Source organism: Amycolatopsis rifamycinica (assembly GCF_000695625.1).
In the GTDB taxonomy this organism is placed as follows: domain Bacteria; phylum Actinomycetota; class Actinomycetes; order Mycobacteriales; family Pseudonocardiaceae; genus Amycolatopsis; species Amycolatopsis rifamycinica.
In genome coordinates this window covers 1-55,597 of sequence record NZ_JMQI01000068.1, presented here as the reverse complement: position 1 = coordinate 55,597, position 55,597 = coordinate 1, and the positions used below count along the sequence as shown (strand labels likewise).

The 55,597-nt window shown below is 71.0% G+C and carries 57 protein-coding genes and 2 tRNA genes (1 of these 59 cut by a window edge); 35 read left to right on the top strand and 24 right to left on the bottom strand.

Annotation, left to right across the window (positions count from 1 at the left end):
- On the top strand, positions 1-202 hold the end of the coding sequence (locus DV20_RS33010; RefSeq protein ID WP_043787037.1) for a VOC family protein. It extends 377 nt beyond the left edge of the window; the window shows 202 of its 579 coding nt (coding positions 378-579); its start codon lies off the left edge, out of view; the stop codon is at positions 200-202.
- Positions 203-207: 5 nt separating this feature from the next.
- Here DV20_RS33010 and DV20_RS33005 read toward each other — a convergent pair whose 3' ends face one another.
- Entirely contained in the window at positions 208-1,365 is a 1,158-nt protein-coding gene (locus DV20_RS33005) for an oxygenase MpaB family protein (RefSeq protein WP_043787036.1), read from the bottom strand.
- Between the two features lie 425 nt (positions 1,366-1,790).
- Here DV20_RS33005 and DV20_RS33000 point away from each other — a divergent pair, with 425 nt between their 5' ends.
- From DV20_RS33000 to DV20_RS32985, 4 genes are all read left to right on the top strand, one after another.
- A complete protein-coding gene (locus DV20_RS33000) occupies positions 1,791-1,958 on the top strand; it encodes a DLW-39 family protein (protein WP_003100602.1) in 168 nt (55 codons plus the stop codon).
- A 31-nt stretch (positions 1,959-1,989) separates the two neighbouring features.
- Positions 1,990-2,062: transfer RNA gene (locus tag DV20_RS32995), tRNA-Ala, on the top strand.
- 71 nt (positions 2,063-2,133) lie between these two features.
- Positions 2,134-3,069, top strand: a complete 936-nt coding sequence (locus DV20_RS32990) for a daunorubicin resistance protein DrrA family ABC transporter ATP-binding protein (RefSeq protein WP_043787035.1) — start codon at positions 2,134-2,136, stop codon at positions 3,067-3,069.
- Positions 3,066-3,809: an ABC transporter permease gene (locus DV20_RS32985; protein WP_043787034.1), complete on the top strand. Its 744-nt coding sequence runs from the start codon at positions 3,066-3,068 to the stop codon at positions 3,807-3,809. The genes DV20_RS32990 and DV20_RS32985 overlap by 4 nt, the downstream gene beginning before the upstream one ends.
- Here the strand turns inward: DV20_RS32985 and DV20_RS32980 are convergent.
- Complete coding sequence (locus tag DV20_RS32980) at positions 3,793-6,906, bottom strand: BTAD domain-containing putative transcriptional regulator (protein WP_043787033.1); 3,114 nt, start codon at positions 6,904-6,906, stop codon at positions 3,793-3,795. The two genes, DV20_RS32985 and DV20_RS32980, sit on opposite strands and share 17 nt — an antisense overlap.
- Before the next feature lie 99 nt (positions 6,907-7,005).
- Here DV20_RS32980 and DV20_RS32975 point away from each other — a divergent pair, with 99 nt between their 5' ends.
- Positions 7,006-8,226 (top strand): cytochrome P450, encoded by a 1,221-nt coding sequence (locus tag DV20_RS32975; protein WP_043787032.1) that lies wholly within the window; start codon positions 7,006-7,008, stop codon positions 8,224-8,226.
- On the opposite strand, the gene DV20_RS32970 is transcribed toward DV20_RS32975, so the two are convergent.
- From DV20_RS32970 to DV20_RS32960, 3 genes are read right to left on the bottom strand one after another with little or no spacing between them, the layout of a single operon-like run.
- On the bottom strand, positions 8,204-9,601 hold the full coding sequence (locus DV20_RS32970) for an alpha/beta fold hydrolase (protein ID WP_043787030.1): 1,398 nt from the start codon (positions 9,599-9,601) through the stop codon (positions 8,204-8,206). The two genes, DV20_RS32975 and DV20_RS32970, sit on opposite strands and share 23 nt — an antisense overlap.
- A gap of 55 nt (positions 9,602-9,656) precedes the next feature.
- Positions 9,657-10,295: a pyridoxine/pyridoxamine 5'-phosphate oxidase gene (locus DV20_RS32965; protein WP_043787028.1), complete on the bottom strand. Its 639-nt coding sequence runs from the start codon at positions 10,293-10,295 to the stop codon at positions 9,657-9,659.
- A gap of 1 nt (position 10,296) precedes the next feature.
- Positions 10,297-10,956 (bottom strand): hypothetical protein, encoded by a 660-nt coding sequence (locus tag DV20_RS32960; RefSeq protein WP_043787027.1) that lies wholly within the window; start codon positions 10,954-10,956, stop codon positions 10,297-10,299.
- 82 nt (positions 10,957-11,038) lie between these two features.
- On the opposite strand from DV20_RS32960, the gene DV20_RS32955 reads away from it, so the two are divergent.
- Positions 11,039-11,572: a DUF2020 domain-containing protein gene (locus tag DV20_RS32955; protein WP_200876550.1), complete on the top strand. Its 534-nt coding sequence runs from the start codon at positions 11,039-11,041 to the stop codon at positions 11,570-11,572.
- Positions 11,573-11,718: 146 nt separating this feature from the next.
- Positions 11,719-12,171, top strand: a complete 453-nt coding sequence (locus tag DV20_RS32950) for a DUF6918 family protein (RefSeq protein ID WP_043787025.1) — start codon at positions 11,719-11,721, stop codon at positions 12,169-12,171.
- 68 nt (positions 12,172-12,239) lie between these two features.
- Here the strand turns inward: DV20_RS32950 and DV20_RS32945 are convergent, their stop codons facing one another.
- On the bottom strand, positions 12,240-12,776 hold the full coding sequence (locus DV20_RS32945) for a hypothetical protein (protein WP_043787024.1): 537 nt from the start codon (positions 12,774-12,776) through the stop codon (positions 12,240-12,242).
- Between the two features lie 89 nt (positions 12,777-12,865).
- On the opposite strand from DV20_RS32945, the gene DV20_RS32940 reads away from it, so the two are divergent.
- Complete coding sequence (locus DV20_RS32940) at positions 12,866-13,384, top strand: peptidylprolyl isomerase (protein ID WP_051736233.1); 519 nt, start codon at positions 12,866-12,868, stop codon at positions 13,382-13,384.
- A 38-nt stretch (positions 13,385-13,422) separates the two neighbouring features.
- Complete coding sequence (locus tag DV20_RS32935; RefSeq protein ID WP_200876549.1) at positions 13,423-14,388, top strand: rhomboid family intramembrane serine protease; 966 nt, start codon at positions 13,423-13,425, stop codon at positions 14,386-14,388.
- Here DV20_RS32935 and DV20_RS32930 read toward each other — a convergent pair.
- Together DV20_RS32930 and crgA are read right to left on the bottom strand one after the other, a co-directional pair.
- Positions 14,385-14,798, bottom strand: coding sequence for a PH domain-containing protein (locus DV20_RS32930; RefSeq protein ID WP_043787022.1), 414 nt, complete (start codon positions 14,796-14,798; stop codon positions 14,385-14,387). The genes DV20_RS32935 and DV20_RS32930 overlap by 4 nt on opposite strands.
- A 70-nt stretch (positions 14,799-14,868) precedes the next feature.
- Positions 14,869-15,135: a cell division protein CrgA gene (gene crgA, locus DV20_RS32925; RefSeq protein ID WP_043787021.1), complete on the bottom strand. Its 267-nt coding sequence runs from the start codon at positions 15,133-15,135 to the stop codon at positions 14,869-14,871.
- 243 nt (positions 15,136-15,378) lie between these two features.
- On the opposite strand from crgA, the gene DV20_RS32920 reads away from it, so the two are divergent.
- Genes DV20_RS32920 through DV20_RS32905 form a run of 4 tightly spaced genes read left to right on the top strand, consistent with a single transcriptional unit; the run spans position 15,379 to position 18,102 of the window.
- Positions 15,379-16,413 carry a class E sortase gene (locus DV20_RS32920; RefSeq protein ID WP_043787020.1) on the top strand — a complete coding sequence of 345 codons (1,035 nt, stop codon included), beginning with the start codon at positions 15,379-15,381 and terminating at the stop codon, positions 16,411-16,413.
- Positions 16,413-16,568 carry a hypothetical protein gene (locus DV20_RS32915; RefSeq protein ID WP_043787019.1) on the top strand — a complete coding sequence of 52 codons (156 nt, stop codon included), beginning with the start codon at positions 16,413-16,415 and terminating at the stop codon, positions 16,566-16,568. The genes DV20_RS32920 and DV20_RS32915 overlap by 1 nt, the downstream gene beginning before the upstream one ends.
- A 53-nt stretch (positions 16,569-16,621) precedes the next feature.
- Positions 16,622-17,116, top strand: a complete 495-nt coding sequence (locus tag DV20_RS32910) for a protein-tyrosine phosphatase family protein (protein ID WP_043787018.1) — start codon at positions 16,622-16,624, stop codon at positions 17,114-17,116.
- Positions 17,113-18,102 carry an LLM class flavin-dependent oxidoreductase gene (locus DV20_RS32905; protein ID WP_043787016.1) on the top strand — a complete coding sequence of 330 codons (990 nt, stop codon included), beginning with the start codon at positions 17,113-17,115 and terminating at the stop codon, positions 18,100-18,102. The genes DV20_RS32910 and DV20_RS32905 overlap by 4 nt, the downstream gene beginning before the upstream one ends.
- On the opposite strand, the gene DV20_RS32900 is transcribed toward DV20_RS32905, so the two are convergent.
- From DV20_RS32900 to DV20_RS32890, 3 genes are all read right to left on the bottom strand, one after another.
- A complete protein-coding gene (locus DV20_RS32900) occupies positions 18,071-18,463 on the bottom strand; it encodes an SCO5389 family protein (protein ID WP_043787014.1) in 393 nt (130 codons plus the stop codon). The genes DV20_RS32905 and DV20_RS32900 overlap by 32 nt on opposite strands.
- A gap of 96 nt (positions 18,464-18,559) precedes the next feature.
- Entirely contained in the window at positions 18,560-19,294 is a 735-nt protein-coding gene (locus DV20_RS32895) for an ABC transporter permease (protein WP_043787013.1), read from the bottom strand.
- Entirely contained in the window at positions 19,291-20,004 is a 714-nt protein-coding gene (locus DV20_RS32890) for an ABC transporter ATP-binding protein (RefSeq protein WP_043787011.1), read from the bottom strand. The genes DV20_RS32895 and DV20_RS32890 overlap by 4 nt, the downstream gene beginning before the upstream one ends.
- Before the next feature lie 169 nt (positions 20,005-20,173).
- Between DV20_RS32890 and DV20_RS32885 the strand changes: the two genes are divergently transcribed.
- Both DV20_RS32885 and DV20_RS32880 read left to right on the top strand, forming a co-directional pair.
- Entirely contained in the window at positions 20,174-21,994 is a 1,821-nt protein-coding gene (locus DV20_RS32885; RefSeq protein WP_043787010.1) for a sensor histidine kinase, read from the top strand.
- Entirely contained in the window at positions 21,934-22,590 is a 657-nt protein-coding gene (locus DV20_RS32880; protein ID WP_043787009.1) for a response regulator, read from the top strand. The genes DV20_RS32885 and DV20_RS32880 overlap by 61 nt, the downstream gene beginning before the upstream one ends.
- Before the next feature lie 51 nt (positions 22,591-22,641).
- Here the strand turns inward: DV20_RS32880 and DV20_RS32875 are convergent, their stop codons facing one another.
- Positions 22,642-23,961, bottom strand: a complete 1,320-nt coding sequence (locus DV20_RS32875) for an FAD-dependent oxidoreductase (RefSeq protein WP_043787249.1) — start codon at positions 23,959-23,961, stop codon at positions 22,642-22,644.
- 112 nt (positions 23,962-24,073) lie between these two features.
- On the opposite strand from DV20_RS32875, the gene DV20_RS32870 reads away from it, so the two are divergent.
- The 4 genes from DV20_RS32870 (at position 24,074) to DV20_RS32855 (ending at position 26,553) form a co-directional block, all read left to right on the top strand.
- Positions 24,074-24,718, top strand: coding sequence for an aminodeoxychorismate/anthranilate synthase component II (locus DV20_RS32870; protein WP_043787008.1), 645 nt, complete (start codon positions 24,074-24,076; stop codon positions 24,716-24,718).
- Complete coding sequence (locus DV20_RS32865) at positions 24,715-25,506, top strand: ABC transporter ATP-binding protein (RefSeq protein ID WP_043787007.1); 792 nt, start codon at positions 24,715-24,717, stop codon at positions 25,504-25,506. Before DV20_RS32870 ends, DV20_RS32865 begins: the two co-directional genes overlap by 4 nt.
- The gene (locus DV20_RS32860; RefSeq protein ID WP_043787006.1) at positions 25,494-26,135 is read left to right on the top strand and encodes a hypothetical protein; all 642 of its coding nucleotides are present in this window, start codon (positions 25,494-25,496) and stop codon (positions 26,133-26,135) included. The genes DV20_RS32865 and DV20_RS32860 overlap by 13 nt, the downstream gene beginning before the upstream one ends.
- A gap of 100 nt (positions 26,136-26,235) precedes the next feature.
- Positions 26,236-26,553, top strand: a complete 318-nt coding sequence (locus tag DV20_RS32855) for an effector-associated constant component EACC1 (RefSeq protein ID WP_043787005.1) — start codon at positions 26,236-26,238, stop codon at positions 26,551-26,553.
- 52 nt (positions 26,554-26,605) lie between these two features.
- On the opposite strand, the gene pknB is transcribed toward DV20_RS32855, so the two are convergent.
- The 7 genes from pknB to DV20_RS32820 form a co-directional block, all read right to left on the bottom strand.
- A complete protein-coding gene (gene pknB, locus DV20_RS32850) occupies positions 26,606-28,591 on the bottom strand; it encodes a Stk1 family PASTA domain-containing Ser/Thr kinase (protein ID WP_043787004.1) in 1,986 nt (661 codons plus the stop codon).
- On the bottom strand, positions 28,588-29,934 hold the full coding sequence (locus DV20_RS32845) for a serine/threonine-protein kinase (RefSeq protein ID WP_043787003.1): 1,347 nt from the start codon (positions 29,932-29,934) through the stop codon (positions 28,588-28,590). Before DV20_RS32845 ends, pknB begins: the two co-directional genes overlap by 4 nt.
- Before the next feature lie 3 nt (positions 29,935-29,937).
- A complete protein-coding gene (locus tag DV20_RS32840; protein ID WP_043787001.1) occupies positions 29,938-31,407 on the bottom strand; it encodes a peptidoglycan D,D-transpeptidase FtsI family protein in 1,470 nt (489 codons plus the stop codon).
- Positions 31,404-32,888 carry an FtsW/RodA/SpoVE family cell cycle protein gene (locus tag DV20_RS32835; protein ID WP_043786999.1) on the bottom strand — a complete coding sequence of 495 codons (1,485 nt, stop codon included), beginning with the start codon at positions 32,886-32,888 and terminating at the stop codon, positions 31,404-31,406. Before DV20_RS32835 ends, DV20_RS32840 begins: the two co-directional genes overlap by 4 nt.
- Complete coding sequence (locus DV20_RS32830) at positions 32,888-34,285, bottom strand: PP2C family protein-serine/threonine phosphatase (protein ID WP_043786997.1); 1,398 nt, start codon at positions 34,283-34,285, stop codon at positions 32,888-32,890. Before DV20_RS32830 ends, DV20_RS32835 begins: the two co-directional genes overlap by 1 nt.
- Entirely contained in the window at positions 34,282-34,743 is a 462-nt protein-coding gene (locus tag DV20_RS32825) for an FHA domain-containing protein FhaB/FipA (protein WP_003079002.1), read from the bottom strand. The genes DV20_RS32830 and DV20_RS32825 overlap by 4 nt, the downstream gene beginning before the upstream one ends.
- Before the next feature lie 100 nt (positions 34,744-34,843).
- Positions 34,844-36,079 carry a DUF3662 and FHA domain-containing protein gene (locus DV20_RS32820; protein WP_043786995.1) on the bottom strand — a complete coding sequence of 412 codons (1,236 nt, stop codon included), beginning with the start codon at positions 36,077-36,079 and terminating at the stop codon, positions 34,844-34,846.
- Positions 36,080-36,209: 130 nt separating this feature from the next.
- Here DV20_RS32820 and DV20_RS32815 point away from each other — a divergent pair.
- A tRNA-Leu gene (locus DV20_RS32815) sits at positions 36,210-36,292 on the top strand.
- A 196-nt stretch (positions 36,293-36,488) separates the two neighbouring features.
- Here DV20_RS32815 and DV20_RS32810 read toward each other — a convergent pair.
- The 3 genes from DV20_RS32810 to DV20_RS32800 all read right to left on the bottom strand — a co-directional run bounded on the left by DV20_RS32810 (position 36,489) and on the right by DV20_RS32800 (position 38,617).
- Positions 36,489-37,220: a S1 family peptidase gene (locus DV20_RS32810; protein ID WP_043786994.1), complete on the bottom strand. Its 732-nt coding sequence runs from the start codon at positions 37,218-37,220 to the stop codon at positions 36,489-36,491.
- A gap of 115 nt (positions 37,221-37,335) precedes the next feature.
- Positions 37,336-38,088, bottom strand: coding sequence for a S1 family peptidase (locus DV20_RS32805; protein ID WP_043786993.1), 753 nt, complete (start codon positions 38,086-38,088; stop codon positions 37,336-37,338).
- Positions 38,089-38,242: 154 nt separating this feature from the next.
- The gene (locus DV20_RS32800) at positions 38,243-38,617 is read right to left on the bottom strand and encodes an FKBP-type peptidyl-prolyl cis-trans isomerase (RefSeq protein WP_043786992.1); all 375 of its coding nucleotides are present in this window, start codon (positions 38,615-38,617) and stop codon (positions 38,243-38,245) included.
- Between the two features lie 141 nt (positions 38,618-38,758).
- On the opposite strand from DV20_RS32800, the gene DV20_RS32795 reads away from it, so the two are divergent.
- The 6 genes from DV20_RS32795 (at position 38,759) to DV20_RS32770 (ending at position 45,973) form a co-directional block, all read left to right on the top strand.
- Positions 38,759-41,977: a penicillin acylase family protein gene (locus DV20_RS32795; protein ID WP_200876548.1), complete on the top strand. Its 3,219-nt coding sequence runs from the start codon at positions 38,759-38,761 to the stop codon at positions 41,975-41,977.
- A 62-nt stretch (positions 41,978-42,039) separates the two neighbouring features.
- Positions 42,040-43,080 carry a trans-sulfuration enzyme family protein gene (locus DV20_RS32790; protein WP_043786990.1) on the top strand — a complete coding sequence of 347 codons (1,041 nt, stop codon included), beginning with the start codon at positions 42,040-42,042 and terminating at the stop codon, positions 43,078-43,080.
- A 60-nt stretch (positions 43,081-43,140) separates the two neighbouring features.
- Positions 43,141-43,905, top strand: a complete 765-nt coding sequence (locus DV20_RS32785) for a hypothetical protein (protein WP_235191046.1) — start codon at positions 43,141-43,143, stop codon at positions 43,903-43,905.
- A complete protein-coding gene (locus DV20_RS32780; protein ID WP_043786989.1) occupies positions 43,902-44,489 on the top strand; it encodes a class F sortase in 588 nt (195 codons plus the stop codon). The genes DV20_RS32785 and DV20_RS32780 overlap by 4 nt, the downstream gene beginning before the upstream one ends.
- Before the next feature lie 205 nt (positions 44,490-44,694).
- The gene (locus tag DV20_RS32775; RefSeq protein ID WP_063607839.1) at positions 44,695-45,366 is read left to right on the top strand and encodes a hypothetical protein; all 672 of its coding nucleotides are present in this window, start codon (positions 44,695-44,697) and stop codon (positions 45,364-45,366) included.
- A 4-nt stretch (positions 45,367-45,370) separates the two neighbouring features.
- On the top strand, positions 45,371-45,973 hold the full coding sequence (locus DV20_RS32770; RefSeq protein ID WP_043786988.1) for a class F sortase: 603 nt from the start codon (positions 45,371-45,373) through the stop codon (positions 45,971-45,973).
- Here DV20_RS32770 and DV20_RS32765 read toward each other — a convergent pair.
- Positions 45,959-46,999: a patatin-like phospholipase family protein gene (locus DV20_RS32765; RefSeq protein WP_043786987.1), complete on the bottom strand. Its 1,041-nt coding sequence runs from the start codon at positions 46,997-46,999 to the stop codon at positions 45,959-45,961. The two genes, DV20_RS32770 and DV20_RS32765, sit on opposite strands and share 15 nt — an antisense overlap.
- 10 nt (positions 47,000-47,009) lie before the next feature.
- Positions 47,010-47,756 carry a FadR/GntR family transcriptional regulator gene (locus tag DV20_RS32760; protein ID WP_043786986.1) on the bottom strand — a complete coding sequence of 249 codons (747 nt, stop codon included), beginning with the start codon at positions 47,754-47,756 and terminating at the stop codon, positions 47,010-47,012.
- Positions 47,757-47,822: 66 nt separating this feature from the next.
- On the opposite strand from DV20_RS32760, the gene DV20_RS32755 reads away from it, so the two are divergent.
- The 8 genes from DV20_RS32755 to DV20_RS32720 all read left to right on the top strand — a co-directional run.
- Positions 47,823-49,313: an ABC transporter substrate-binding protein gene (locus tag DV20_RS32755; protein WP_200876547.1), complete on the top strand. Its 1,491-nt coding sequence runs from the start codon at positions 47,823-47,825 to the stop codon at positions 49,311-49,313.
- Positions 49,310-50,254, top strand: coding sequence for an ABC transporter permease (locus DV20_RS32750; protein ID WP_043786984.1), 945 nt, complete (start codon positions 49,310-49,312; stop codon positions 50,252-50,254). The genes DV20_RS32755 and DV20_RS32750 overlap by 4 nt, the downstream gene beginning before the upstream one ends.
- Positions 50,254-51,060: an ABC transporter permease gene (locus tag DV20_RS32745; protein WP_043786983.1), complete on the top strand. Its 807-nt coding sequence runs from the start codon at positions 50,254-50,256 to the stop codon at positions 51,058-51,060. Before DV20_RS32750 ends, DV20_RS32745 begins: the two co-directional genes overlap by 1 nt.
- Positions 51,057-51,788 carry an ABC transporter ATP-binding protein gene (locus tag DV20_RS32740; protein ID WP_043786982.1) on the top strand — a complete coding sequence of 244 codons (732 nt, stop codon included), beginning with the start codon at positions 51,057-51,059 and terminating at the stop codon, positions 51,786-51,788. Before DV20_RS32745 ends, DV20_RS32740 begins: the two co-directional genes overlap by 4 nt.
- Entirely contained in the window at positions 51,785-52,558 is a 774-nt protein-coding gene (locus DV20_RS32735; protein WP_043786981.1) for an ABC transporter ATP-binding protein, read from the top strand. The genes DV20_RS32740 and DV20_RS32735 overlap by 4 nt, the downstream gene beginning before the upstream one ends.
- Positions 52,551-53,963 carry an aldehyde dehydrogenase family protein gene (locus DV20_RS32730; protein ID WP_043786980.1) on the top strand — a complete coding sequence of 471 codons (1,413 nt, stop codon included), beginning with the start codon at positions 52,551-52,553 and terminating at the stop codon, positions 53,961-53,963. Before DV20_RS32735 ends, DV20_RS32730 begins: the two co-directional genes overlap by 8 nt.
- Positions 53,960-54,715, top strand: a complete 756-nt coding sequence (locus tag DV20_RS32725) for an SDR family NAD(P)-dependent oxidoreductase (RefSeq protein ID WP_043786979.1) — start codon at positions 53,960-53,962, stop codon at positions 54,713-54,715. Before DV20_RS32730 ends, DV20_RS32725 begins: the two co-directional genes overlap by 4 nt.
- Positions 54,716-54,724: 9 nt before the next feature.
- A partial coding sequence (locus DV20_RS32720) for an amidase (RefSeq protein ID WP_043786978.1) occupies positions 54,725-55,597 on the top strand: 873 nt, incomplete at its 3' end.

Sequence of the window (55,597 nt, the reverse complement as noted above, 5' to 3'; positions counted from 1 at the left end):
GGCCGCCGAGGAAGCCGAGGCGCGGACCAAGCTCGCCAAAGCCATGGCGAACGCCGCGAGGCAGGCGGATGCGCGCGGTGATGAACGCCAAGGCCTGAAGATCCTGGAAGGCGCGTTGAAGCGGGCGACCGGCGATGAACCGGAATTTCGGGCGGCGCAGGAGTACCGCGACGAGCTCATCGAACGGGTCAACGGGTTGTGAGCCTCTCAACGGCCGCGGTTCGGTGGGGCCACCGGGCAGACGCCGGCGGCGAGCCATTTCTCCCGCAGGTCCGAGGGGATGGTCAGCGCCGTCGGCTGGCCGTTCGTCAGGGTTCGGACGCTTCCGCTCAGCAGGAGGCTGCCCGCCTTGTCGAGGACCGCCGTGGCCAGGCGGCTTCGGTCCTCCGATCGCTCCAGCAGCCGCATCGCGCGGGCGCCGGCGTCCACCGCGCGGCTCCAGCCCCGGGAACGGGGCACCTCCAGCCAGTCGGCGACCTGGGGGGTCACCACCTGGCGGACCATCGCGGCGACCACGCCGTCGAACGCCTTGCCCGGCACCAGGTTCTCGTACAGGCGCAGCAGATTGCGGGTCAGTTCGATCCCCTCCGCCGACGGGCCGTAACTCGCCTCGACGAGACGTGCGTTCAGCGCTTGGGCCTCGTCGAGAGTCTCCGGCATGGCGTCGGCGGGGATGCCGAGCAGGGCACCCGTCACTCGCCACACGTAGTAGTAATCCTCGGCTTCGCGGTCGGTCACCGCGACGCCGATGCGGCGCATCCCGTCGATCACCTGGACGGAGAAGATGAGCAACGCGCCCAGCATGTCCTGCTGGCACAGCGGCACGCCGTCCGCCGCCACATCCCATTCGCCCGAGTGGGTGATGAAGTAGCGCACGGCCGCGTGGATCAGCCGGGTCTTCTGGATCGTGGGCACGAAACTGCCGCCGGAGCCGAACGGGTTGCTGCCCATGAGGTGCAGCACGAACTGCGCGGTTTCCGACAGACGGCGATGGGGCTGGTTCAGCCGGTGGGTGAGCGAAAGCACGCGAGAGGGACGTGGCTGGGCGTAGCAGTTGACCATCGCGCCGAACGACAGCACCGAAGCGACGTGCACGCCGTCGTCCACGAAGAACTCGTACGCGGCGGCGACGCGGTTCAGGTCCGTCCACGCCGGTGGGGCGTCCGTGGCCACGAGGTAGCGGCGTACCGGCTCGGGCAGGTCTTCGGGAATGGGCTGGTCGTTGTCCCGGAACCGGGCCAGCACCTCGTTCACCGCCCGGGTCGTTCCGCTGGACACGAGGTCGGCGATCACGGCGTCGGCGAGCGGGTCACCCTGGTACTTCAGCGCTTCGAGCGCGGACTGGGTCTTCTGCGTTTCTGGCACGCGCTCAGCCTCAGCCGGATCGCGAACCCGCGATAGCGCTGTTCGAGTCCGGTCGCGACTCCACCGGATGATCTTTCGGTCGCACTACGTGATAGCCGGGGCCGTAACCAGGTCAGCCCTGCCGGGAAGAGAAGTCCGGCAGGGCTGAGCGGGTACGGTCGGCGCGCCGCACGGTCGCCTCTCGGCGAGTGGCGCATCGCGGCTCCAGCCTGACGGAACTCCGCGAAGGCGATGAGGTGAGGCCCGGGGGACACGGTGGGCACACCGACCACTGGTTACAACAGGACGGCTCAGGCCGGTATTTCCCCGGGCGTGTGACGTGCGTTACCAGTGGTTCCACGTGGAACCACGAGTGCCCGACACCTGCCCGGCGCCGGTGCAGTAACATCACGGGGTAAGGGAAGCAAGCTGAGAAGGGGGCTTCGGTGAAGAAGCTGCTGGCACTCGCCGTCATCGCGGGCGGCGTCCTGTTCGTCGTCAAGCGCAACAAGGCGGCCAAGGCCGAAGCCGACCTCTGGCGTGAGGCGACCGCGCCGGTGCCCTCCACCAACGGCACCACTCCGGCCAAGCCGGCCGGCGCTTCCCACAACTGATCTCCGCGCGGGCGGTGCGCCGCCCGCGTCCGGGGCTGTAGCTCAATTGGTAGAGCACCGCCTTTGCAAGGCGGGGGTCAGGGGTTCGATTCCCCTCAGCTCCACAATCACCTGATCCACGCCGGGTCAGGGGCGTGTCAGGTCGGTGTCAGGCCGGACCTCGACAGTCGTTCCCATGACCGACCTGGCGATCACGGCCTCCGGACTGCGGAAGGCCTACCAAGACAAAACCGTCCTCGACGGCGTGGACCTCGAAGTCCCCGCCGGAACGATCTTCTCGCTGCTCGGCCCGAACGGTGCCGGCAAGACCACCGCCGTCAACGTGCTCACCACGCTGACCAAGGCCGACGCCGGCACGATCCGCGTCGCCGGGCACGACGTCGTCGGCGAAGCCAAGGCTGTGCGGGCCGCGATCGGGGTCACCGGGCAGTTCGCCGCCGTCGACGAACTGCTCACCGGGCAGGAAAACCTGCAGCTGATGGTCGATCTGACCCGCGGTGGCGCCAGCAAGAAGACCGTGGCCGAGCTGCTGGAGCGCTTCGAGCTCACCGAGGCGGCGCGGAAACCCGCGTCGACCTACTCCGGGGGCATGCGGCGGAAACTCGACCTCGCCATGACGCTCGTCGGGCGGCCGCGGATCATCTTCCTCGACGAACCGACGACCGGCCTCGATCCGCGGAGCCGGCGGACCATGTGGTCGATCATCCGGGACCTCGTCGCCGATGGCGTCACCATCTTCCTCACCACCCAGTACCTCGAGGAAGCCGATCAGCTCGCCGACCGCATCGCCGTGCTCGACCAGGGCCGGCTGGTCGCCCAGGGCACCTCCGACGAACTGAAGCGCCGGATTCCCGGCACCCACGTCCGGCTGCGGTTCACCACCGCGGCGGAACTCGACGCCGCCGCGCGCGTTCTCGGCGACGGCACCCGGGACGACGACGCCCTGGCCCTGCGCGTGCCCAGTGACGGTGGCACGAAATCGCTGCGGTCCCTTTTGGACAGACTCGACGAATACGCGCTCAGCGCCGAAGAACTGTCCGTCCACACCCCCGATCTCGACGACGTCTTCCTCGCCCTGACGGGCCGCGCCACGGAGGTTCCCGCCCGATGAACTCGCACTCGATCGTCATGCTGCGCCGCAACTTCAAGCACATCGCCCGGAACCCGATGTCGGTGTTCAACGCGATCCTGATGCCGGTCGTCATCATGCTGATGTTCGTCTACATGTTCGGCGACGCGTTCAACGTCGGCGTGGACTACGTCGACTACGCCACGCCCGGGCTGATGCTGCTGGCCGTCTGCTACGGGCTCGGAGGCGTCGCGATCGCCGTGAACTCCGACATGACGAAGGGCATCATCAACCGCTTCAAGGTCATGGACGTCTCGCGCGGCGCGGTGCTGACCGGGCACGTCGTCGCCAGCGTGCTGACCAACCTGGTCGCCATCGCGGCTCTCCTCGGCGTGGCCTTCCTGCTCGGCTTCCGCCCGGCCGCGGGCTTCCTCGACTGGCTCGGCGCGCTCGGGGTCGTCGTGCTGCTCGGGTTCGCCACCGGCTGGCTCACGATCGCGCTGGGCCTGGCGGCGAAATCGCCGGAAACGGCGGGGCTCGCTTCGGTGCCGCTGGTCATGCTCCCGTTCTTCAGCAGCGCGATCGTGCCCGCCGACAAGATGGGCCCCGGCCTCAAGCAGTTCGCCGAGTACCAGCCGTTCACGCCGATCATCGAGACGCTGCGCGGGCTGCTCAACGGGATGCCGGCCACCGGCACCCTGCTCGCCGCGCTCGGCTGGTGCGCCGGGATCGCCGTCGTCGGCTACCTGTGGGCGTCGTCCACCTTCAAGAAGCGAGCGTGACCGCGGCCAGCTCCGGCCAGCTCGCCTCCGCGCCCTGCCGCGTCGCCTCGGTGAACCCCTCGTCACCGAGGCGACGTCGTGCGGTCTCCTCGATCCGGGCCACGTCCGGGTGCGACCGGTCCGCCAGGCCCCGGGCCGCCGCGCTCGCCGCGAGCAACCGCGCGGCCTGCTCGTCCTGCCCGGCGCGCAGCGCCAGGTCGGCCAGACCGATGAGGACCTGCGCGATCGTCAGCGGGTGACCCGACTCGGTCGCCGCTTCGAACGCCGCCGCGCGGTGCTCCCGCGCTTCGCCGAGGTCCTCGGCGAGGTAGCCGAGCAGGTCACGGGCCACGGCCCGGACGTTCGCGTGCCGGGCGTCGTCGCCCATCGTCTTCATCGCGATGTCGAGCTGGCGGCGCGCCTCGGCGCCGTCGCCGCTCCAGCGCGCGAGTTCCGCCTTGGCCAGCGCCAGCTCGGCCAGTGCGTTCGGCCAGGCCACGCGCTCCGCGGCCCGCTGCGCCCCGGCCAGCGCGGCCGCGCTCGCCTTCTCGTCGCCCAGCAGCCAGTACAGCTGGGCTTGCCGCGACCGCATCCGCGCGACGTCCTCGATGGCGCCGACCTCGGTCACCACCTCGACGGCCTGCTCGTAGTACTCGCACGCTTCGGCGAACTCGCCGCGCACGGCGATGCGGTCGGCCAGCTCGGTCAGGGCGAACGACGTCCCCCACCGCTCGCCGAGCGCGCGGAACTCGGCGACCGCCGTCTCGATCAGGACGTCTGCGGCCTGGTCGCCGTGGCCGAACTGGATGCGCATCTTGCCCAGCTGCAACCGGGCCACCGCGCGCACCCACGGGTCTTCGTCGGCGAGCAGCGGTTCGAACGCCGACAGCGCCGCCTCCGGTCCGTGCAACAGGCGTTCCAGCGGACCGGCGAACCGCAACGCCAGCCGCGGGGCTTCGACCCGCAGGCTGATCTCGTACGCCCGGCGGATCCACTCCTCCGCCCGGTATTCGTCGCTCTGCTGGCCGGACGCCACGAACTGGACGACGAAGGTGCAGACCACGCCGCGGATTTCGTCCGGCACCTCGCCGGGCAGCGCGGTGGCCGCCATGATCAGCTCGTTGCCCTCGGCCCGGTGGCCGGCGAGCCACCAGTACCAGCCGGCGGTCGCCGCGAGCCGCATCGCCTCGGCCGCTTCGCCCGCCGCGAGGGCGCCGCGCATCGCCGCGGTGAGGTTGTCGTGCTCCGCTTCCAGCTTGGCGAGCCACTCCAGCTGCTCGGCGCGGCGCAGGTGCGGCTCCGCGGTCTCGGCGAGTTCGGTGAAGTACGCGAGGTGCGCGCGCCGGGTGACGTCCGTCTCGCCCGCCTCCGCGAGGCGTTGCCCGGCGTACTCCTTGATCGTGCCGAGCATGCGGTAGCGCGGTGCCTCGTCGCCGACGATGACCACCAGGGATTTCTCGGTCAACGAGGTCAGCAGGTCGAGCACCTCGGCCGAGTCGTCGCCGCAGACCCGCTCGGCCGCTTCCAGACTCGCCCCACCGGCGAACACCGAAAGCCGGCGCAGCACGACGCGCTCGGCGTCGGAGAGCAGCTCCCAGCTCCAGTCGATGACCGCGCGCAGCGTCCGGTGCCGCGGGAGCGCGGTCCGGCTGCCGCCGGTCAGCAGGCGGAACCGGTCGTCGAGCCGGTGCGCGAGCTGGTCGAGCGACATCGTGCGCAGGCGCGCCGCGGCGAGCTCGATGGCCAGCGGCATCCCGTCCAGCGCGCGGCAGACGCGGGCCAGGGTGCGGGCGTCCGCCGGGAGGTCCTTGCGCACCGCGCCGGCCCGGTCCCGCAGCAGCCGGACGGCCGGCGCCGCCTCGATTTCCGCGGGGTCGGCGTCCTCCGCGGGCAGGACCAGGGGCGCGACCTGCCACAGCGCCTCGCCGGTGATGCCGAGCGGTTCCCGGCTCGTCGCGAGGATCCGCAGCCGGCGGCACTCCCCGAGCACCCGGTGCGCGAAGGCCGCGGCGGACTCGATGACGTGCTCGCAGTTGTCCAGCACCAGCAGCATCGACCGCTCGCGGAGAGCGGCGATGACCCGCTCGGTCGGCTCGGCGTCCGGTGCCTCGCCGACGAGGGAATCCCGCAGCTTGAGCGCTCCGAGCGTCGCCTGGGCGACGTCGTCGCCCGCGCCGATGCCCGCCAGCTCGACCAGCCACGCGCCGTCCGGCAGGTCGCCGAGCAGCGTGCGCGCGGTTTCCGTGGCCTGCCTGGTCTTCCCCGAGCCGCCCGGCCCGATCAGGGTGGTCAGCCGGTGTCCGGCGATGAGCTCGCGGACCGCGGCCACGTCGGTGTCCTTGCCGACGAAGCTGGTCAGCTCGGCCCGCAGGTTGGTCTTCGGGCTCTCCTCCCGCCGCCCGAGTTCGCCGCGCAGCAGCGCGACGTGCACTTCGGACAGCTCCGGTGACGGGTCGACGCCGAGGGAGTCGGCCAGGGTTTCCCGCGTGCGCTCGTACACGAGCAGCGCTTCGGTGTCGCGGCCGGTCGCGACGAGCGCGCGCATCAACGCGGCGACGAGCCGCTCCCGCATCGGGTGCGCGGCGACCAGGTCGGTCAGCTCGGTGACCACCTCGGCGCCGTGGCCGAGCCGGACCTCCGCGTCGAACCGGTCCTCCAGGGCGGCCAGGCGCAGGCCTTCGAGCCGGGTGACCGCGGCTTCGAACGCCGCGCTTTCCGGCAGCTCGACGTCCTGCATGGCCGAACCTCGCCAGAGCGCGAGGGCCTCGCGCAGCCGCCGCGGGTCGTCTTCCTTGCGGGCCTGGCCGACAAGACGCTCGAACCGCACGGCGTCGACGTCGTCGGGCGCCACGACCAGCCGGTAGCCGGTCGGCCGTCCGTCGACCGACCCCTCGGGCAGCGCCTTCCGCAGCCGGGAAACGAGGCGTTGCAGGGCGTTCGGCGCCTCGGCGGGCGGGTTCTCGCCCCAGATCCAGTCGACGAGCGTCCCCTTCGGGACCACCTGTCCCGGCTCGAGCGCGAGGGCGACCAGCAGCCCGCGCAGACGGGCGCCCGGCACATCGGCGAGCGCGCCGTCGTCCGCGCGCACTTCGAAGGGCCCCAGGATCCCGATCTGCACCCGGCCGATCTTGCCACGGGCGGTGGTGTCCGAGGCGTGTCAGGCCCGTGTCAGCCCGCTCGGCGATCGTCGTCGGCACACCCCACGAAAGGAAAGCCGATGAGCCAGACCGCCGACGTCCCGCACGGACTCCCCATGGACCGCGACGCGGGCCCCTTCGACCCGCCGAGCGCGCTCACCCGGCTGCGCGACGCCCGCCCGGTCAGCCCGCTGGTGTTCCCCGACGGGCACGAAGGCTGGCTCGTCACCGGCTACGAAGAGGTCCGGCAGATGATGGCCGACACGCGGTTCAGCTCCCGCCTGGACCTCGACGTCATCCACGTGCCGTACGAGACCGGCATGCCGGCCGCGACCGAGCCGTCCCCGCAGCTCCCGGGCATGTTCATCGCGATGGACCCGCCGGACCACAGCCGGCTGCGCCGCAAGCTCACCGGCGCGTTCACCGTCAAGCGGATGAAGCAGCTGGAGGAGCACATCGCCGCCATCGTCGAGCGGCAGCTGGACCACCTGGCGACGCTGGCCCCGCCGGTCGACCTGGTCAAGGAGTTCGCGCTCCCGGTGCCGTCGCTGGTGATCTGCGAACTGCTCGGCGTGCCCTACGCGGACCGGAACACCTTCCAGGCCGACTCGGCGCAGTTCATGGTCCGCGAGCAGACGCTCGAGGAGAAGATGGGCGCGTACCTCGCGCTGAACACCTACCTGTCCGAACTGGTCACGACCAAGCGGGCCGAGCCCGGCGAGGACATCCTGTCCGACCTGGCCCGCCACGACGACCTGACCATCGAAGAGCTGACCGGCGCGGCGTTCCTGCTGCTCCTCGCGGGCCACGAGACGACGGCCAACATGCTGTCCCTGGGCACGTTCGCGCTCCTGGAGCACCCCGAGCAGCGCGCCGAACTGAGCGCCGACGCGCAACTGCTGCCCGGCGCCGTGGAGGAACTGCTGCGCTACCTGTCCGTGGCCGACATCTTCTTCCGCTACGCCACGGAGGACCTCGAACTCGGCGGCGAGACGATCACCAAGGGCTCGACGGTCGTGGTCTCGCTGCTGGCCGCCAACCACGACCCGCGGCGCTTCGAGAACCCGGACACGCTGGACATCCGCCGCAACGCCCGTGGCCTCCTGTCCTTCGGGCACGGCGTCCACCAGTGCCTGGGCCAGCAGCTGGCCCGCATCGAGATGCGCGCCGGGTTCGAAGGCCTGCTGCGCCGCTTCCCGACCCTGGCGCTGGCGGTGCCGGCCGAAGAGGTGAAGCTGCGCACGGACATGAACATCTACGGCGTGCACGAGCTGCCGGTCACGTGGACCGCAGGAAGCTGAGCACCGCGTCCCGCCCCGCGTGGCCGCGCTCGCGGTTCTGGATCGAGTGCGACTCGCCCGGCACGACCACCAGCTGCCCGCGTGGGGCCTGGGCCGCTTCCTCGCGCGCCCACTCCAGCGGCGTCGACAGGTCCCGGTCGCCGTTGAGCAGCAGGACCGGGACGTCCGGCAACCGCGAAGACGGGTTCGACCCCGGGCGCTCGGCCGGCCACGGCAGGCAGGTCTGGATGAATCCCTGCTGCGTGGCCACCCCGGACGTGTACGGCCAGGTCGCCGACGGCGGAAGCGTGTGGGAGGTCAGGGACAGCAGGGGACGGCGAAGCGCGAGCGGGGTCGCGGCGGAACCCCACGGGAACCGCCCGTCCGCGCACAGCGTCGCCGCGTGGAGGCCGGCGCTGAACGCCGCCGGGTCGTCGCCGCCGGACCGGTACGCCTCCAGCAGCCCGTCGAGGCGGGCCGGGGCGCCGCCGCGGGCTTCGTGCAGGGCGCCGATGATGTCGCCCGCCGCCGGGTTGCGGTAGGTCGGATCGGCGAACTCGTACGAGACGATCGTGTCGAAGATCCGCACCCCGTCCGCCGTGCCGCGGTGGCGGACCACCCAGGCCAGGTCCTCGGCCGGGTCGAAGCCGCAGGCCGGGGCCACCGCGCACGCCTCGCGTAGCACGCGCGCCTCCGCCGTCAGGCCCGTCAGGTAGAGCGAGGCCGACGCCGTTGTGTGGTGGGGCAGCACCGAATCGAGGATGACCTTGCTGACGTGGTCCGGGTGCGCGATCGCGTACCGGGCCGCCGTGAACGAGCCGTACGAGACGCCGTCGACGACCAGCTTCGGCACGTCCAGCGCCTGCCGGAGCTGGTCGAAGTCCGCCACGCTCTGGTCGGTCGAATACAGCGGTGCCGTGTCGCCGAGGAGGCGGGCGCACTCCCGCACCGCGCCGGCCGACGGGGTGGCGATGTCCGAACTGCCCGTCTCGGCCTGCAGCCCGGGGCACCGCAACGCCCCCGACGGCCCGGTGCCGCGCTGGTCCAGCATGACGATCCGGTAGTCCTTGGCGACTTCCGGCAGCCGCTGGGTGGCGATCCGCGTGATGGTGCCGACGCCGCCCTGTCCGGGGCCGCCGGTCAGGAACAGCAGCACGCCCTTGGGCGCCGTCACGTTGTCCGCGGTCGCCACGGGCAGCCCGAGGGTGCCCGGCACGCGGCCGGTGTGGTCGAGCGGCACGGTCAGGGTCGAGCACGTGAAGCCCGGCTGGCCCGGGCACGGGTGCGGGTCCGTCAGCTCCGGTCGTTCCCCAGGACGCGCGTCGGCGGCGGCCACACCCCCGAGTGCGGCGGTCAGCGCCAGGACCAGCCCGGCGGTCAGCATCTTCGAGCGCATGCGGGCATCATGCGCACACCGGCGCGGAACCCGCATACCCCCGAAAGGGCGGCCGTCAGGGCCAGAGGCGTTCGCGAACCCAGCCGCCGCCGGACTTCCGGTACCGCAGCCGCACGTGCCGCCGGTCGTGGCTGGCCTGCCAGAACTCGACCTCGTCCGGGTCGACGAGGTACCGCGTCCAGGTTTCCGGAGCCACGTCCGGGTTCTCCTCGACCCAGCGCCGCGCCTGGGCGGCCGCCGCGTCGAGATCCGCCGGGTCGTGCAGGACCTGCGACTGGTGCCCGACGAACGCCTCGACGCGGGACGCCGGCGGCCGGGCCAGGAAGTCCGCCGCGGACACCTCGGGTGCGGCGGGGGAGACCGGGCCGCGCAGCCGGACCTGGCGGCCGCGGCCGGGCCAGAAGAACGTCAGCGCCGCCCGCGGATCCTTGCGCAACTGCAGGCCTTTCGGGCTTTCCGAACTGGTCGCGACCGCCCAGCCGGCCGGGCCGACGTCCTTGAGGATCACCACGCGCGCGTCCGGCGCGCCGTCGGCATCCACTGTGGACAGCGTGACGGCGTGCGGCGCCAGCACGTGCTCACCGGCTTCGGTCAGCCACTCGAGGAACAGCGCCTGCGGGTCCGGTGGCGCCGTTTCCGGCGTGAACCCGGGGAGTTCTTCGGGGAACGACGGCCAGCCGCGCAACTGCACCATGTCAGTAACCGTACGGACCCTGCTGCGGCGCGTGCCCCGGTGGTGGGTAGACCGGCGGCTGCGGACCGGCCGGGCAGGCGTACGGCGGGGGCGGCACCTGCGGCGCCGACGCGGCCATCGGCGGCTGCTGACCGGGGTACTGCTGCTGGGCCTGCTGCCACTGCACCTGCTGGTAGACCTCGGCGGGCTGCGGGAAGCAGTACGTCAGCTTGGCGTTGACCGAACCCTGCACCGCGGCGCCCCAGAACTTGCCGCCGACGAACGCGTACATCTGCCCGGCCGACAGGTCGACGGCGACCATCCGCGTCTCGCCGCCGAACTGGTTGCCCGACTTCGCCGACGCGGCCTGCGCGGCATCCGGGTACACGCGGCCGCCGACGAGCCCGGCGATGACGACCGACGCCGCGGTCAAGCCCATGGTGCCGACCATGTTCGCGCGGGCGTGCTGCGTGGCGCGGCCGGTGAAGTCGTACAGCGCCGCGGCGGTGACCTCCGGGACGGCGGCGGCGACCACGCAGTAGTTCATCGTCGAGAGCATGACCGACTCGGTGAACAGCCCGACGACGGCCGTGGCGGGACCGATCGGCACGGTGTTCAGCCGGCCGCCGGCCCGCTGGATGCGCTCGGCCATCGCGCCGAGGTACTGCTCGGGGGTGAGCATGCGGCCATCGTCGCACGTCCGGCGGTCACGCCGTCGTCAGCCAGCGGTTTTCACACATGCTTCGTGGTTGACTGTCCGCGCTATGCGACGACTCGTACTTCTCGCGCCCGCCGTGGCTCTGCTGGCCGGCTGCGGCACCACCACCGTGACCGGCACCGCGGCGCCCAGCCCGCCGTCGGCGTCGGCGAACTCCAGCAACGCCGGCGGCCTGCCCCCGGACCCCCAGCCGGGCGCGACCGGGGACTGCCCGTACCTCGACAGCGAGGTCGTCGCCGAGGCGAACGGCCAGCACGTGTCGAAGGTGCGCGTGTCCGCCGACCAGCCGCACCCGGCATGCTTCTTCTACCGCCCGGACGGGAAGGTCCAGCTCACCGTCCGTGTCTACGTCGGGGACGCGAAGACGGCGACGGCGCTGGTCAACCAGGCGGCGCCGCTGGACTCGTCCAACCCGGCGAGCGACCCTTCCGGCTGGAAGGGGGGCTATTTGTCGACCGACGACGGCGCTGTCTACGCGGTCGCGAAGGGGACGGCGGCGGTCATCGCGTCCACGAACCAGAAGCAGAGCGTGAAGGCACGCACGGTGGTCAAGAAGGTTATCGCTGCCCTTAAGCTCTAGGTAGCGACCTCCACACGGGTGAGTGATGTTGATCTTGTATTACCCTGTGCGTCACGCGCAGGCTTCGTGGACTCGCGCACCGCAGCCACCGGGGATCCCCACCCCGGGGCGGGGCACCAACTCTGCAAAGACAAAGGACAAGATTCGTGGCTGACACCCTCAAGGAAATCCTGCTCGACTCCAGCCGTCGCCCGGCTGTCGTCTCCGACTTCGAGACCCTCGTGGACGCCGAGGTCTCGGACAAGGGCGGCGTTTCGGGTGCCGTCGTGAAGACCGGCTTCGCCGCGGTCAAGAAGATCAAGCCGGGCATCATCCCCTCGGCCGTCGACACGCTGCTGCCGGACTTCGCCTCCGCGCTCGAGCCGTTCTACGGCGACTACAAGGCCAAGGGCGGCAACGACTTCGGCGCCTACCTGTCCAGCCGCTCGGACGAGGCTTCCGACGCGCTGCTGAGCGTGACCGACTCGCGCGCGGAGAAGAGCAGCCGCGACAGCATCAAGAAGGTCTACTCGAAGCTGCGCCCGAACGGCAAGAAGAACGTCGAGGAGGCGCTGCCGCGTCTGGGCCAGCTGATCGACAAGCACGCCGCTGCCGTCTGATCAAGCTGCAAGAACGCAAGACTGAAGAGGCCCCCGGTCGCACCTCCGGGGGCCTCTTCGTGTCCTGTTCAGTTCTTCTTTTCGGCGGGCGCCGTCGACGGCGCCTTGCCGTTGGCCTGCGGGGTCGGCTTCGCCGCTTCGGCGGGCTTCGGCGCGGGCGGGGTGGCCTTCGGCGGCGCGGGGGCGACCGGCGGCTCCTGCTTCGAGCGGAGGGCGTAGGCGGCACCGGCGCCGACCACGACCAGGCCCAGCAGCCACGGCCACTTGCGGCGGCTGCGGGTGCCCTTGGCGGCCGACTTGGCCTCGGACAGCGCGGCGTAGAAGTCCTTCTTCGCCGCCTTGAAGTCCTTCTTGCCGCGGCGCTTCGACTCGCCGGCCGCCTTCGCGGCCTTGATGGCGGCCTTCTTCGCCTTGCGACCCGGCTTGCGCAGCTCGGACAGGCGCGCGAGCGCCTCCTGGCGAGCGGCCTTCGAGCTCTTCTTGAGCTCCTTGCGGGTCAGTTCCGTCTTCTTCGCGAGCTTCTTCTGCGCGCGCCGCCCCTGCTTGACACCCTCGGTGACGAGTTTGTCGGCGGTCTCGACGGCCTGGGCTGTCGCCCGGGACATGGGCTTCACCTCATCATTCGTTTTGACACTGCTCTGTTACCCGTAACCTATCGTGCCCCTTTTTCCGGAGTCGCGCCGCAGATGGCACGATGAGGTCCGTGAAAGCTACGCTGCACACCAACCAGGGTGACATCCACCTGAACCTGTTCCCGGACCACGCGCCCAAGACGGTGGCGAACTTCGTCGGGCTCGCGGAGGGCACCAAGGAGTACACCCAGCCGAACGCGGCGGGCACGAACTCCGGCCCGTTCTACGACGGTTCGATCTTCCACCGGGTCATCGACGGCTTCATGCTGCAGGGCGGCGACCCGACCGGCACCGGCCGCGGCGGCCCCGGCTACAAGTTCGGCGACGAGTTCCACCCGGAGCTGCAGTTCAGCAAGCCGTACCTGCTGGCCATGGCCAACGCCGGGCCCGGCACCAACGGCTCGCAGTTCTTCATCACCGTGGCGCCGACCACCCACCTGAACTTCCGGCACACGATCTTCGGCGAGGTGGCCGACCAGGAGTCGCGCACCGTCGTCGACGCGATCGCGCGCACGTCGACCGGCCCGGCGGACCGCCCGCTGACCGACATCGTCATCGAAAAGGTCACCATCGAGCACTGACGGCTCCCTGGCGCGGGTTTCGGTAGGTTGGTGACATCGTGAACCAACCGCCGAACCCCGCCGCCGAGCAAGCCGCGCTGCCCGGGTGCTGGTGGCACCCGAACCGCCCGACCGGACTGAGCTGTTCCCGGTGCGGGCGTCCGGCGTGCCCGGATTGCCTCCGCGAGGCCCCCGTCGGCTTCCAGTGCACCGACTGCGTGCACGCCGGCAACCAGCAGCAACGCCGTCAGCACCGCGGCTACCAGGAAGCCGGCCTAGGCCAGCGGACGGTCTTCGGGGCGCGCTTCTCCCAGTCGGTGCTCGTCACCCAGGTCATCCTCGCGGTGAACGTCCTGGTCTTCCTCGTCACGGTCGTCCAGGCCCAGAGCCTCAACGGCAACGACCAGTCGTCGATCCTCCAGCACGGCGCCCTCTACCGCGCCGCGACCATGGGCCACAGCGAGTGGTGGCGCGTCCTGACCAACGGGTTCCTGCACTACGGGCCGCTCCACCTCGCGGTCAACATGTTCTCGCTGTGGATGATGGGCCGCTCGCTCGAACAGGTCGGCGGGCGAGGCCGCTACCTCGCGCTCTACTTCGTCTCCATGCTCGGTGCGTCCACGGCCGTGCTGCTGTTCGACACCTCCCGCGACCTCCCCCCGGGCACGGTGGGCGCGTCCGGGGCGCTGTTCGGCCTGATGGGCGCGTACGGGGTCACGGTGCTGAAGCTGCGCCTGAACCCCACGGGCCTGATCATCACGCTCGCGCTGAACGCGTTCATCACCTTCGGCATCCAGAACATCTCGATCTTCGGCCACATCGGCGGGCTGGTGACCGGCGCACTGGTCACCGTCGCGCTGCTCTACGCCCCGCAGGTGAACCAGGCGCGGTGGCAGGCGATCGGCATCGGGATCATCACCGTCGCGCTCGTCGGCCTGATGGCCTACCGGGGAGCGCAGGCTCCCCCCGCGTCGGCCTGCGAGTTCCTCCAGTACCGCGAGGGCCTGTACTACACCTGCGTCTAGCTTCGCAGCGTGCTGAGGACGTCCAGGACGTCCCGCGGGTCCTCGCCGAGGTCGAGCCACCCGAAGACGTACAGCTGCTCGTCGTGCTCGATTTCGAGCGTGACGCCGTCGCGGCCGAGCCGTCTGGTGGTGCGCAGCCGGGTGCGCGTGTGCGCCCACGGCAGCCGGTGCGTGCCGTGCAGCGTCCGGGCCACCAGGCCCTCGGCGTCGGCGGCCAGCCGCGGCCGGACGAAGGTGGCGTGCCCGGCGTACGCGCCGACCGCGACGGCCGCCAGGGCGAACAGCACCAGCCCGCCGCGGTCGCCGGTCAGCGCTTCGGCCACCACGCCGACCAGCAACAGCGCGGTGACCGCCCACGCCGATACCACAACGGCCGGCCGGGGCGCCCAGGAGGTGGGGTAGTTATCCACAGGGGTTATCCACACTGGGGATGAGTCACACCGCTGTAATTCGACGTCAAGCCGCCGAACGGGGTAATAATCAGCGCCAGCGCATCGTCATGAGCAGACCCGCGATCATCAGCGCGAACCCGCCGGCGAAGTTCCAGTTCCCCAGGTCGGCCATCCAGGAGATCTTGTCCCCGGCGATGTAGTTGACCAGCAGCCACACCAGGCCGAGCAGCATCAGCCCGAACATCGGGATCTTCCAGGCGAGGCCGGTGGGGCCGGCCGCCCGCACCTTCACCGGCGTGCGCCGGTCGGCGGGCGGGGTGTACGCCGTCTTCTTGCGGACCTTGGACTTGGGCATCGTGTGTTCCTCGCGGTGCTCTTCGGGCTCGTCTGGTGGCGATGTCCCGCTGAGGGTGCGCAACCAGCGCCACGTGCACACGTTAACGTAAACGACCGCAGGAAAGCAGCGGCCAGGAGTGGTCGGATTTCCCGGACCGTGACAACGGGGTCACCCAGGGTTCGACGCGGCTTGAGAGGAGCTTGCGTGGCTACGCGCGAAGGACCGGATGACGACCGGCGCAGATACCCCGGCCGCCCGCCGATGCCCCCACGACGTCCCGCCACGCCTCCGCGCGGCCAGGTGCCGCCCCGCCCGCCCCAGCCCGGTCACCAGCCCGGTCCCCATGGCCAGCCGCCCCGGCGGCCGCAGGGGCCGCCGCCCCGCCGCTACACCAGCCCGCCCCCGCCGCCCGGCGCGAACGAGGAGACCGTCGTCTTCGCCCCGGTCGGGAAGGGGGGCACGGCGACCAAGGAGAAGCCCGCCGCGGCCCCGCTCGGCAAGGGCGGCGTCGCGATCCGGACCGCCGGCGAGGTCCTCATCACGCTGGGCCTGGTCGTGCTGCTGTTCATGGTCTACGAGCTGTACGTGACCGACCTGTTCTCGGCGGGCAAGCAGTCCGAGGCGAGCGACCAGCTCGACGGCGAGTGGGCGCACGACCGCACGCTGCACCCCGAGCTGATCGACGGCAAGGCGTTCGCCCGCATCCACATCCCCAGCTTCGGCGTCGACTACAACTTCACCATCCAGGAGGGCACCGACGACGCGGCCCTCGAGGTCGGCCCCGGCCACTACAAGGGCACGGCGCTGCCCGGCGAACCGGGCAACTTCGCCGTGGCCGGCCACCGCGTCGGCAAGGGCGCCCCGTTCAACGACCTGGACAACCTCTCCTCCTGTGACCAGATCGTGATCGAGACCTCCGCCGACTTCTACATCTACAAGGTCCTGCCCTACGACGACGAGGTGAAGGACTGGGCCGCGGGCAAGGGCGCCGACCCGAAGTGCAAGGGCGTCTCGACCCTGCGCGACGGCGGCGCCGAAGACGGCGGCGCGTACAGCGAGACCTTCGGCCGCAAGGTCGTGCTGCCCAGCCAGGGCACCGCGGTGAACCCGGTCCCGTACAAGGACGCGGACGTCCTGCCCAAGGCCCAGCAGGCCGCCCTGCTCACGCTCACGACGTGCCACCCCCAGTTCTCCGCCCGGGAGCGGCTCATCATCACCTCGGTGCTCACCCAGCAGGTGCCGAAGAACCAGGTCAAGGACTACGGCGACCTGCTTTCGAAGATCGGGGAGTCCTGATGTACGCCTGGATCTGGCGCAAGCTCCCCGGCCCGTTCGCGGCGAAGCTGACGATCGCGGTCGTGCTGGTGCTGGGCGTGGTCGCGCTGCTGATGTTCGTGGTGTTCCCGTGGCTGGAGCCCCGCCTGTGGTTCAACGAGGTCGCGGTCAACTGAGCCGGAACCCGCCGGGCGTGCGGCCCGTTTTCCCTCTCGGGAGAGGGGACGCCGTGAAAACACGCCAGAAGGACCGGGACAACCGGCCGCCGGAGGAGTCCTGGAACGAGATCCGGCCGGGCCTGTGGATGGGCGGGCACGTCAGGGCGGGTGCGGAGCCGGTCGTGGTCGGGCGCGAGTTCGACCTCGTGCTGAGCCTCTACGAGCTCGACGGCCACGGACCACCACCCGGCGTCGAGCACCACTTCGCCGAAATGCCGGACGGACCGCTGACCCAGGCGCAGATCGGCGAGGTCGAACGCTTCGCCGGGCTCGCGGCCGAGGCGGTCCGCGCGGGCCGCCGGACGCTGGTGCGCTGTCACGCCGGGCTCAACCGGTCCGGTCTGGTCGTCGCCTGGACGCTCGTGGAACTCGGTCTCGGCGTGCCCGAAGCGATCGAGCTCATCCGCCGCCGGCGTTCGCCGTGGGCGTTGCACAACCAGCTCTTCGTGCAGTACCTCGAGAGCGGCCTGCCGACGGCCCGGCTGCTGACCGGGCTCGGTACGTGAGGTTCGGCGTCTTCCTGGTCAGCGGCCGTTTCCCCGGTCAGGCGGACGCCGACGTCCTCCGCCGGTCGGTCCGCGCCGCCGAGCTGGCCGAAGCGGCCGGCTTCGACGACGTCTGGTTCGCCGAGCACCACTTCATGCCCTACGGCGTTTGCCCGTCCGCGATCACCCTCGCCGCGCACGTGCTCGGGCGGACGTCGCGGATCGGGGTCGGGACCGCCGTCAGCGTCCTGTCGACCACGCACCCCGTCGCGCTGGCCGAGCAGTGGGCGATGCTCGACGCCGTCTCCGGGGGACGGCTGCGGCTCGGCGTCGGCCGGGGCGGACCGTGGCAGGACCTGGAGGTCTTCGGCACCGGGCTGGACCGGTTCGAGACCGGCTTCGAGGAGACCCTCGACGTCTTCCTGCGCGCCACCACCGGCCGCGTCGGAGCCCGGGGGCGGCACTTCGCCTTCCGGGAGGTGCCGGTGGTGCCCGAGCCGGAACGGCGGCCGGACGTCGTCGTCGCGTGCGGGGGACCGGCGTCGGACGCCGTGCGGCTGGCCGCCGAACGGAACCTGCCCCTGCTGCTCGGCCTGCACGCCGACGACCACGAGAAAGCGGAAACCGTCGCGGCCTACGGGAAGCCCGCGAACCACGTCTCCACCGTGCTCTGCCAGGTGGGGGACGCCGAGGTGGTCCGCAAAGCGCTGCCGGGCTGGCTGGCGGACGGGCTCGGCGCGCACGTCACGGTCGACGGGCGGCCCGGCCCCGGCCGGGATCCGGGGGAGTACACCGAACGGCTCTGCGCCATCCACCCGGTCGGCGACGCCGCGCACTGCGTCCGGACGCTGGAAACGAGCCTCCGGCGCACCGGCGTCTCCCACGTGCTGATGCTCGTGGAAGCGTCGGGTACGCCGGAGGGCACGTTCGAGAACATCGCGCGGATCGGCGCCGAGGTGCTGCCCGCGCTGCGGGCTAGCAGTCCCGCAGTTCCGGGCTCTGGTTGAGCAGCTGGCCGCGCGGCGAGACGAACGCGCGGTAGCGGTCACCGTCCAGCTCGGACTGCTTGAACACGGCGACCCGGTGGCAGTTCTGGAACGCCAGCTTGACGCCGAAGTGGCGCTCGAGGCCGCCGCGGATCGCGTCCGAGGCCAGTGCCCGCAGCAGCTGCCCGCGGGCGGCCTCGCTCGGCGGCGGCGTCTCGTTGTCGGCGAAACCGTCCGCCGCGCCCTCGGCGTCGGCGATGACGCCGGTGATGACCTCCCAGGCGTACGGCAGGGATTCCTTGACGCAAGTGACGAACTCGGCGTCGGTGACCTCCCCGCGCTCGGCCTTCTCCAGCAACGCGGGTGACACGTCCAGGGACATCGAACCTCCAGTTTGAGCAGGGCCACCCTCTTGGCTACCGGCCGGGTGGCCCGGCCACAAGAGAAAACGATGATCATCACCACTTTGGCGGAAGGCTCACTCCCACCGGAACAACCGGGCCGCGAGCGCCGTGCCGAGCACCGCGAAGCCGGCGAGCGCGGCCAGCTGGAGCGGCTGCACGCCGGTGCCGACCCACGCGTCCTGCAGCGCCTGTGAACCCGGCGGCACGTAGTCGCCGATCCGGCGGAGGACCTCCGGCAGGAACGGCCGCGGCAGGTAGACACCGCCGAAGAACATGATCGGGAGGTAAGCGACCATCGCGACCCAGGTGGCGGCCTTGGACGTGCGGGCGACCGCGGCCGCGATCAGGCCGAGCGCGAACGTCGCGACGACCCCGAGGACCAACGTCAGCGCGAACGACAGCGGGTGTTCCGGCAGCGGCACGTCGTAGACGGCGTTGCCCAGCCCCAGCACGAGCGCGATGCCCGCCAGCGAGACGGCGACGTGGATGAGCAGCTGCGCGCCCAGCAGGTTGGCCGGGTGCACCGGGGTCGTGGCCAGCCGACGCAGGACGCCCTGCTCGCGGTAGGTGGCGACGGCGGCCGGGATCGACTGCAGCGCGAGCATCGCGAGGCTGATGACGATCAGCGACGGCACCCAGGCGTCGATGAGCCGGTACCCGCCCGCGGCCTCGTGGGGCTCGCGCATGCCCGGGATGGCGCCGATGGCGAGCAGCAGGATCGACGGCAGCAGCAGGGCGCCGAGGGCCATGAAGGGCGAGCGGAGGAGGAGTTTCGTTTCGGTACTGGTGATCTTGGCGAAGGTGTTCACCGGGCGCTCCTGGTCAGCGTGACGAACGCGTCGTCCAAAGTGGATTCTCCGGCCGCGGCGCGGAGTTCGGTCGGGGTGCCGGTCGCGACCACGCGGCCGGCGTCGAAGATCGCGACGCGGTCGCAGAGCCGCTCGGCTTCGTCCATGAAGTGGGTGACGAGCAGGACCGTGACGCCGGTGGCGCGGACACCTTCGACGAGCCGCCACGTTTCGCGGCGGGCGTGCGGGTCGAGGCCGGTGGTCAGCTCGTCGAGGATCGCCAGCTCGGGCCGGCCCACCAGCGCCAGCGCGATCGAGACGCGCTGCTTCTGGCCGCCGGACAGCTTCCCGAAGGAGCTGCGGGCGTGGTCGCGCAGGTCGAGCTGGTCGAGCAGGATGTCGATGTCGGCCGGCTCGGAGTAGAAGGAAGCGAACAGCTCCAGTGCTTCGCGCACCCGCAGCTTCGCGGGCAGCTGGCTCTCCTGCAGCTGGACGCCGACGCGGCGGGTCAGCGCCGCGTGCTCGGTCGCCGGGTTCAGGCCGAGGACGGAGATCGTGCCGCTGTCGGCCTGGCGGAGTCCTTGGAGGCATTCGACGGTGGTGGTCTTCCCGGCGCCGTTCGTGCCGAGGATGCCGAAGATTTCGCCGCGCTCGACGCTGAAGGAAACGCCGTCGACCGCGACCCGGGTGCCGTAGCGCTTGCGGAGGTCGGTGACTTCGATGAGGGGCATGGGAATCAAGCTACGAACCGGCGGCCGCCTCGGTAATGACGCTGAAACCCCAGCTCAGGTAGCGTTTTGCTGAAGCGGGGGTGGGGCTGGGCCCACCCCGTTCGTGGGGCTTCGGGCAGTGCGGCGGGCGGGTGCGTCCGGCGATGATTCCGGGGGAAGGAGGTGCCGGATGACGTACCTGCGTGCGGTCGGCCGGGCGTTCGCGCTGGCCGCGTTCTCGGTGCGCAGCTGGTTCGACGTGCTCGTTCAGCTGATCGCGTTCGTGCTGCTCTGCGGCGGGCTCGTCTTCTTCCTCGGCCCCGCGATCGAATGGGCCCGCGGCCGGTCGGCGGTGGCGCGGAAGCTGGCCGCGCGCTGGTGCGGCGTCGAGGTCGAAGCGCCGTACCGGCCCGAGCCGCCGGAACCGGTACGCGAGCGCGACGGCTGGTACCGCGACGGCAACCAGCTCTACAAGCGGGCGTTCTGGGTGCGCTGGCAGCACCGCCTCACCTGGGCGCTGGAGGACCCGGCGGCGAACCGCGAGTTCGGCTGGCAGCTGGTGAACCCGCTGGTGACGCTGCTGCTGCCGGTGGCCGTCCTGCTCGGCGGGCCGCGGGTGCTGCGCGGCTACGGCCGGTGGACGCGCTGGTGGCTCGGGCCGCACCCCTCCTCCGAGCGGCGCCGGAACTGGCTGCACCGGCACCTCGAAGCGCTGGGCCACCAGTTCGGCATCCTCGCGCTTTCGGTGGTGCAGCTGGTTTTTTCGGTGGTCCAGCTGGTGGTCGTCGCCGGTGCCACGCCGCTGACCCCCCGGGTCGTGCTGTGGAGCCGCTCGATCACCGACACCCTGCGCCGCGAAGCCGAAAACTGGACCGGGGTGCGGATCCCGCGGCCGTACCAGCCGCCGCCCGGGTTGCCGCTGCCCCGCGCCGACGGGCTCTACCAGGTCGGCAGGCAGCTGTACGAAGAAATGATCTGGCCGCTCCAGAACGCCCGCACGCGGTGGATCCTGGGTGACCGGGCCACCTGGCGGGACATGGCCGGCGGCGCACTGAGCTCCCTCGTGTCGCTCGCCTGCTCGTTGCCGGCGCTCGTGTTGTTCGGCTGGGGCATGACCGGCCTCTGGATGCTCTGGGTGTGGCGGCCGTTCGTGTCGCCCCGTGTCCGGTGGTCCCCGCTGCCCGAGGTGTCGACGCACCTCGGTGCGCTCACGCAGACGCCGTTGATCCTGCTGGCGCTGGTCATCGCCGTGGCGCCGGCACCGTGGCTCGCCCGTCAGCAGGCCCGCTTCGCGCGGGTGTGGTTCGGGCCGACCGAGTCGGCCCAGCTGGCCCAGCGCGTCGAACGGCTGAAGCAGACGCGTTCCGACGTCACGGTCACGCAAGCGGCGGAACTGCGCCGGATCGAGCGCGACCTGCACGACGGCGTCCAGTCGCGGCTGGTCGCCATGGGCATGAAGCTGGGCGCGGTCGAGGCACTGGTGGACACCGACCCGGAGGCGGCGAAACGGCTCACGGCGGAACTGCGCGCGGCGACGTCGGAGACGCTCACCGAGCTGCGGGCGCTGATCCGCGGCATCCACCCGCCGGTGCTGTCCGAACGCGGGCTGCTGGACGCCGTCCGCGCGCTGGCGCTGGACAGCCCGCTGAAGGCGCAGGTCACCGGCTCGCTGCCGGGACGCGTCGAGGAGCCGGTGGAGGCGTGCACGTACTTCGCGGTGTCCGAACTGCTCGGCAACGCGGCGAAGCACGGCGCAAAACGGGTGACGATCGAAGTGGGGTTCGCCGACGGGCTGCTGACGGTGGTGGTGACCGACGACGGCCCGGGCGGCGCGAACACGGCCCTCGGTTCGGGACTGCGCGGAATCGAGCGCCGGCTGGGTGGCTTCGACGGTAGGTTGACGCTGACCAGCCCGTTGGGCGGCCCGACGAAGGCGACCCTGGAGATTCCGTGTCAGCTCGACCAAGAACCCTCGTCGCCGAGGACCAGTACCTCCTCCGAGACGGTCTGACGCATCTGTTGACGGCACACGGCTTCGACGTCGTCGCGGCGGTCGCCAGCGGCCCCGAGCTCGTGGCGGCCCTGCGCGAACACCGGCCCGAGGTGTCCATTGTGGACGTGCGGATGCCGCCGACGAACACCGACGAGGGCCTGCAGGCCGCGCTGGCCGCCCGCCGGGAAGTCCCCGGCCTGCCGGTCCTGGTGCTGTCCCAGCACGTCGAGCAGCTGTACGCCCGCGAACTGCTGGCCGACGGCACGGGCGCGATCGGCTACCTGCTGAAGGACCGCGTGTTCAACGCCGAGCAGTTCATCGACGCCGTCCGCCGGGTCGCGGCGGGCGGCACGGTGATGGACCCCGAGGTGATCGCGAAACTGGTGGCCGGCAACGCCTCCGACCCGCTGACGGCGTTGACCCCGCGCGAGCGCGAGGTCCTGGCCCTGATGGCGGAAGGCTGCTCCAACGCGGCGATCGCGTCCCGGCTGCACTTCAGCGAAGGAGCGGTCGGCAAGCACACGGCCAACATCTTCGCGAAGCTGGACATCACCGCTTCGGACGACACGAACCGCCGCGTGCTGGCCGTGCTCACCTACCTCGGCATGTCGTGAGTGGTGAGGGCGGTTGGAACCGCCCTCACCACTCACCACCGGCGTGGGGGCTCAGGCGCGCGAGATGCGGGTCATCTCCTCGCGTTCGACGACCTTGACCCGCTCGCGGCCGGCCGCCGATCCCAGCGCCTTCTCGTGCGCGTCGAGCCGGCCCCAGCCGTCCCAGTTCGTGAACGGGATGCCGCGCGTCTCGAGGAAGTCGAGGATCGCGTCCGGGGACGAGAACTTCGGGGCGGAGAGGGTGTCCGCGTCCGCCAGCAGGCTCGCGATCGTCTCGGCGGCGTCGCCCTTGGTGTGGCCGATCAGGCCGACCGGGCCGCGCTTGATCCAGCCCGTCACGTACACGCCCGGCAGCTGGTTCTCGTCCAGGTCCAGCACGCGGCCCGCCTGGTTCGGCACCACGCCTGCCGCGTGGTCGAACGGCAGCTCCGGCAGGTGCGACGACAGGTAGCCGACCGCGCGGTACACCGCCTGGACGTCCCAGTCGTGGAACTCGCCCGTGCCGCGGACGTTCCCGTCGCCGGTCAGCTCGGTCCGCTCGGTGCGCAGGCCCGTGACCTTGCCGTCCGCGCCGAGGATTTCGGCGGGCGAGTGGAAGAAGTGCAGGTGCAGCCGCCGCGGCCGGGTGCCCGGCTCGCGGATGGCCCACTCCTGCAGCGTCTTCACCACCATGTCGATCTGCTTCGACGCGCGCAGCGCCGCGATGCTGCCGTCGTCGAATTCGATGTCCTCGGGGTACACGATGACCTCGACGTTCGGCGAGTGGTCGAGCTCCCGCAGCTCCAGCGGCGTGAACTTCGCCTGCGCCGGGCCGCGGCGGCCGAACACGTGCACGTCCGTCACCGGGCTGGCCTTGAGCCCCTGGTAGACGTTGTCCGGGATGTCGGTGGTCAGCAGCTCGTCGGCGGTCTTCGCCAGCACCCGCGCCACGTCCAGTGCGACGTTCCCGACGCCGAGGACGGCGACCGAGGAGGCGGTCAGCGGCCAGGTGCGCGGCACGTCGGGGTGGCCGTCGTACCAGGACACGAAGTCGGCGGCGCCGTAGCTGCCGTCCAGGTCGATGCCGGGGATGTCGAGCGGGCGGTCGGCGGACGCGCCGGTCGAGAAGATCACCGCGTCGTAGAACTCGCGCAGCTCGTCGAGCTTGATGTCGGTGCCGTAGTCGATGTTGCCCAGCAGCCGGATGTTCGGCTTCGAGAGCACCTTCTCCAGCGCCGTCACGATGCCCTTGATGCGCGGGTGGTCGGGCGCGACGCCGTAGCGGATCAGCCCGAACGGCGCGGGCATGCGCTCGAACAGGTCGATCTGCACGTCGGCGTCGCTCTTGTCCAGGATGTCGGCGGCGTAGATCCCGGCGGGACCGGCACCCACCACGGCTACGCGAAGAGATCGGCTCACCCAACCCACGGTAAGTTAGGATCACCTAACCTAAAATGTGATTTGGCGTACGGTCCACGGACTGGGAGCCGGTAAGCTCGGCGCCATGCGCGTTCTCGTCGTCGACAACTACGACAGCTTCGTCTACAACCTGGTCCAGTACCTGGCCCAGCTCGGCGCCGACTGCACGGTCTGGCGCAACGACGTCGTGGACCTCGACCGCGTGCCCGAGTTCGACGCCGTGCTCGTCTCTCCCGGCCCGGGCACCCCGGAACGCGCAGGTCAGAGCATGGACGTCATCCGCAAGTGCGCCGAGACGCGCACGCCGATGCTCGGCGTCTGCCTCGGCCACCAGGCGCTCGGCGTCGTCTACGGCGCGACCGTCGACCGCGCGCCCGAGCTGCTCCACGGCAAGACGAGCCAGGTGCGCCACACCGGCGCCGGCGTCCTCAAGGACCTGCCCGGGGAGTTCACGGCCACCCGGTACCACTCCCTGACCGTGGTGCCCGACACGATCCCCGACGCCGTCTTCGAGATCACCGGGCGCACCGAGTCCGGCATCGTGATGGGCATGCGCCACCGCGAGCTGCCGCTGGAAGGCGTCCAGTTCCACCCGGAGTCCGTGCTCACCGAAGGCGGCCACCGGATGCTCGCGAACTGGCTGGCCGCCGCGGGGCACCCCGTCGACCCGGTCCGGGTGAACGAGCTCGAGCGCGCGACCAAAGCGCTCCAGAAGGCCGCTGTTGCGTGATCCGGCTCGAGGGGGTCGGCAAGCGGTACGGACGCGGTGACTTCGTCCTGCGCGACGTCGACCTGACCGTCGAGCCCGGGCACGTCGTCGGCGTCCTCGGCAGCAACGGCTCCGGGAAGTCGACGCTCCTGCGGATCATCGCCGGCGTCTCGCACCCGACCACCGGGGCGGTGACGGGCAGCCCGCGGATCGGCTACCTGCCGGACCGCTTCCCGGCCGGCCAGCGCATGGGCGCCCGCGCCTACCTGCGGCACATGGCCCGCATCCACGGGCTCGCCGACCTGTCGGTGATCGACCCGCTGCTCGAACGGCTCGCCCTCGTCGGCGGCCCGGCGGCGCCGCTGCGCACCCTGTCCAAGGGCAACGCGCAGAAGGTCGGGCTCGCGCAGGCGGTGATGGTCCGGCCTGACCTGCTGATCCTCGACGAGCCGTGGTCCGGGCTGGACGTCGGCACGCACACGATCCTCGGCGAGCTCGTCGCCGAGACGCGGGCGCGCGGGGCGAGCGTCGTGTTCACCGACCACCGGCCGCAGGTGGTGCACGACCACGCCGACGTCGTCCACCTCATGGACTCCGGACGGCTCACGGCGGAAAGCGCGGAGCCGACGACGCGGATCGTGCTGCGCGGCGACGGCACCGGCTGGTCCGGCGAGCCGGGCGTGCGGCACGCCGTCACCGAAGGGCCCCAGGTGGTGTTGACGGTCGAGGTCGCCCGCGTCGACGCGGTGCTGCGGCGAGCGCTCGAAGACGGCTGGTCGGTGCGGGAGGTGGCGCCGTGCTCGCCCTGACCCGGTACTACCTGGCGCTGCTCGGCCATTCGCAGCGGTACCTGCCGGCGCTGCTGGCCTACCTGGCGCTGTGCGTGATCCTCTACGCCGACCCGAATTCCCCGCCGTTGCCGCTGTTCGGCGTCAGCGCCGGCGGATTGCTGGTCGTCTCGTGCTGGCTGACGATCGCCCTGCTCGACATCGAAGACCCGGTCCAGCGCCTGGTGACCCTGAGCCACGCCCGCCAGTGGCGGCGGATGATCACCGGCGCGATCCTCACCGTGCTGGCCTGTTCGCTGGTCCTCACCGTGATCACCGAGCTGTGGTCGGCGCTCAAGTCGTTCCGGATCCAGCCGTCGGCGCTCGGCATCGGGTTGCTCGCCCACCTCGCGTGCGCGGCGCTGGGCATCGCGATCGCCCTGCCGTGCTCGCGACTGCTGGTGCACCGGATCGGCTGGACCGTGCTCGCCGCGGTGGTCACGCTCATGGTCGTCCTGCTGGCGAAGATCCCGCTGGTCCACCCGCTGCTGCACGCCCTCACCGACGAGAAACCGATCGGCGGCCCGCTGGTGCTGGCCCTGGTCACGGCGGTGGCGATGCTGGTCGTCAGCTTCTTCACCGTCTCGGCGCTCGTGCGCCGCCGGTCCTGAGTGCAAATTGCCATCTTCAATTTCCGGCCCGGGCTTCCAGCCGAACGACGCGGCCGACTAAGGTTCGGGGCTTCTCCGGTTCCGGGCGAAGGGAGATCGGGTGACGGCTGGGATCGTCGCGATCACCGTGCCGAACTCCGGGGGCGAACTCCCGGAGCTCGCCGCCTGGCTGCGAGGTGAGGACGAACTCCGCGGCCGCGTCCAGGTCTTCGACGCCGTCGTGGTCGGTGTTTCGAGCTCCTCCGCCGCCGTCTTCTGCCGCTCGCTCTTCGCGTGGCTTGCGCGAGGCCGGGGCGCCCGCGTCTCCCTGAAGGTCAAACGCTCGGGCGCCGCCGAGGAGCTCCAGCTCGACTTCGGGGCCGCGAGCGACGCCGAGCAGGTTCTCGGTGCCGTGCAAGGGTTCCTCGACCAGGCTTGAGCGACGAAAAAGGCCCGCACGGCGAACCGTGCGGGCCCTTTCGCGCAATCGATCAGGGTGCGCCGGAGGTTGTCGGTGCACCCGTCGGGAGCGTGATGCCGCCGTTGCCTTCGGACACGGTCACGGTGATGGACTGGTCCTTGGCAATCTGGGTGCCGGCCTTGACGCTTTGCTTGGTGACCGTGCCTTCCGGCTGTCGGCTGCCTCGGTCGGACTGCTGGTTCAGCGTTCCGGTCCAGCCCATGCTCTGCAGCTTCTGCTGCGCTTCGTCGACGGGCATCCCGACCAGCTGAGGCATCTCGATCTGGGTCTGGTTCGAGCTGTCCGGACCGGTCGACACAGTCAGCGTGATCGTCTTGCCGACCGCCAGCTGACCACCGTTGGGGTTCTGGGTGATGACCATGTCCTTCGGCACCGTTTCCGAAGCCTGGTCGACCCGCTTCGTCGTGAAGCCCTGGCCCTCCAGTGCCGCCTTGGCCTGCGAGTACGGCTTGCCCGTGAAGTCGGTGACCGTCTTGAGCTGCTTCGACTTGCCCAGCGTGATCTTCACCGGCTGTCCCTGGGCGAGTTCCGTCCCCGCGGGCGGGTTCTGGTTCTGCACCAGGCCGACCTGGTTCGGGTCGTCGACCTCGACCTCGTCGACGGTCGAGTCCAGCGTCAGCTTCGCCTCGGTGAGCGCCTGCTCGGCCAGGTTCTGCGTCTTGCCCTTGAGGTCCGGCACGCTGGCCTTGCCCGGGGCGACGCCGACGGACAGCGTGATCTTCGTGTTGGTCGCGACCGAGACCCCGACCGAGGGGTCGATCTTGATGACCTTGTTGATGTCGTCCTGGCTGCACTCCGGGTTGCCGTCGGTCGGCGGCACCCCGCAGGTGACCTGCTTCTGCTCGATCGTGCCGTCGAAGCCCTTGCTCTTCAACGTCTCCCGAGCCTGCGGCACCGTCTGGTGCAGCACGTCCGGGATCGCGACCGTGGTGTTGTCGTTGCTCTTGAACGAGCCCGCCAGCCACATGATCAGAAGCACCGCGCCGAGCACGAACACCGCGGCCACCGCGGCGAGGATCGTCCGGCGCCGCCGCTTGGCCTTCGGGTCTTCGTCGTCCGGCTCGGTGTACTCGTCGTAGCGCTGCTGCTGCCGCCGGTCGGCGTTCATCACCTGCGTGCGCTCGTCCTCGGACATCACCATCGGCGCCACCGGGCGCTGGCCCGAAAGCGTGCGCACCAGGTCCGAACGCATTTCCGCCGCCGACTGGTAGCGGTTCGCCGGGCCCTTGGCCAGCGCCTTCAGCACGACCGCGTCCAGCTCGGGCGCCACCGCCGGGTTCACCGACGACGGCGGGTTCGGGTCCTCCCGGACGTGCTGGTAGGCCACCGCGACCGGGGAGTCGCCGGTGAACGGCGGCTCGCCGGTGATCAGCTCGTACAGCACGCACCCGGCCGCGTAGACGTCGGAGCGGGCGTCGACCGACTCGCCGCGGGCCTGCTCCGGCGACAGGTACTGCGCCGTGCCGATCACCGCGGCCGTCTGGGTCATGGCGGACTGGCCGTCGTGCATCGCGCGCGCGATGCCGAAGTCCATCACCTTGACCGCGCCGTTCTTCGTGATCATCACGTTGGCCGGCTTGACGTCGCGGTGCACGATGCCGTGGCGGTGCGAGAAGTCCAGCGCCGCGCAGACGTCGGCCATGACCTCCATCGCCCGCTTCTGCGACATCGGGCCCTCGGTCTTGACGATGTCGCGCAGCGTGCGGCCTTCGACGTACTCCATGACGATGTACGGCAGCGGCCCGAACTCGGTGTTCGCCTCACCGGTGTCGTAGACCGCGACGATCGCCGGGTGGTTCAGCGCGGCGGCGTTCTGCGCCTCGCGGCGGAAGCGCTCCTGGAACTGCGGGTCCCTGGCGAGGTCGGCACGGAGGATCTTGATCGCGACTTCCCGGCCGAGACGCACGTCGTGGCCGTGGTGGACCTCGGACATGCCTCCGTAGCCGAGCGTTTCGCCCAGCTCGTACCGGTTGGAGAGCAGTCTGGGTGTGCTCATCTCTGGATGCCGTTCCATTCCGTCCAAGGTGTGGTCATGATGCCTTGCCGGCCGCCGTCGGCCGTGCCGGGAGTGCTCGCCGAACCGGCCGGCTCCTCCGCAGGCACCTGTCTGCCCGGGACCACCTGGCTCTGCGTCTGGCCGTTGTGCGGTGGCGAGCCGTTGCCGCCGCCGAGCATTTTCGCGACCAGCACGATGCCCGCCACCAGGACAACGAGCAGGATCGCCGCGAGAAGGGCCCACCAGCCCCACTGCGTCTTCTTCCGGGCCGCCGGCACCATGACCTGCCGCGGGGCGGGCCGCGACGGCGGGCCGATGGCGACCATCGGGTTCATCGCCGGGGACGGCGGGCCGCCCGGCATCTGCTGCTGCGGCGGCATCTGCTGCTGCGGGGGTACCGGAACCGGCATCGACGGCGGCGGCTGTTGCGGCACCTGCTGCGGCTGCGGCACCACCGGCTGCTGGCCCGTCGTGTAGGTGGCGTTGACCAGCCCGGACGGCGTCGGCAGCGGCAGCCCGGCGCGGACCGCGGCGACGGCGGCCGCGAACTCGCCGCCGTTGTTGTAGCGCTGCCGCGGGTCCTTCACCAGCGTCGCCTCGATCACCGCGCGCGCCGCGGGCGGCACGTCCGGCGGCAGCGGCGGCGCGATGTCGCGGATGTGCATCATCGCGACCGTCACGGCGTTCTCGGACAGGAAGGGCCGGTGCCCGGCGAGGCATTCGTAGCCGCACACCGCCAGCGAGTAGACGTCGGACGCCGGCTCGGCCGGCTGCCCGAGCGCCTGTTCCGGGGCGATGTAGTGCGCCGTGCCCATGACCATGCCGGACCGGGTGACCGGGGCCGCGTCGGCCGCCTTCGCCACGCCGAAGTCGGTGATCTTCACCTGGCCCGCCGACGTCACCAGGATGTTGCCCGGCTTGACGTCGCGGTGGACCAGGCCGTGGGAGTGCGCCGCCTGCAGCGCGTTGCCCGCCTGCTCGAGCATGTCGAGGGTGAACTCCGCCGACAGCCGCCCGTGCTTGGCCAGCAGCCCGGCCAGCGGGTCGCCGTCGACGAGCTCCATCACCAGGTAGGCGATCGACAGATCGCCGTCGAAGATGGTCTCGCCGTAGTCGTGCACCGCGGCGATGCCGGGGTGGTTCAGGGACGCCGTCATCCGCGCTTCCGTGCGGAAGCGGTGGAGGAACTCGGCGTCGCCGGAGAGTTCGGCCTTGAGGATCTTGACGGCCACGGTCCGGTCGAGCCGGGTGTCGCTGGCCTGCCAGACCTCGCCCATCCCGCCGACGGCGATCCGGCTCGTCAGCTTGTAGCGGTCGGCCAGCAGCTGACCGGAGGACAGCATGCGCTATCCACCCCCGAGCTTCGCGTTGATCGCCGCGCGGCCGATTTCCGCCGCGACCGAGCCGCCGGTGGCCGCGAGGCCGCGGTTGCCGCCGTCCTCGACGATCACGGCGACCGCGATCTGCGGGTTGTCGACCGGGGCGAAGGCGGTGTACCAGGCGTGCGGGGCGGTGTTCTTGGAGTCCGTGCCGTGCTCGGCGGTGCCGGTCTTCGACGCGATCTGGATGTCCGGGCGCTTGCCGCCGCCCTTGGTGAAGCCCTCGGAAGCGACCATCATGTCCTTGAGGATCGCGGCGTTCGACGACGACAGCGCCGGGGTGCCGGTGAGTTCGGTGGGGCTGTAATCCTCGATGGTCGACAGGTCCGGTGCCAGCACCGACTGCACCAGCTGCGGCTTCATCGCCATCCCGCCGTTGGCCACGGTGGCCGCGAGCAGGCAGTCCTGCAGCGGCGTCAGCCGGACGTCACGCTGGCCGATGCCGCTCTGGAAGAGCGCGTCCGGCGAGTCGAGCGGGCCGACCGTCGAGGCGGCGACCTTCATCGGCACGGTCAGGTCGGTCTGCCCGATGCCGAAGTTCGCCGCCGTCTTCTTGATCTTGTCCGCCCCCAGCTGGCCGGCGAACTGCGCGAACGGCACGTTGCAGGAGTGCGCCAGCGCGTCCTTGAACGTGGTGCCGGGGCACGGCTGGCCCGCGTAGTTCTCCAGCGTCTTGCTGCTGCCGGGGACCTTCGTGTTCGCCGCCGGGTCGATCGGGGTGTCCGGGCCCTTGCCGTCTTCGAGCGCGGCCGCCGCGGTGACGAGCTTCATCGTCGACCCCGGCGGGTACGTCTCGGAGATCGCCCGGTTCAGCATGGGCTTCTTCGGGTCCTTGTTGTTCGCGTTCCAGGCGTCGGTCTGCGCCTTCGACGTGTGCGAGGCCAGCTGGTTCGGGTCGTACGACGGCGTCGAGACCATCGCCAGGATCCGCCCGGTGCTCGGCTCCATCGCGACGACGGCGCCGGTGTAGCCCTTCTGCGTCATCAGGTCGTACGCGGCCTTCTGGACGGCCGGGTCGATGGTCAGCCGGACGTTGCCGCCGCTGGGGTCCCGGCCGGTGACCATGTCCGACAGCCGCCGCACGAACAGCCGCGGGTCGGAGCCGTTGAGGACGTCGTCCTCGGCGCGCTCCAGCCCGCCGGCGCCGTAGTTGATCGAGTAGTAGCCGGTGACCGGCGCGTACATCGGGCCGTCGGCGTAGGTCCGGATGTACTTGTACTTGTCGTTCGACGGGTTGATGCTGGCCAGCACCTCGCCGTTGGCCTGCGACACGATCTTGCCGCGCTGGCGGGCGAACTCTTCGTAGAGCACGCGCGCGTTGCGCGAGTCGGTGCGGTAGTCGTCGGCCTTCACCACCTGGATGTAGGTGGCGTTGGCCAGCAGCAGGACGACCATCACGAGCATCGCCATGCCGACCTTGCGGAGCGGGGTGTTCATGCCTGCACGCCCCCGTCCGCCGGCGGGCGCTGCACGAGCACCGTGTGCGCTTCCGCGATCGGGGCCTGCGGCTGCTGCTGCGGCTTCGGACGGGCGGCGGGCTTGCGGGCCGCGTCGGAGATGCGGAGCAGCAGCGCGACCAGGATGTAGTTCGCGAGCAGCGACGAACCACCCTTGGACAGGAACGGGGCGGTGATACCGGTCTCCGGGATGAGTTTCGTGACCCCGCCGACGACGACGAAGATCTGCATGACCATGGTGAACGCGAGCCCGCCGCCCAGCAGCTTGCCGAACGTGTCGCGCACGGCCAGCGCGCTGCGCATGCCGCGCATCGCGACCAGCAGGTACAGCATCAGCACCGCGGCCAGCCCGATGAAGCCGAGCTCTTCGCCGATCGAGGCGGTGATGAAGTCGGTGTTGGCCTCGGGCACCATGTCCGGCCGCCCGGCACCGAGCCCGGTGCCGCCGACGCCGCCGGTGCCGAGCCCGAACAGACCCTGGGCGAGCTGGTAGCCGCCGCCCGCCTGGTCGTAGGTGGCCAGCGGGTCCAGCCAGTTCGCCACGCGCTGCTGGACGTGCGAGAAGAGGTTGTAGGCGATGATGCAGCCGACCGCGAAGAAGCTGAGCCCGAGGACGACCCAGATGGCCCGCTCGGTCGCGACGTACAGCATCACCAGGATGACGCTGAAGAACAGCAGCGAGGTGCCGAGGTCCTTCTCGAACACCAGGATGCCGATGCAGACGAACGCGGCGATGAGGATCGGGCCGAGGTCGCGGGCGCGCGGCAGTTCGACGCCGACGAGCTTCTTGCCCGCCACCATGAACAGGTCCCGCTTCGACACCAGGAACGAGGCGAAGAAGATCATCAGCAGGATCTTCGCGAACTCGCCCGGCTGGATCGAGAAGAACGGCAGCTTCAGCCACACCTTGGCGCCGTTGACCTCGGACAGGCTCGACGGCAGCAGCGCGGGCAGCGCCAGCGCGGCGATCCCGACCAGGCCCGCGGTGTAGCCGTAGCGGGTCAGCGTGCGGTGGTCGTTCACCACGATCAGCACCACGACGAAGAACACCAGCGAGATCACCGTGAACAGCACCTGCGCGGTGACGGCCGGCGTGTAGTCCTTGCCGTTCTGCGCGGCCCGTTCGGCCAGGGCCAGGTCGATCCGGTGGATCATCACCAGCCCGATGCCGTTCAGCAACGCGACGCAGGGGAGCAGCACGGGGTCGGCGTACGGCGCCCACTTGCGGACGGCCAGGTGCGCGCCGGTCAGCACGCCGAGGTAGGCCAGGCCGAGCCAGATGATCGACGCGGTGAGCTCCTGCTCCTGGTTCGCTTCGACCAGGACGAGCGCGATGGTGACGATGAACGTGGCGAACCCGAGCAGCGCCAGCTCGGTGTTGCGGCGGGTCGGGACCTCGCGCGGCGGGTTCGTCTGGAACGCGGCGAGCGGTTCGGCGGCGCGCGCGGCAGGCTGGCTCATCAGTTACCGCCTCCCGTCGTCGGTGCCGTCGAACTCGGCGTCGAGCAGTCCCTCCCCGCTGGCTGGTTCGCCGACGACGGAGCGGTGGAGCCGGCCGGAGCCGACGGAGTCGTCGTCGGCGTGACCGGAGGGGTCGGCGTCGGGGACGGCTGACCGCCCGCCGGCGCGCAGTTGTTCAAGCGCTTGCGCAGCTGCAGGAAGTCGTCGATGTACTTCCGCGCTTCGTCGAGGCTGTCCTTCTTGACGCCGTTCTGCACCGCCAGCCGCGCGTCCTCCTGGAGCTGGGTGACGCGCAGCTTGTCCGTGCACACCTGGCTCGGCGGGCAGGACCCCTGCTCGTAGGCGTGCAGGTCGATGCCGAGAATGCTGCCGGGGACGCCGCGGTAGATCACGACCTCCCCGTCCGATCCCTCGCCGACATAGTACTGACTCAGCACGAAGTAGCGGGTCGCGATGGCGGCCGCCGCTAGCACGACGAGCACCACCACCGCGCCGGCCAGCCAGCGGAACCGCTTCCGGCGCCGGGCCCGCGGGTCTTCCTGCGGCTGCGGCAGTTCCTGGCGCGGCGGCGGGGGCGGCTGGGTCAGCGCCCTGGCCCGCGCCGCGGGGGAGTCGCCCTGGTGCCGTTCGTCGCTGCCGTCCCCGGCGGCGCCGCCCACGATGGGCGCGTCCTCGCCGAAGTCGACGTCGACCACGTCGGCGATGATCACCGTGACGTTGTCCGTGCCGCCGCCCTTGAGCGCCAGCTCGATCATCCGGTCCGCGCACTGCTGCGGGTCCGGGATCTGCACGGCCTCGGCCAGCGTCTCGTCGCTGACCATGCCCGACAGCCCGTCCGAGCAGATCAGGTACCGGTCGCCGGCGCGGGCTTCGCGCACGGTCAGGCTCGGCTCGACCTCGTGGCCGGTGAGCGCCTTCAGCAGCAGCGACCGCTGCGGGTGCACCGCGGCCTCTTCGGGCGTGATCCGGCCCTGTTCGAGGAGTTCGTTGACGAAGCTGTCGTCCCGCGTGATCTGCGCGAACTGCCCGCCGCGCAGCAGGTACGCCCGCGAGTCGCCGACGTGCACCAGCCCCAGCCTGGTGCCGGCGAACAGGACGGCGGTGAGCGTGGTGCCCATGCCGTCCAGGTCCGGGTCCTGCGAAACCAGTTCGGCGATCGCGGCGTTGCCGTTCGCCACCGCCTCGCGCAGCTGCGCGAGCAGGTCGTCGCCCGGCTCGTCGTCGTCGAGCGGGGCGAGGGAGGCGATGACGACCTTGCTGGCGACTTCACCCGCCGCGTGCCCACCCATGCCGTCGGCGAGCGCGAGCAGGCGAGGGCCGGCGTACACGGAGTCCTGGTTGCTCGAACGCACCAGGCCCCGGTCGCTGCGGGCTGCGTAGCGGAGGACGAGAGTCATGGGCGAAGCTCGATCACCGTCTTGCCGATCCGGATGGGGACTCCGAGCGGGACCCGGAGGGGTGCAGTGACCTTAGCCCGGTCGAGATAGGTCCCGTTCGTCGAGCCCAGATCTTCCACGTACCAGTCCTCGCCGCGCTGGGCGATCCGGGCGTGCCGGGTCGACGCGTAGTCGTCGTCGAGGACCAACGTGGAGTCGTCGGCCCGGCCGATCAGGATCGGCCTGCCGTCCAGCGCGATGCGCGTCCCCGCCAGCGCGCCGTGCGTGACGAGCAGCTGCTGCGGGGACTTGCTGTTGCGCGGCTTCTTCTCCTTCTTGCGCCCGAAGGTCGGCACCTGGACGCGCATGCCCGACGCCGCGTAGAGGTCCGAGCGCACGACTCGGAGCGCGGCGAACACGAAGAGCCAGAGCAGCACGAGGAAGCCCACCCTGGTGAGTTGTACGACCAGCTCTGGCACTTGGTGTGTCCGCTCCCGACTCTTCCGCGCAGCCGCGACGCGGGTACGCCGCGGTCCCCCCGCACGTCAATTCTGCGGGAACAGTATTCCGTGTCCCGAGTCAGCCCTGTGTACGGAACACGAGGGACGAATGACCCACCCGGATGACGTCGCCGTCGGCGAGCTGCCAGGTCTGGACCGGGGTGCCGTTCACGGTCGTCCCGTTGGTCGAGCCGATGTCGGCGAGCGTCGCGCTCTGGCCGTCCCAGGTGATCTCCAGGTGGCGGCGCGAAACCCCGGTGTCCGGCAGGCGGAAGTCCGCGTCCTGGCCCCGGCCCACGACGTTCCCGCCCTGCTTCAGCGAGTACGTCCGGTTCGAGCCGTCGTCCAGCTGCAGGCTCGCCGCGAGCTGGCGGCCCGGCGCCGGCGGGGCGTAACCGCCCTGCTGGCCGTACGGGTCCGCGGCCGGGGCGCCGTACGCCTGCTGCTGGCCGTACTGGTCGTACCCGCCCTGCTGGCCGCCGTACTGGTCGTAACCGCCACCCTGCTGCGGCTGCCCGTACTGGTCGTAGCCGCCGCCCTGGGGCTGGGCGTAGCCACCCTGGTCGTACCCGCCGCCTTGAGGCTGGGCGTAGCCACCCTGGTCGTACCCGCCGCCCTGCGGCTGGGCATAACCCTGGTCGTAACCGCCCTGGTGCTGCTGCCCGTACTGGTCGTAGCCGCCACCCTGCTGCGGCTGCCCGTACTGGTCGTAGCCACCGCCCTGAGGCTGCTGGCCGCCGTACTGGTCGTATCCACCCTGCTGGCCGTAACCCTGGTCGTACCCGGGCTGCTGGCCACCCTGCTGTCCGTAGCCGTACTGGCCCTGCTGGCCGTACGGGTCACCCTGGTCGTATTGGCCGTAGCCGGGGGGCTGGCTCATTGCTGGGTCTCCTGCGTTGCTGGGTCGTGCCGACCGCGGTGAACCGGCGCCTGAGGGGCGGGCGTCGGGATCGACGGACGAACGGGTCTTGAACTGTCCAGTATGCAGCGCCTCGTTGCGCTCGAGTGATACGACGACGTCACCATAGGTGTCCAGGCCCTCCGCGGCGAGGTGTTCCGCGACCGCCTTGGCCAGTACCTGGGTGACGCGCTGCTCGTCGCCGGCCATGCGTTCGTGGTCAGCTGCCCCCAGGGACACGATGTAGTGATTGGGGGCGAGCTGCCGGCCGCCTGCCAGCTCACGAACGTTCTCCTCACTCTCCCGTTCCAGGGCGATCGCCACTTCCTGCGTGACGACGTTGCCGCCGAACATGCGCGCGAAAGTGTTCCCCACCAGGTTCTCGAGTCGCCTGTCGAATCGTTCGGCGCGGCCCACCGGGGAAAACCTCCTCACACGTGTGCTTCCGCACCGATCCTATCCGGGTGAGCCAGCCCCTACACGGCCCCCGGTGAAACCCGCGAAATCGACCTGCTAGTCTTCTCCTCGCTGCCGCAAGGAAGCACTCGGGCGAGTGGCGGAATGGCAGACGCGCACGGTTCAGGTCCGTGTGTCCGAAAGGACGTGAGGGTTCAACTCCCTCCTCGCCCACGCTGTTCAGAGCCCCGATCGCTGGCGCGATCGGGGCTCTTCCCGTTGTCCTTGTATCTCCCGGGGGGCCGAGCCCCCCGGACCCCCCACGGTGCCTCCCGTCGCCTTCCAGCGTGGTCCGGTCGGGTTCCAGGGGGACGGGGGGTGCCGTTCGTCACCTTTTGGCGTGGTCAGTGGGTGTTCGCCCTGGGCGAAGTTACGCCGTGTGAGTGGCTATCCAGTCTGCTATTACGTCCGCTCGGCTTGTGGTTTCGATGCTTGAGTGGGGGCAATCGGGGCCCGTGGCCTCCAGGGAGACCAGTTCGGTGCCCGTGAAGTAGGGGGCTCCCGAGTCGTACGTGCAGGCGCTTGTTGTGCTTTCCGGGGCTGCGCCGCGGACGCCCACCGTTGTCGGGTCCACCTTGGCGACCACCACCGTGCCCTGTTGGAGGCGGGTGGCCGGTTTGGGGTTGGGGCCGGTCAGGCTGCCCCAGCCCGCCAGCGTCAGCCGCTGGCCGGCCTTCGGGACGGCGCGGCTCACCGACAGCGGCGGCACCGTGGTCACCGGGGAGTCGAGGCGGATCAGGGCGACGTCGTTCTCCTTCGCCTGCAGCACCTCGGTCGCCCTGCGGGCGATGCCCGACTCCGTTTCCTCGTCGGTCAGGCCCAGCGTCACCGTCGTCGGGTACGGCACCCTGCCGGAGACCCGGTCGCGGTGGGCGTCGTGGAAACAGTGGCCGGTCGTGACGACCCAGGCGGGCGCGACGAGCGCGCCCGTGCAGTAGCTGCTGTACGTGGAGCCGTCCGGGCGCGGGATCTTCGTCATCGCGAGCTTCGCGACGAACCCGTACTGGCCCGGTGGGACGTCCGAACCGTGGGCGACGGCCCAGGCGGCGGGTGCGGTGGAGACGGTCAAGACAGCAGCGGCGAGCAGGGCGCGCAGGCGCATTTCTCCCCTTCGTCGAGTCGGTGGTCGACGTCCGACGTTAGGGCCGCCGCCGCGGGCGGGGAATTCCCTGGCCGGGCGTCACCCGGTGGTCCATCGGGTGACGCCCGGCGAACGGTCAGCCGGTGTGCGAAGCGATCCAGTCCGCGACGACGTCCACGCGCGAGGTGGTCTCGAGCTGGTTGTGCGGGCAGTCCGGTCCGGTGGACTCGACCGACACCAGCTGCCCGCCGGAGCCGCCCGCGACGAAGTACGGCGCTCCGGAGTCGTAGGCGCAGGCGCTCGTCGTCGACGTCGGAGCCACGCCGCGGACGCCGAGCGTCGCCGCCGCGACCTGGCCGACCTGCACGGTGCCCTGCTGCAGCTTCGTCGACGGCGCCGGGTTGGTGGCCGTGAGACTGCCCCAGCCGGCCAGCGTCAGCTGCTGGCCGACCGACGGCGTCACCCGGTTGACCGTCAGCGGCGTGATGCCCGTGACGTCCGCGTCGAGGGTCGCGATCGCGATGTCGTTCGCACTCGCCTGGTAGACCGTGACGACATTGCGGACCACCCCCGGTGTGCTCTGGTTCACCGTGCCGAGCAGCACGGACGTCGGGTACGGCACCGGCCCGGAGACGCGGTTGCGGTTGGCGTCGTGGAAGCAGTGGCCCGCGGTGATGATCCACTTCGCCGCGATCAACGCGCCGGAGCAGGCGCTGTTGTACTTGCTGCCGTCGGGCCGCGGGATGTTCGTCATGGTGAGTTTCGCGGCGAAGCCGAACTGGCCCGCCGGAACGTCGGAGCCGTTCGCCACGGCCGAGGCCGGTGCCGCGGTGGCGAGCCCGGCGGCCAACGTCATCAGGGCAGCGGAAAGCACAGCGCGAACGCGCATCGGTGGATCCCCCCTTGTCGTGCACCGGCGGTCGGAGGCCGGTGATCACCTTCGAGCGTAGCCACGAGGCACGAGCCGGAAAGGCGCTGCTTGGAGCAAAAACCGGCCCCGGCACGGGGGTGCCGGGGCCGGTTTGCCGGTTATGCGCGGAAAGCTAGTTCACGCCGACGAGGTCGACGACGAAGACGAGGGTCTCGCCGGGCTTGATCACGCCGCCCGCACCGCGGTCGCCGTAGGCCAGGTGCGGCGGGATCACCAGCTTGCGGCGGCCGCCGATCTTCATCCCCGCGACACCCTGGTCCCAGCCGGCGATGACCTGACCGGCACCGAGGCCGAAGCGCAGCGGCTCGCCGCGGTTCCAGGACGCGTCGAACTCTTCGCCGGTCGAGTGCGAGACACCGACGTAGTGCACGGTGACGGTCGTGCCCGGCGTGGCCTCCGCGCCGTCACCGACGGTGATGTCGGTGATCTCCAGGTCGGCCGGGGGAGGTCCGTCCGGGCGGTCGATGAGGGGCTTTTCCAAGGTCATGGCGCTCACCGTACCCACGCGCCGCGAGCTGCGCCGATCGGACTACGCCCAAGGAGGGGAAAAACGCGAAAACTCTTCACACTTGCCCTACTGCTGGGTAGCGTGCGCTTCGTCACTTTTCTGGACTGAGGGGAGCCCGGCATGCGACGCCGCATCCGCGCCCTGACCGTTACGGCACTGGGGGCCCTCGTGGCCGGGCTCACCCAGGTCGCCGTCACCGCGCCGGCCGCCCAGGCGGCCGTGTCGCCCGACGACTACTGCGGCGGGCAGTGCAGCGACATCCTGCCGCCCGGCGAACAGGGCAGCGCCACCCTCGCGGAGATCCTGGCGCACAAGCTGCTCGGCACCCGGCCCGCGCACTCGGCCGACCAGCTCGGGAAGTACGCCTCGCTGGCCGGCGGCTACAAGACGCTGACCACCGGCGCGATCAACCAGTACTTCAACGACTCCTCGTTCGGCGTCCCGGCCGACCAGGTGGCGAGCACGACGAAGCCGCGCGCCGACGTCACGATCGTGCGGGACAAGGCCCTCGGCGTCCCGCACATCACCGGGACCACCCGCGCCGGCACCGAGTTCGGCGCCGGGTACGCGGCCGCGCAGGACCGGCTGTGGCTGATGGACGTGCTGCGGCACGCCGCCCGCGGCCAGGTGAGCTCCTTCGCCGGCGGCGCCGAAGCCAACCGCGAACTCGAGCAGACGTTCTTCGCGAACGCCCCCTACACCGAAGCCGAGCTGCAGCAGCAGATCGACCGCACGGCCGCCAGCGGCCCGCGCGGCGCGCAGGGCCTCGCCGACGCCCAGGCCTACATCGACGGCATCAATAAGTACATCGACGACTCCCACAGCGGCCGGTACTTCCCCGGCGAATACGTGCTGACCGGGCACATCGACTCGATCACCAACGCCGGGACGATCGACCCGTTCAAGCTGACCGACCTGGTCGCGCTCGCCTCGCTGGTCGGCGCCGAGTTCGGCGCGGGCGGCGGCGGCGAGGTCCAGAACGCCATCGCGAAGCTCGCGCTGCAGGAAAAGTACGGCGTCGCGCAGGGCGAAAAGGTGTGGCAGAGCCTCCGCTCGGAGGACGACCCCGAGGCGGTCAAGACGCTGCACGACGGCCAGACCTTCCCGTACGGCAAGACGCCGGCCAACGCCGCCGGCCGCGCGATGCCGGACAAGAACTCGGTGACGCCGCAGCAGCTCGTGTTCGACAGGACCGGCTCGGCCGCCACCGCGACGCCGTCCACTGTGGACGTCGCCGCGCCCGCCGAGCAGGAGCCCGCCCGCGGGATGTTCGAGAACGGCGTGCTGCCGGCGAACATGCTGAGCGAGAAGCACGGCATGTCCAACGCGCTGCTCGTCTCCGGGGCCAAGACCGCCAGCGGCCACCCGGTCGCCGTGTTCGGCCCGCAGACCGGGTACTTCGCGCCGCAGCTGCTGCTCCTGCAGGAGCTGCAGGGCCCGGGCATCAGCGCCCGCGGCGCCGCCTTCGCCGGGCTGAGCATGTACGTGCTCCTCGGCCGCGGCCAGGACTACTCGTGGAGCGCGACGACGTCGGCGCAGGACATCATCGACACCTACGCGCTGCAGCTGTGCGACCCGAGCGGCAACGCGCCGACGAAGGACTCGAACTACTACACCTACCAGGGCAAGTGCGTCCCGATGGAGACCGTGGAGGTCAAGAACGCCTGGAAGCCCACGGTGGCCGACGGTACCGCGGCCGGTTCCTACACCCTGCGCAGCTACCGGACCAGGTACGGGCCGGTGCAGAGCCGGGCGACCGTCGGCGGCAAGCCGGTGGCGTACGCGGCGCTGCGGTCGTCCTACTTCCACGAGGTCGACTCGCTCATCGGCTTCCAGGAGCTCAACGACCCCGGCTTCGTCAAGTCCGCGGCGGACTTCCAGCGGGCCGCGCAGGACATCAACTTCACGTTCAACTGGTTCTACGCCGACTCGAAGGACATCGCCTACTTCAACTCCGGGGCCAACCCGGCCCGGCAGTCCGATGTGGACCCGAACATGCCGGTGTGGGGCGATCAGGGCCACGACTGGGTGGGCTGGAACCCGGCGGGCAACGTCGCCACCTACACGCCCGCGTCGCAGCACCCGCAGTCGGTCAACCAGGACTACTACGTCAGCTGGAACAACGCGCAGGCCAACGGCTACGCCGCGGCCGGGGCGGACAAGTCCGCCGTGCACCGCGTCGACCTGCTCGACTCGCGGGTGAAGAAGCTGATCACCAGCGGCACGAAGGTCACCCGGGTCAACCTGACCCAGGCGATGGCCGAGGCCGCGCTGGCGGACCTGCGGGCCGAGCGCGTGCTGCCGCTGCTGCTGCAGGTGCTCGACAAGACGCCCACCACCGGCGCGGCGGCGGACGCCGAGGCGAAGCTCAAGACGTGGCTCTCGCACGGCCAGTTGCGCACCGAGACCTCGCCGGGCAGCAAGGCGTACGCCGACGCCGACGCGATCCGCATCTTCGACGCCTGGTGGCCGCTGCTGGTCCAGGCCGAGTTCAAGCCGGGCATGGGCGACGCCGCCTACAACGCGATGACCGGCGTGCTCGGCATCAACGAAAGCCCGTCCGGCTGGCAGAACGGCAACGGGCAGCACACCGGGCAGCCGCACAAGGGCTCGTCGTTCCAGTTCGGCTGGTGGGGTTACGTCAGCAAGGACATCCGGCAGGTGCTCGGCCAGCCGGTGGCCGGCCCGCTCGCGCAGACGTTCTGCGGCGGCGGCGACGTCACCGCGTGCCGCCAGGCGCTCGTCGACTCGCTGACCACGGCCGCCGGCCAGGCCGCGAACACCGTCTACCCCGGTGACGCGAACTGCTCGGCCGGTGACCAGTGGTGCGCCGACTCGATCGTGCACAACCCGCTCGGCGGCATCACGCAGGACAAGATCGGCTGGCAGAACCGGCCGACCTTCCAGCAGGTCGTCGAGTACGCCGCGCACCGCGGGGACAACGTCGCGAACCTGGCGGCGGCGAAGACGGTCAGCGCCACCAGCGCCGAGTCCGGCTTCTACAACGCGCCGGCGTCGAACGCGATCGACGGGAACGCCTCGACCCGCTGGGCCAGCGACTGGAGCGACGACCAGGCGATCACCGTCGACCTCGGCTCGGTCCAGCAGGTCTCGCGGGTGATGCTCAGCTGGGAGTCCGCGTACGGCAAGAGCTACCGGATCCAGCTCTCGCCGGACGCGGTGCACTGGACGGACGCGGCCGTGGTGACCGACGGGGACGGCGGGCAGGACAACGTCTCGTTCGCCGCGACTCCGGCCCGGTTCGTGAAGCTGCAGGGCGTCCAGCGCGGCACCAAGTACGGCTACTCGCTGTACGAGTTCGAGGTCTACGCGCACTGAGAAGCCCGGCTGGGGCACTCGCGGACGCGTGAGTGCCCCAGCCTCCCCTTATCGTGAGGCGCATGGACGACTGGACGCCTCGCACCAAGGCCATCGCCGCCGGCCGGCCGCACGGACCCGGTGAGCCGCTGAACACCCCGCTCGTCGCCACCAGCACCTACCAGGCCGGTGGCGACTTCGTGTACGCGCGCGGCGACGGGACGCCGACCTGGCACGCGCTCGAGGAAGCCGTCGGGGCGCTGGAAGGCGGCCACGCGACGGCGTTCGCGTCCGGGGTCGCCACCCTCTCCGCCGTCCTGGACCTGCTGCCGGTCGGCTCGCGGGTCGCCGTCCCGACGTTCAGCTACGCCGTGACGCGCGGGGTGCTGGCCCACGCGCAGAAGCTCGGCAAGCTCGCCGTCACCGAGCTCGACCCGACGGACACCGGCGCCTGGGTCGCCGAGGCGGCGACCGCCGATCTGGTCTGGCTGGAGTCGCCGACCAACCCGACCCTTGATGTGATGGCCATCGAGCCGATCGCGGCCGCCGCGCGTGGCCGGGTCGTCGTCGACAACACCTTCGCGACGCCGCTGCAGCAGCGGCCGCTCGAACTGGGCGCGGACGTCGTCGTGCACAGCGCGACCAAGCTCATCGGCGGGCACAGCGACCTGCTGCTGGGCATCACCGTGGCCAAGGACCCGGCCGTCGCGGAGGAGCTGCGGGGCGCGCGGACGCGGGTCGGGTCGACACCGGGTGCCCTCGAAGCCTGGCTCGCCCTGCGCGGGCTGCGGACCATGCCCGTCCGGCTGGCGGAGCAGACCCGCACCGCCGCCCTGCTGGCGGAGCGGCTCGCCGGGCACCCCGCGGTGCGGCGGGTGCGCTACCCGGGCTTCGGGATGATGGTCTCGTTCGACCTCGCCGACGCCGAGACGGCGGACCGCTTCTGCGCGTCGGTCCGGCTGATCCGGTCGGCGACCAGCCTCGGCGGCGTCGAAAGCCTGGTCGAGCGGCGGGCGTGGCTGGCGGGCGAGGAGCGCGTCCCGCCCGGGCTGATCCGGTTCAGCGTCGGCCTGGAGGACCCCGAGGACCTGTGGGACGACCTGATGTTCGCCCTCACGGAGTAACGCGGGCCGCCGAATCGTCGATAGTCGCGACATCGCAGGTCAACGCACTGGGAGTGGATCGTGGGCAGAACGCTGAGCCGGGTGGCCGGGGTCGTCTTCGCGGGTGCGCTCGCCACCTTCGCCGCCACGCCCGCCGCGCTGGCGCAGACGGACACCAGCCCGGCGTCCGAGACGACCACGACCACCACCACGGCGGAGCCGGCGACCACCACGGTTCCGTCCTCGACGGAGACCACCGCGCCGGCCTCGCCGGCCACGACCACCGCCGGGACCACCTCGGCCGCGGCGAGGACCGAGGTCACCACCACGAGCCCGCCGACCACCACGTCCTCGGCGCCGGAACCGGCCGAGCCGCCGAAGGACGATTACCAGGACAACGCCGGTCACGGCTTCGTCGGCCTCGGCGGCGAGGGCGTCCTCGTCATCGCCTGCGCGGCCGCGAAACCGGGCGCAGTCGCGACCCAGTACCTGAGTGTGACCGGCGGCCCGGACCAGGACGAGTCCGACGGCCGCTACTGGAACTACTCGGTGCGTGTGGTCGACGCCCCGGCCGGCACGACCACCGCCAAGTTCAGCTGGACCTGCGACAACGTCGAAGGCAACGGGATCGTCGAGTTCGAGCGGGAAGGACCGCCGGCGAGCACGACCACGAGCAGCAGCTCTTCGCCGTCGAGCACCGCGCCGGTCACCACTGCGCCGATCACCACCGGGCCGATCACCACCGCGACCGGTTCCGCACCGGCCGGCAACGCCGCTCCCGCAGCCCAGGTCAAGGTCGCGCCCCGGGGCGGGATCGAGACCGGCTTCGGCGGCACGGCCCGGTGACGGTCCGCCGGGCGGGCGCGACGCTCGCCCTCGTGCTGGCCCTGGCCGGGTGCGGCGGCGCCGCGGAGCCGCCACCGCCCGCGCAGGCGCAGGCGCCCGTTCCGTCGTCGGTGCCGGTGACCGTGCCGTTCAAGGGACTCCGCCCGACGTCGGTGAAGATCCCGAAGATCGGCGCGGAATCCAGCCTGCTGGCCGTCGCGCTGAAACCCGACGGTTCGATTTCCGTCCCGTCGGTGCACACCCCGATGCAGGCGGCCTGGTACAAACTTTCGCCGGTACCCGGCGACACCGGGCCGGCGATCGTGCTCGGACACGTGGACGGCGACAGAAAACCGGGTATCTTCTTCATGCTGAAGGACCTGGCACCCGGCGACGAGGTCGACGTCGACCGCAGCGACGGGCGCAAGCTGAAGTTCGTCGTCGACCGCGTCACGCAGGTCCCGAAGGAGACGTTCCCGCGGGATGCCGTCTACGGCAACAGCAACGAACCGGAACTGCGGCTGATCACGTGCGGTGGGGCGTTCGACCACGCTGAGCACAGCTACCGCGACAACATCGTCGTCTACGCGAAGCTCGCGAGCTGAAACCGCTGTCACGGTCACTGTCCGAAGTGGATTTCGCCGGGCCGGAACGTTACAGGTTTCGGCAGTGGTTTTCTTCACGTCATATTCGTTTCCGGTATATACCAGTGATGGGGCAGGATGGGCGGGTCACCCGATCTTGTGCTTCTCGGCACCGGGTGATCCGCGTAGTGGGGGTCATTGCGCGTTTCCTTCCCTGGGAGTCACCTTGAAGAAGACCCTGGGCCGTCTCGCGGGCGCTGTGCTCGCGGGGGCCCTGCTCACGATCACCGTCGCGCCGGCCGCGTTCGCGCAGGAGGCTCCGGTCACCTCGACGACCGAAGCCGCGCCCACCTCCGACGCGCAGCCGACGACGGACCTGCCCACGAGCACCTCGGTCCCGACTTCGGAGCAGCCGACGTTGCAGCAGCCCACCTCGGAGCAGCCGACCTCGCAGCAGCCGACGTCGACCGGCACGCCCACCTCGGGCAAGCCGACCGAGACCACCGCCGCGCCGTCCACCGAGCCGACCGACCCGTTCCCGCACGGCGACGACTACCTCGACGACGTCGCGTACGCGTGGGAGTTCGAAGACGGCACCGGCGTGCTGGTCATCGCCTGCGCGGCGGGCGAGCCGACGAACGTCGCCGCCAACGACTTCACCGTGGCCGCCGGCCCGTTCCAGGACGGCGCGGACGGCCGCTACTGGGGCTTCGACATCCAGCTCAACGAGGGCAAGCACCTGAGCGACGCCACCCAGGTCTCCTGGACCTGCGAGGGCAAGCCGGTCACCCGGCCGGTCGGCCACGGCGGCGGCTCGGCCACCGTCGGCGGCCAGGTCAAGGTGACCCCGAAGGCCGGCGGTGTCGAGACCGGCGGCGGCGCGACGGCCCGGTCCTGACCGCATGACAACGCAGTTCCGCCGCGGCGGCCGCGTTCTCGCGGCCGCCCTGGCGCTGTCCTTCGCACTGGCCGCCTGCGGGACCGACGCCCCGCAGGCCGCGGCGCCGTCCTCGTCCACGCCGGCCCCGCCGCCGGTGACCAAGCCGTTCGCCGGCCTGCGCCCGACGCAGCTGAACATCCCGAAGATCGGCGCGCAGTCCTCGCTGGTCTCGGTGCTGCCGAAGGCCGACGGCGGGATCTCTGTCCCGTCGGTGCACACGCCGATGCAGGCGGCCTGGTACAAGATGTCGCCGGTGCCCGGCGAGACGGGACCCGCGGTCCTGCTCGGGCACGTCGACGGCGACAAGAAGCCCGGGATCTTCTTCAAGCTGAAGGATCTCGCCCCGGGTGACGAGGTGGACGTCGACCGCAGCGACGGCAAGAAGGTGAAGTTCGTCGTCGACCGCGTGGAACAGGTCCCCAAGGACACGTTCCCGCGCGACGCCGTCTACGGCAACAGCGACAAGCCGCAGCTCCGGCTGATCACCTGTGGTGGCGCGTTCGACCACGCCGAGCACAGCTACAAGGACAACATCATCGTGTACGCGAAACTAGCCAACGCCTGAGCCGGGATACGGGAACTCCGGCTTCAGCGTGGTTCCCGGGCAGACCCAGCGGCGCATGCCCGCGTCGCAGACGGCGTACCCCCAGTTGATCAGGTTGTCCTGCACCTTCTCGGACATCCTGGTCAACCGGGTCTTCGTCTCGGCGAGCCGCCGGGTCTGCTCCACCGGTGCCGGCAGGGCGTCCGGCAGTTCGAAGTTTTCGATGTTGCTGTAGGTCGCCCAGTACGTCCCGGCGTAGGTCTTGTCCTCATAGGACTTCAGCAGCGAGCCGGTGCGCAGCTCGCGGACCTGGTTGTCCATCACGGTCAGCACGCGCAGCAGCTGCATCGGCCAGTTGTGCTTCGGCTTGGCCTCGTGCTTCATCTTCTTGCCGGCGTCGCTGACCAGGACGGTCGCTCGCTGGTTCTCGATGGGGTCCAGGCCGAGGTTGTCGTACACGCCCGCGTCGCTGAGCACGATCTTGCGGCTGGTCTCGTGCGGATCGGGGATCACGACCGGCGAGAGCATGGGCGGGAACGCCGACGACGCGGCGACCGCGGTGGCCAGGGGGATCCGCCCGTGCGGGCCGGGCTGCCGGAAGAACCACCACAGCGAGCCGTCCTGCAGGCTGGTCGCGGTGAACACGAAGTTCGGCCCGGCCGGATCGAGGTCGGCGAGGCAGCAGTCCCCGAAGAGGTGCTTCGCGTAGCGGCGCGCGAGTTCCTCACCCGCGCTGCGCCACGGGATGCACATCGCCTTGAGCGTGACCGGGATGTCGAGGTTGGTGCGGGCGAGCCGCCGGATGGGCTGCACGACCTCCTTGCCGAAGTTCTCCGCGACGCCGTCTTCGCCGAACCACAGCTTGTTCCACGCGTGCGCCAGCACGCCCGCCGCGATCGAACCGCCGGAGACGCTGGAGACGGTGGTGAGCTTCGGCAGCCAGCCGAGCTCGTTGAGCCGCCAGAGCGCGCCGGCGTGGAAGAGCATTGCGCGGTAGCCGCCGCCCGAGAGCGCGAGGCCGACGCCGTCCCGTTTCGCCGAGTCCACGCGGCCGAGTTTAGGACCGCAGCAACGGCTTGAGCAGTGGCCGTTGCCCGGCCGGGACGTGTTCGGCGTAATTGTCGTACAACGCCTGCTTGGCCAGGTGGGCCGCGCCGGTGCCGTCGGCCGCGCGGATCGCGTCGAGCACCTCGGCGTGGTGGGCGAGCCAGGTGCGCATCAGCGATGCGCGGTTGCTGGCGTGCTCGAGCTTGTCCTCGATCAGTTCCAGCACGACTCCGCGGACCACCTCTTCGCTGACCACCAGCAGGGGATTGCGGGAGATGCGGGCGATCACCTCGTGGAAGGCGACGTCGGCGCGGCTGAACTCGGCGTAGCCGCGCGAGACGCCTTCGCGCATCGACTCCAGGGCCGCGTCGAGGCCGGTCAGGTCGTCTTCGGTGCGCAGCTCCGCGGCGAGCAGGTGGGCCGAGCCGTCGAGGATCATCCGGAACTGCAGCAGTTCGGCCAGCCCGACGTGGTCGGCGCGGGCGAGCCGGTGCATCGACCGGTGCAGCGCGGCGGGCGAGGCGGCCAGCACCTCCGGGCCGCGCGGGTCCCCGGGCCGCGAGCGGATCATCTCGGCCGCCTGCAGGACGCGCAGGGCTTCGCGGATCGTCGAGCGGCCGACGCCGAACTGGACCATCAGCTCGCGCTCGCCCGGCAGGCGTTCCCCCGGCTTGAGCTCGCCGCTGATCACGGCCTGCTCGATCTGCTCGACGACCCGCTCGTACGCGCGGACCGGAGCCACCGGTTCGAACCGCATCCCTTGACCTCGTCGTCCGCTCGGTGCAGGCTACTGGTCAGACCAGTGTACTTACCTGGAGGCCGAATGAAAGCCCGGATTCCTGCGGTGGCAGCGGCGCTGCTGCTCGTGGTGTCCGGCTGCTCGGCCGGCTCGTCGGCGAGCGTTTCCGCTGGTCCGGACACCCTTTCCGTCGGCTTCACGGCGGAGCCGGCGAACTTCGACTTCACCCGCACCGACGGCGCCGCCATCCCGCAGGCGCTGCTCTACAACGTCTACGAAGGCCTGGTGAAGCTCGACGTGCAGGGCCGGATCGTGCCGCTGCTCGCGCGGTCGTGGACGATCAGCCCGGACCGTCGCACGTACGACTTCCAGCTGCGGCAAGGGGTCAAGTTCAGCAACGGCGCGCCCTTCACCGCCGAGGACGTCAAGTTCTCGCTCATGCGCGTGAAGACCGACTGGACCATCTCGATCAAGGCGAACATGGACGTCGTCGACCACGTCGACGTCGTGGCGCCGGACCACGCGCGAGTCGTGCTCTCGAAGCCGTCCAACGGCTGGCTGTTCAGCCTCACCAGCCGGCTCGGCGCGATGTTCAGCCCCACCGGCGTCGCCGACCTGGCGAACAAGCCGGTCGGCACCGGGCCGTACGTCGTTTCGGCGCGCAAGCGCGGCGACTCCGTGGTGCTGAAGGCGAATGCCGGCTACTGGGGCCGGAAACCGGCGTACTCGACGGTGGTCCTCAAGTACATCAAGGACCCGACCGCGCTGAACAACGCGCTGTTCAGCAACGGCATCGACGTCATCTCGGCGATCACCGCGCCCGACTCCATCCCGCAGTTCCAGGCCGACGACCGGTTCCAGGTCGTCCAGGGCACGACGAACTCCGAGGTCACGCTGGCCATGAACAACGCGCGGCCGCCGCTGAACGACGTCCGCGTGCGCCAGGCCCTGACGTACGCGATCGACCGGAAGGCGTTGCTGGACACCGCCTGGGCGGGCCGCGGGACGTTGATCGGCAGCATGGTCCCGCCGACCGACCCCTGGTACGAGGACCTCTCGAACGTCCACCCGTTCGACCCCGCGCGGGCCAAGGCGCTGCTGTCCGAAGCCGGCGCGACGAACCTGAACCTGCGGTTGCGGATCCCGAACCTGCCGTACGCGGTGTCGGCCGCGCAGGTCGTCCAGTCGCAGCTCGCCGACGTCGGCGTCCGGACCACGATCGAGCCGCTCGACTTCCCGGCGGTGTGGCTCAAGCAGGTGTTCACCGACCACGACTACGACCTGTCGATCATCCAGCACGTCGAGGCGCGGGACATCACGACGTTCGGGAAGCCGAAGTACTACTGGGGTTACGACAGCAAGCGCGTCCAGCAGCTGCTCGCCGAGGCCGACAGCGGGACGCCGGACCAGCAGGTCGCGGACATGAAGCAGGTGGCACGCCGGCTGAACGCCGACGCGGCCGCGGACTGGCTGTTCCTGTTCCCCAACGTGATCGCCGCGAAGACGAAGGTCGGCGGATTCGTGCAGAACCAGGTCAGCGAGTCCTTCGACCTCACCGGGCTGGCGCCGCGATGACGGCCAGGGTGCTGCGCCGGGTGGCGATCTTCGTGGTCAGCGTGCTGGTCGCGTCGATCGTGGTGTTCCTGTTCATGGCGGTGCTGCCGGGCGATCCGGCGCAGGTCGCGCTCGGCGTCAACGCGACGCCGGAGCTGCTGGCCAAGACGCGCGCCGAGTTCGGCATCGACCGCCCGCTGGTCACGCAGTACTTCGACTGGATCTCCGGTGTGCTCCACGGCGACTTCGGCCGCTCGTACGTGACGCGGGAGGCGATCGGCCCGCAGCTGCTCGACCGCCTCGGCGTGACGCTGTGGCTGGTCGGCGCGGGCATGCTGGTGGCGCTGGTGATCGCCTTGCCGGCCGGGACGTTCGCCGCGGTGAAGCACCGGAAGGCGGCGGGCGCGGGCGTCTCGGGCCTGTCGCAGATCGGCGTCGCGATCCCCGCGTTCCTCGCCGGGATCATCCTCGTGCAGATCTTCGCCGTGCGGCTGCGCTGGCTGCCGTCCGGCGGGTGGACACCGCCGGACCAGGACTTCGGCGAGTTCTTCCGCGGGCTCGTGCTCCCGGCGTTGTCGCTCGGCCTGGTCCAGGGCGCGGTGCTCACGCGCTATGTCCGGTCGGCGGTGCTCGACACGCTCGGCCAGGACTACCTGCGCACCGCGCGGTCGAAGGGCCTCCGGCCGGGCCAGGCGCTGGTGCGCCACGGCCTGCGCAACGCTTCGGTGCCGGTGGTGACGGTCCTGGGTCTCCAGCTCGCCACGCTGCTGATCGGCGCGGTGGTCGTCGAGCGCGTGTTCGTGCTGCCGGGGCTGGGTTCGATGCTGCTGGACGCCGTCTCCGCGCGTGATCTGCTGACCGTGCAGGGGATCGTACTGGTCCTGGTGGCCGGCGTGCTGCTGGTCAACTTCGTCGTCGACGTCCTCTACACCGTGCTCGACCCGCGATTGCGAGGTTCGTGATGCGCAATCTCCTGCTGGGCGCGGTGCTCGTCGGCCTGGTCGTGCTGGCCGCACTGCTGTCGTTCGCGTGGACGCCGTTCGACCCGGTGAAGGTCGACGCGACCCACCGGCTGCTCGGCTTCACCGGCTCCCACTGGTTCGGCACCGACAAGTTCGGCCGCGACCTGCTGAGCCAGCTGATGGTCGGCGCGCGCACGACGTTGTACGTCGGGGTCGTCGCCGTCGGCATCGCCGCGGTCATCGGCACCCCGCTGGGCATCCTCGCCGGGATGTCCCCGAGGTGGCTCGGCGAGTTCGTCATGCGCGTCAACGACCTCGTGCTCGCCTTCCCCGCCCTCCTGCTGGCGATCATGTTCGGTGCCGTGTTCGGCGCGGACACCCTCACCGCGATGGTGGCGATCGGCATCGCCACCATCCCGTCGTTCGCGCGGATCGCCCGCTCCGGCACGCTGCAGGTGATGAGCACCGAGTTCGTGCTCGCCGCCCGCGCGGGCGGCCGGTCGCGGCCGGCCATCGCGCTGCGGCACGTGCTGCCGAACATCTCCGGCCTGCTGATCGTGCAGGCGTCGGTGTCGTTCGCGATCGCCGTGCTCGCCGAAGCGGCGTTGTCGTTCCTCGGTTTCGGCACGCGGCCGCCGACGCCGTCGTGGGGCCGGATGCTGCAGGAATCCCAGGAACTGCTGACCGTGCAGCCGCGGCTGGCCCTGGTGCCGGGCATCGCGATCGCCGTCGCCGTCCTCGGCTTCAACCTCCTCGGCGACGGCCTCCGCGACCGCCTCGACCCCCGGTTGGCGGCGCGCGTATGACGCTCTCGGTGCGCGGGCTCAGCGTCTCCTCACTGGTCCGGGACGTCTCCTTCGACATCGGGGCCGGCGAGCGCGTCGGCCTGATCGGCGAGTCCGGGTCCGGGAAGTCGCTGACGGCGCTGGCGATCATGGGTTTGCTGCCGGAAGAACTGCGGGCGTCCGGCTCGATCCGCCTCGGTGACCGCGAACTGCTGGGAATGTCCGAAAAGGACCTTTCCCGGCTGCGCGGCGACGAGCTGGCCATGGTGTTCCAGGAGCCGATGACGGCGTTGAACCCGGCCATGCGCGTCGGCCGCCAGGTCACCGAGCCGGGCCGGATCCACGGACGCCGTCACCGCGCCGAGGACCTGCTGGCCGCGGTGGGCCTGCCCGGCACGGCCCGCGCGTACCCCCACCAGCTCTCCGGCGGCCAGCGGCAGCGCGTCGTCCTCGCGATGGCCCTCGCCAACGAGCCGTCCCTGCTGATCTGCGACGAGCCGACCACGGCCCTCGACGTCACTGTCCAGTCCCAGATCCTCACCCTCATCAAGACGGCACTTTCACGTGAAAGTGCCCTCCTCTTCATCACGCACGATCTGGCGGTGGTTGCGTCGGTGTGCGAGCGCGTGCTGGTGATGCTGGACGGCGAGATCGTCGAAGCGGGCTCGACGCGCGAAGTGCTGACGGCGCCTTCGCACGCCTACACGCGGAAGCTGCTGGCCGCCTCGGATCTGGAGGCCCGGCGATGACCATCATCGAAGTCCGCGACCTCGAACGCCGGTACGCCCGCCGGGACGTCCACGCCCTGCGCGGGGTCAGCTTCGACGTCGAGGCCGGGCAGCGGTTCGGCATCGTCGGCGAGTCCGGTTCCGGGAAGTCGACGCTGGTCCGGCTGCTGGCCGCGCTCGACAAGCCCACCGCGGGCACGGTCTCGTTCCAAGGCAGGCGCATCGACAACCTGCCCGAACGCAAGCTCGGTTTCCTGCGCTCGGAACTGCAGATCGTCTTCCAGGACCCGATGGGTTCGCTCGACCCGCGCATGCGCGTGCTGGACATCATTTCCGAGCCGCTCGGCCGCCGGGAGCCCGATCGCGTCGCCGAACTGCTCGCCGCCGTCGGCCTGCCGGCGGACGCGGCGGGGCGCTACCCGCACCAGTTCTCCGGCGGGCAGCGGCAGCGGATCTCCATCGCCCGCGCGCTGGCGCCGAACCCGAGCGTGCTGATCGCCGACGAGCCGGTCAGCGCCCTCGACGTCTCCGTGCGCGGTCAGATCCTCGACCTGCTCGGCTTGCTGGTGGAGCAGTTCGCGCTGACGCTGATCTTCGTGTCGCACGACCTCGGCGTCGTCCGGCACGTCTGCGACCGGGTCGCCGTGATGCGCCGCGGCGAGATCGTCGAGCTCGGTGACGTGTCGCAGGTCTACGAGTCGCCGCGGCACGAGTACACGCGAGAGCTGCTGGCCGCCGCCCCGAACCTGCGTGCGGAACTGGCCCGGTTGAGCGGAGGTGACGATGCCTGACCACCCGGACGGCCTGCCGGTCGGCGCGGGCTGGGTGTCCACTGTGGATGCCGCGGAAATCGTTTTCCCCTACGACGGGAGCGTCATCGGCACCGCGCCGATCGGCACTCCTGAGCTGGCAACACGCGCTGTCGACGAGGCTGTCGCCGTCGCGCGCGAAGTGGCTTCGCTGCCTTCGAGAGTTCGGCGTGCCTTGCTGAACGACGTCGCCGCCGCTCTTGCCGCGCGCCGGTCCGAGTTCGAAGACCTGCTGGTGCTGGAGACCGGCAAGCCACTGGTCGACTGCCGCGTCGAGGTCGCGCGCACGATCGTCACCTGGGAAGCCGCCGCCGAAGAGGTGTCCCGGCTGCACGGTGAAACCGTGCCGCTGGACCTCCTGCCGTCCGGCGACGGCCTGGTCGGGTTCTGGAAGCGCAAGCCGATCGGGGTCGTCGTCGGCATCGCGGGCTTCAACTACCCGCTGTTGCTCGCCTCGCACAAGATCGCGCCGTCGATCGCCGCCGGCTGCCCGGTGATCGTCAAGCCGGCGCCGCAGACGCCGCTGGCCACGCTCTGGCTGGTGCACCTGGTGCGTTCGCTGGCCCCCATCGCCGCGATGGTCCAGCTGGTCACCGGCGACGCGGCCGTGGGCGCGGCCCTGACGACCGACCGGCGGATCGGCGCGGTGTCGTTCACCGGCTCGGCCGCGGTCGGCCACCGCATCGCCCGGGACGCGGCGCCCACGAAGACCCTGCTGGAGCTGGGCTCGAACGCGGCGCTCGTCGTCGCGGAAGACGCCGACCTCGACGCCGCCGTGGACGCCGTGCTGCGCGGCGGGTTCTACGCGTCCGGCCAGGCGTGCATCTCGGTGCAGCGGGTCCTGGTGGTCGCGCCGGTCGCCGCGGAGTTCACCGAGCGGCTGCTGGCGCGGCTCGACGAGGTCGTCATCGGCGATCCGCGGGACGAGAAGACGCGGGTGTCCGCGTTGATCGACCCCGCGTCCACCGAGCGCGTCGCGGCGTGGATCGAGAAGGCCGGCGGCCGCCGGGTCGGCGGGGGTGTCGAAGGCAGGGTGCTGCGGCCGGCCGTCCTCCTCGACGTGCCGGACGGCGTCGAGGCGTGGGACGAAGAGATCTTCGGCCCGGTCGTCTGCGTGCGGACCGTGTCCGACGTGGACGAGGCGTTCGCCGCGGTGAACGCGTCCCGCTACGGGCTCCACGCCAGCGTCTACACCCGGTCGCTGCGCACCGCGTTCCGCGCGCTCGACGAACTGGAGGTCGGCGGGGTCGTGGTCAACGAGGTGCCCGGCTTCCGCTCCGACACCATGCCCTACGGCGGGGTGAAGGACTCCGGCATCGGCCGCGAGGGGCCGAGGTTCGCCGTCGAGGAACTGACCGTGACGAGGATGGCGGTGCTGCGCCCGTGAACTACTCGACGTTGTTCCGGCTGGACGGGCGGCGGGCCGTCGTGCTCGGCGCGGGCGGCATCGGCCGCGAAGCCGCGCGGGCGCTGGCCGCGCACGGCGCTTCGGTGGTGTGCGCGGACCGCGACCTCGACGCCGCGCGCGAGGCCGGCGTCGGGGAGGCGTACGAGCTCGACCTCCTGGCGCCCGGGGCGGTCGAGCGCGCCGCGGCGGACTTCGGCGAGGTCGACGTCGTCGTGCTGACCGCCGCGATGAACGTCCGCAAGCGTTTGCTCGACTACACGCGGGAGGAGTTCGACCGCGTCCTCGCGCTGAACCTCGGCGTCACGTTCGAGGTCGTCCGCGTCTTCGGCGCCGGCATGGTCGCGCGCGGGCGGGGGAGCATCATCGGGTTCTCGTCCATCCGCGGGACGACGGTCGAGCCCGGCCAGGGCCCGTACGCGGCGACGAAAGCCGGGCTCGTCCAGCTGTTCCGGACGGCGGCGGCGGAGTTCGGCCCGGCCGGCGTCCGGGTCAACGCGATCGCGCCCGGCGTCGTCGAGACGCCGTTGACCGCCCAGATCAAGGCGAACCCGGAGTGGTACGACGCGTACGCGACGAAGGGCGCGTTGGGCCGCTGGGCGCGTCCGGACGAGCTGGCCGGAGCGGTCGTGTACCTCGCTTCGGACGCTTCTTCGTTCGTAACCGGCTCAGTGCTGGCCGTGGACGGTGGCTGGACCGCCGTCGACGGCCGCTTCGACCCGCCTGCCTCGTGAGGAGCGCGCATGACCGAGCTGCCTGACCTGACCGCCGTCGAGCTCGTCGCGCAGTACCGCGCGAAGACGCTCTCGCCGGTCGAGGTGACCGAAGCCGTTCTCGCCCGCATCGAAGCGCGAGAGCCGGAGCTGCACGCGTTGTACGCGTACGACCCCTCAGGCGCGCGCGACGACGCGAAGGCGTCCGAAGCTCGCTGGGCGGCCGGTGAACCGCTCGGCCCGATCGACGGCGTCCCGCTCACGCTCAAGGAGAACATCGCGACCCGTGGCACGCCGGTGCCGCTGGGCACGGCGGCGACCGAGCTGACCCCGGCCGCCGAGGACGCCCCGGCGGCCGCGCGGGTCCGCGAATCCGGCGGCGTCCTGCTGGCCAAGACGACCATGCCGGACTACGGGATGCTGACGTCCGGGCGGTCGAGCTTCCACCCCACGGCCCGCAACCCCTGGCAGCTGTCGGCCACGCCCGGCGGGTCCAGCGCGGGGGCCGGGGCCGCGGCCGCCGCCGGGTACGGCCCGCTGCACGTCGGCACCGACATCGGCGGCTCGATCCGGCTGCCCGCGGGCTGGTGCGGCCTGACCGGGCTGAAGCCGAGCTTCGGGCGGGTGCCGGTCGTCCCGCCGTTCCTCGGCCGCGTCGCCGGCCCGATGACCCGCACGGTCGCCGACACGGCGTTGCTGATGAGCGTGCTCTCGCGCCCGGACGCGCGGGACCACCTGTGCCTGCCGCCGTCGGACCTCGACTGGTCGTCGCCCGAGCTCCCGACGGCCGGTCTGCGCGTCGGCCTGCAGCTCGAAGCGGGTCTGGGACTGCCGGTCGATCCGGTCATCCGCGACGCCGTCACCGCGGCGGCCCGGGCGTTCGAAGCGGCGGGCGCGGTCGTC

Excerpts from the sequence above, each read along its gene's own strand:
- DV20_RS32990 (WP_043787035.1), top strand. The coding sequence starts at position 2,134 with ATGACCGACCTGGCGATCACGGCCTCCGGACTGCGGAAGGCCTACCAA.
- DV20_RS32985 (WP_043787034.1), top strand. The coding sequence starts at position 3,066 with ATGAACTCGCACTCGATCGTCATGCTGCGCCGCAACTTCAAGCACATC.
- DV20_RS32975 (WP_043787032.1), top strand. The coding sequence starts at position 7,006 with ATGAGCCAGACCGCCGACGTCCCGCACGGACTCCCCATGGACCGCGAC.
- DV20_RS32970 (WP_043787030.1), bottom strand. The coding sequence starts at position 9,601 with ATGCGCTCGAAGATGCTGACCGCCGGGCTGGTCCTGGCGCTGACCGCC.
- DV20_RS32965 (WP_043787028.1), bottom strand. The coding sequence starts at position 10,295 with ATGGTGCAGTTGCGCGGCTGGCCGTCGTTCCCCGAAGAACTCCCCGGG.
- DV20_RS32960 (WP_043787027.1), bottom strand. The coding sequence starts at position 10,956 with ATGCTCACCCCCGAGCAGTACCTCGGCGCGATGGCCGAGCGCATCCAG.
- DV20_RS32955 (WP_200876550.1), top strand. The coding sequence starts at position 11,039 with ATGCGACGACTCGTACTTCTCGCGCCCGCCGTGGCTCTGCTGGCCGGC.
- DV20_RS32945 (WP_043787024.1), bottom strand. The coding sequence starts at position 12,776 with ATGTCCCGGGCGACAGCCCAGGCCGTCGAGACCGCCGACAAACTCGTC.
- DV20_RS32940 (WP_051736233.1), top strand. The coding sequence starts at position 12,866 with ATGAGGTCCGTGAAAGCTACGCTGCACACCAACCAGGGTGACATCCAC.
- crgA (WP_043787021.1), bottom strand. The coding sequence starts at position 15,135 with ATGCCCAAGTCCAAGGTCCGCAAGAAGACGGCGTACACCCCGCCCGCC.
- DV20_RS32920 (WP_043787020.1), top strand. The coding sequence starts at position 15,379 with ATGCCCCCACGACGTCCCGCCACGCCTCCGCGCGGCCAGGTGCCGCCC.
- DV20_RS32915 (WP_043787019.1), top strand. The coding sequence starts at position 16,413 with ATGTACGCCTGGATCTGGCGCAAGCTCCCCGGCCCGTTCGCGGCGAAG.
- DV20_RS32900 (WP_043787014.1), bottom strand. The coding sequence starts at position 18,463 with ATGTCCCTGGACGTGTCACCCGCGTTGCTGGAGAAGGCCGAGCGCGGG.
- DV20_RS32890 (WP_043787011.1), bottom strand. The coding sequence starts at position 20,004 with ATGCCCCTCATCGAAGTCACCGACCTCCGCAAGCGCTACGGCACCCGG.
- DV20_RS32885 (WP_043787010.1), top strand. The coding sequence starts at position 20,174 with ATGACGTACCTGCGTGCGGTCGGCCGGGCGTTCGCGCTGGCCGCGTTC.
- DV20_RS32870 (WP_043787008.1), top strand. The coding sequence starts at position 24,074 with ATGCGCGTTCTCGTCGTCGACAACTACGACAGCTTCGTCTACAACCTG.
- pknB (WP_043787004.1), bottom strand. The coding sequence starts at position 28,591 with ATGAGCACACCCAGACTGCTCTCCAACCGGTACGAGCTGGGCGAAACG.
- DV20_RS32845 (WP_043787003.1), bottom strand. The coding sequence starts at position 29,934 with ATGCTGTCCTCCGGTCAGCTGCTGGCCGACCGCTACAAGCTGACGAGC.
- DV20_RS32840 (WP_043787001.1), bottom strand. The coding sequence starts at position 31,407 with ATGAACACCCCGCTCCGCAAGGTCGGCATGGCGATGCTCGTGATGGTC.
- DV20_RS32835 (WP_043786999.1), bottom strand. The coding sequence starts at position 32,888 with ATGAGCCAGCCTGCCGCGCGCGCCGCCGAACCGCTCGCCGCGTTCCAG.
- DV20_RS32830 (WP_043786997.1), bottom strand. The coding sequence starts at position 34,285 with ATGACTCTCGTCCTCCGCTACGCAGCCCGCAGCGACCGGGGCCTGGTG.
- DV20_RS32810 (WP_043786994.1), bottom strand. The coding sequence starts at position 37,220 with ATGCGCCTGCGCGCCCTGCTCGCCGCTGCTGTCTTGACCGTCTCCACC.
- DV20_RS32805 (WP_043786993.1), bottom strand. The coding sequence starts at position 38,088 with ATGCGCGTTCGCGCTGTGCTTTCCGCTGCCCTGATGACGTTGGCCGCC.
- DV20_RS32800 (WP_043786992.1), bottom strand. The coding sequence starts at position 38,617 with ATGACCTTGGAAAAGCCCCTCATCGACCGCCCGGACGGACCTCCCCCG.
- DV20_RS32795 (WP_200876548.1), top strand. The coding sequence starts at position 38,759 with ATGCGACGCCGCATCCGCGCCCTGACCGTTACGGCACTGGGGGCCCTC.
- DV20_RS32790 (WP_043786990.1), top strand. The coding sequence starts at position 42,040 with ATGGACGACTGGACGCCTCGCACCAAGGCCATCGCCGCCGGCCGGCCG.
- DV20_RS32770 (WP_043786988.1), top strand. The coding sequence starts at position 45,371 with ATGACAACGCAGTTCCGCCGCGGCGGCCGCGTTCTCGCGGCCGCCCTG.
- DV20_RS32760 (WP_043786986.1), bottom strand. The coding sequence starts at position 47,756 with ATGCGGTTCGAACCGGTGGCTCCGGTCCGCGCGTACGAGCGGGTCGTC.
- DV20_RS32755 (WP_200876547.1), top strand. The coding sequence starts at position 47,823 with ATGAAAGCCCGGATTCCTGCGGTGGCAGCGGCGCTGCTGCTCGTGGTG.
- DV20_RS32750 (WP_043786984.1), top strand. The coding sequence starts at position 49,310 with ATGACGGCCAGGGTGCTGCGCCGGGTGGCGATCTTCGTGGTCAGCGTG.
- DV20_RS32745 (WP_043786983.1), top strand. The coding sequence starts at position 50,254 with ATGCGCAATCTCCTGCTGGGCGCGGTGCTCGTCGGCCTGGTCGTGCTG.
- DV20_RS32740 (WP_043786982.1), top strand. The coding sequence starts at position 51,057 with ATGACGCTCTCGGTGCGCGGGCTCAGCGTCTCCTCACTGGTCCGGGAC.
- DV20_RS32735 (WP_043786981.1), top strand. The coding sequence starts at position 51,785 with ATGACCATCATCGAAGTCCGCGACCTCGAACGCCGGTACGCCCGCCGG.
- DV20_RS32730 (WP_043786980.1), top strand. The coding sequence starts at position 52,551 with ATGCCTGACCACCCGGACGGCCTGCCGGTCGGCGCGGGCTGGGTGTCC.